We start from the raw sequence: 57523 nt of genomic DNA, 5'->3' as shown, positions 1-57523 counted from the left end.
CATCACGCTGATACTCAGCATCGCGCCGGAGAACCGGCTGCGCGGCATGCTCTTCTGGCTCACCGGCGACCTCAACGGCGCAGCGACCCCGTGGCCCGCGATGATCGCGCTGGGCGTGGCGCTTGCCGTGATTGCGCCCGTCGCGCCGCAACTGAACGTGCTCTTGCGTGGCGATGCCGCCGCGCGGGCGCTCGGCGTGCCGGTCGAACGGTTGCGCCTGCGCGTGTATCTGGTGGCGTCGCTGGCGGCGGCGGCCGCGGTGACGACGGCGGGGACCATCGGCTTCGTCGGGCTGGTCGTGCCGCATCTGCTGCGGCTCGCCTTCGGCAACGATCAGCGCATGCTCGTGCCGGCCGCGCCGCTCGCGGGCGGGCTCGCCGTGATGAGCGCCGATCTTGCCGCGCGCACGGTCATCGCGCCGGGGCAGTTGCCGGTCGGCGTCGTGACGGCGCTCGTCGGCGTGCCGATGTTCCTGTGGATGCTGTTGCGCCGACCGCGATGAACACACTTCATATCGACACGCTCACGCTGCGCGCCGGCGACCGCATCCTGGTCGACGGCCTGAGCGCGACCATCGCGGCGGGCGAAGTGTGGTGCATCGCCGGGCCGAACGGCGCGGGCAAGACGACGCTCATCGGCGTCCTCGCGGGCCTCGCAAAACCGGCGGCGGGCGTCGTATCGCTGGATGGCCGCGCGCTCGCGCAATGGCGCGCGGCGGATCTCGCCCGCCGGCGCGCGCTGATGCCGCAGAGCACGCACGACGCGTTCAGCGCGACCGTGCTCGACACCGTGCTGCTCAACCGCTTTCCTTATCTGACCGGCTGGGGCTGGGAAAGCGACGACGACCGTGCCGCCGCGCACGCCGCGCTCGATGCACTGGGCCTTGCCGCGTTCGCAACCCGCGACGTGCTGACGCTCTCAGGCGGCGAACGGCAACGCGTTGCGCTGGCCGCCGTGCTGTGCCAGAACGCGCCGCTGCTGTTGCTCGACGAACCGCTCGCGCATCTGGACCTGCATCATCAGATCGACTGCCTGAATGCGCTCGTGAAAGCCGCACGCGATGAACGCCGCGCGGTCGTGCTCTCGTGTCACGATCTGAACCTCGCCCGCCGCTTCGCCACGCATGCTTTATTGCTCGACGGCCAGGGCGGCGCGCAGGGCGGCCGCGTCGCCGATGTGCTCACGGCCGAGCGTGCGAGCGCCGCGTTCGGTTATCCGCTGGCGCTCATCCGCGATGGCGGGCATGAAGCGCTCGTGCCTCGCTTCCCCTCATGACCAAGGAATCGCCCATGTCCATTCCGATGCCTCGCGCGCTCGATCGCGCCATCGAACCCGAACTGCGCCGCATCATCGACATGAAGACGAAGCCGCCCGGCAGCCTCGGGCGGCTCGAATCGCTCGCGCTGCAGATCGGCGTGATACAGCGCACGACGAAGCCGCGCATCGAACGTCCCGCGATGATCGTGTTCGCGGGCGATCACGGCATCGCCGCCGAAGGCGTGAGTCCGTATCCGCAGGAAGTGACGGCGCAGATGGTCGCGAATTTTTTGAGCGGAGGCGCGGCGATCAATGCGTTGTCGCGTTCCGTCGGCATGACGCTCGAAATCGTCGATGCGGGCGTCGCGACGCCGATACCGATCGACCACAGTTACGAGCGTTTGTCGCTCGGCCTCGGCACGCGCAACTTCGCGCACGAAGCGGCGATGTCGCGCGACACGGCGCTCGAAGCCATCGCGCGGGGCGCGGCGCGCGTGCGGCATCATGCGTCGCTCGGCACGAACGTGATCGGCTTCGGCGAGATGGGGATCGCGAATACATCGGCGGCGGCGTGCCTGATGAGCCGCTTGTGCGCATTGCCGATCGACGAATGTGTCGGACGCGGCACCGGCCTCGACGATCGCGGGCTCGCGCACAAGCGCGACGTGCTGGCCCGCGCGCTCGCGACGCATGCGTCGGGCGGCGATGCGATCGATACGCTCGCCACGTTCGGCGGCTTCGAGATCGCGATGATGACGGGCGCGTACCTCGCCGCAGCCGAGGCGCGCATGACGGTGCTCGTCGATGGCTTCATCGCGAGTTCGGCGTTGCTCGTGGCATCGAAGATTGCGCCGGACGTGCTCGATTACTGCGTGTTCGCGCATGCGTCGAACGAGGCGGGGCATCGGCGCATGCTGGCGCACTTCGATGCCGCGCCGCTGCTGCAACTCGACTTGCGTCTTGGCGAAGGCACGGGCGCGGCGCTCGCGTTGCCGCTTTTGCGCGCGGCCGTCGCGTTCGTCGACGAGATGGCGAGCTTCGATTCGGCGGGCGTATCGAACAAGCAAGACGCGCAGCCATGAGCCGTCCGCTTGACGAGCTGCGTTACTTCTTCACCGCGCTCGGCTACTTCACGCGCGTGCCGGTGCCGCGCTGGGTCGGCTTCGAGCGCGAGTATCTGAACGCGGCGGCGCGCTACTTTCCGCTGGTCGGCGCGATGGTCGGCGGCGTCGCGGCGCTCGTCTATCTCGCGGCGCTGCGCGTGTTTCCGGCAGGCGTGGCCGTCTTGCTGTCGATGACCGCGACGCTCGTGCTGACCGGCGCGTTCCACGAAGACGGTCTCGCCGATTGCGCCGATGCCTTCGGCGGCGGCTATACGCGCGACGACGTGCTGCGCATCATGCACGATTCGCGCATCGGCGCATTTGGGGCGATTGCGCTCGTAATCGCGCTGGCGCTCAAGTGGCAGACGCTGGCCGCGTTGCCGCCGATGCGCGCCGCGATGCTGATGATCGCCGCGCATGCCGCGAGCCGCGCGTTCGCGATCAGCTATCTCGTCACGCTCGATTACGTGCGTGCCGAAGGCAAGGCGAAGCCGGTCGCGCAGCGCATGAGCGCGATGTCGCTCGCGCTTGCACTGGCGTTCGGCTTGCCGTGGCTTCTGTGGATGGGCTGGCGCTTCGCCTGCGTGACGCTTGTCCTGCTTGCGTCGCTGCGTTTCATCGCGGGGCGCTACTTCGTGCGGCGCATCGGCGGTTATAGCGGCGATTGCCTCGGCTGCGCGCAGCAGGTGTTCGAGCTTGCGATCTATCTCATCGGGCTTGCATGGATCTCGTACTGATACGTCATCCCGCTGTCGCGATCGATGCAGGCGTGTGCTACGGCCAGACCGATGCGCCGCTTGTTCGCGATGCGCGCGAATCGGCGCGTGACGCGCTCGCGCGGATGCGTGCGCTGAACGTTCCCGCTTGCGTCGACGGATGGCATTCGAGTCCGTTGCGCCGCTGTGCATCGCTTGCGGATGCGCTCGGGCCGTCTCGAGTCGATGCGCGGCTCTCCGAGATGCACTTCGGCGCGTGGGAAGGCTGCGCGTGGGATGACATCGATCGCGCGCTGATCGATGCGTGGGCCGCCGATATCGAGCATGCGCGTCCGCATGGCGGCGAAAGTCTCGCTCAGTTCAGCGCCCGCGTGTTCGACTGGTTCGACGAGGCATCCGCCGATGCTTCATCCGCGATGCATGTCGTCGCGCACGCCGGCGTGATGCGGGTGCTGGCGGCGCGTCTGCTGCGGCTCGACTATGAGGGCGTGTTGCAGTGGGCGCTCGATTTCGAAGGGATCGTGTGGCTTCGTCGGGCGGGTGCAGGCTGGATTGTCGTGCGGTGGAACGCGTAAGTCGCGCGCTTACCGCTTCGCCCGCGCCATATCCAGATCGCGACACAACTCTGCCGCGCCGATTGCGATGCGCGGCGTCGGCCGGTTGATGACATCGCCATCGATGCCGAACAGATTGCCGCGCGCCACGGCGGTCATGGACGTCCATCGCTTCCATCGGTCGAGCGCCGGCAGCGCGCGATCCGGCTTGGTCGCGCCTGGCGTCGCGGTCACGATCGCTTCGGGATTGGCCGCGAGCACGGCTTCCGTCGATATCGTCGGCACGCGCGGCGCTTCGGCTGCGAACACGTTCACGCCGCCGCACACGCCGATGACTTCGCTGAACACGTTGTCGCCATTGAGCGTCATCAGCGGATCGTCCCAGACCTGATAGAACACGCGCACCGGCGGCAACGCGGCGTACTTGCCGCGCAGTTGCGCGATATCGCGCGTGAATGCCGTCGATGCCGCGCGCGCACGCTCCTGCGTACCGAGCAACGCGCCCAATTTGTCGATGCTCGCGGCGATATCGTCGAGACGCTTCGGCTCGCTGTAATAGAGCGGAATGCCGAGCGCCTTCAGGCGATCCATCTGACGCGCGGCATTGCCGTGCCGCCATACGACGATCAGGTCCGGATGCAGCGCGACGATGCGTTCGAGATCGAGCGCCTTGTTGTCGCCGACACGCGGTATCGCTTGCGCTTCGTTCGGATAATCGCTGTAACTCACCGTGCCGACGATGCGCCCGCCGCCGCCCGCCGCGAACAGCAACTCGGTGACGTGCGGCGCGAGGCTCACGACCCGCGTCGCCGGAGCGGGCAGGGTGAGGGGCGCGCCGGTGTCGTCGGTGACGGTGATCGCGGCGCGGGCGTGCATCGCGATCAACAGGGCGACGAGCGCGAGCAACCTCATGCGCCGATCTCCGCGAGTGCGCGTTCGAGCCGCGCCCAGTCGCCTTCACTTCCCGGCAAGCCGATGCGCAGGCTCGTCGTCATGCCCGGCCGATCGAAGAGGCGCGTCCAGATACCGCGCGTCGCCAGTTCATGTTGCAGGGAAGGCGCACGCGGCGTCGGCGTCCACGTGAAGAGCGGCGTGGCGCGCACGTCGAAGCCATGACGTGCGATGAGCTCGGCAAGGCGCGCACCATCGCGCCGCAGCCGCTCGCGCGTGTCCTGCTGCCACGCTCGGTCGGCGAACGCGGCCATCGTCGCGTGCCGCGCGGGGCCGCCGACCGTCCACGCACCGAGCGCATCGCGCAATGCATCGGTGACGGCGGGCGCGGCGAGCACGAAGCCCGCGCGTATGCCCGCCAGCCCGAAGAACTTCCCGACCGAGCGCAGCACGACGAGCCCGCCGCGCGCCGTCTCGGCGACAAGCGATGCATCCGGGTCCGCGTCGGCGAACGCTTCATCTACGATCAGCATGCCGCCACGCGAGGCGAGTTGCGCGTGCCAGCGCATCAGCGTCTCGCGCGAGAGGCGGTCGGCAGTCGGATTGTTCGGATTCCCGATGATGACGTGATCGAGCGTGGCCGGCAATTCGCCGCTTGCCGTGTCGAGCGTTTCGATCGAATGGCCTGCACGCGCGAACGCCGGCGCATATTCGCCGTAAGCCAGCGGCGCGACGCCCGCGACGCCGCGCTTCAGCAGGAACGGCAACGCGCGAATCGCCGCCTGCGATCCGGCCACCGGCAGCGCGAGCGGTGCGCCGTAGTAGCGGGCGGCTGCGTCGGCGAGGCCGTCGTCGTCTTCGGGCAGGCGCCGCCAGGCGTCCGGCGGCACGGGCGGTACGGGATAACCGCGCGGATTGATGCCCGTCGACAGGTCGAGCCAGTCGTCGAGTGGAATCGCATAGCGATGCGCGGCTTCGCGCAGATTGCCGCCGTGGAGAATCGGATCAGCCATTCGTCGTCACACTGAAAACCGCAAGAATGAGCAGCACCGCGAGCCATAGCATCATCGAGCGATCGACGAGCCGCAGCGCCGCCACCACATCGCGCGGCGTGGCATCGTGGCCCGCGCCGAGCGTGGGCCGCGCTTCCAGCACGCCGTGATACACCGCCGCGCCGCCGATCAGCACGTTCAGACTGCCCGCGCCCGCGGCCATCACCGGGCCCGCGTTCGGGCTGTCCCACGAGCGCGCCTGCGTGCGCCAGCAATGCCACGCCATGCGCGTATCGCCGGTGAGCGCGTAGGTCGCCGCCGTGAGCCGCGCGGGAATGAAATTGAGCACGTCGTCGAAGCGCGCGGCCGCCCAGCCGAAGCGCAGGTAACGCGGCGTGCGATAGCCCCACATCGCATCGAGCGTGTTGGCGAGACGGAACGCGAGCGCGCCGGGACCGCCCGCCACCGCGAACCAGAAGAGCGCGCCGAAGATCGCATCGTTGCCGTTCTCCAATGCCGATTCGACAGCCGCACGCGACAGCGCGTTTTCATCGGCGTGCGACGTATCGCGCGAGACGATGCGCGATGTCAGCGCACGCGCGCCGTCGATATCGCCGAAACTCAGCGCACGGGCAATCGGCGCGACGTGCTCGCGCAAGCTCTTCGCGCCGAGCGCGAACCACAGCAGCAGCACGTGGACGAGGCAGGCGTACGCAAACGGCAGCACGCTCACCAGCATCCACGCGATGACAACCGGCGGCGCGACGGCGGCGATCCACGCGGCGATTCCCGCCGGCCGCGCGCGATGCCCGGTGTTCATGCGCGCTTCGAGCTTCGCCGCGAGCGTGCCGAAGCCGACGAGCGGATGACGCCTGCGCGGTTCGCCGAACACGCGATCGACGATCACGCCGAGCACCGCGAGCAGCGCCATCGCATAGACGGAGAGCAGCAGCATCGCGTCAGCCCTTGAGTGCGAGCGGCAGGCCCGCAACCATCAAGGTCGCGCGAGTGCTCGCGGCGGCGACGCGCTGATTCAGGCGGCCGAGTTCGTCGACATAGAGGCGCGTCACCGAACCGAGCGGCACGACGCCGAGGCCGATTTCGTTGCTGACGACGATGACCTTGCCGCGTACATCGGCCAATGCGCGGTCGAAGGCATCGAAGGCTTGCATGGCTTGATGGGACAGCGTGGCGGGCTCGTCGTGCATGGATTCGGGCGGGCACAGCAGATTGGCTAGCCAGAGCGTGAGGCAATCGATCAGCACGCACTGTCCCGCGCGATCCGCTTCACGCAGCGCGCCCGCGAGATCGAGCGGCGCTTCGACGAGCGTCCAGTGCGCGGGACGCCGCTCGCGATGATGCCGCACGCGTTCTGCGAATTCGTCGTCGCCGATGCGCGCGGTCGCGAGATAGGCGACGGGCAGGCCGCTTTCGGCGGCAAGGCGTTCGGCATGGGCGCTTTTGCCCGAGCGGGCGCCGCCGAGGATGAAGGTCAGATCGCGCGGCGTGGCGACAGGGACGTTGGAGGTCATCGCAATATTGTAGCGGCGGGATAAGATAGCGGGCTGCGCTTCCGAGGAACTTTCCGATGCCATTCACGCCACGCGGCACGCTGATGATTCAGGGCGCCACCTCCGATGCCGGCAAGAGCACGCTCGTCGCGGGCCTGTGCCGGCTGGCGCGGCGAAGCGGCGTCAAGGTCGCGCCGTTCAAGCCGCAGAACATGGCGCTCAACAGCGCGGTGACGGTCGATGGCGGCGAGATCGGCCGCGCGCAAGCCTTGCAGGCGATAGCCGCCGGCGTGCCGGCGCGCATCGACTTCAATCCGGTGCTGCTCAAGCCGACGAGCGATCGCGGCGCGCAGGTCATCATCCACGGCCACGCGCACGCCAATCTCGATGCACGCGCGTATCACGCGTACAAGCTCACCGCGTTCGATGCCGTGCTCGCGTCCTATGCGCGGCTGCGCTCGGAGTTCGAGGCGGTCATCGTCGAAGGCGCGGGCAGTCCCGCCGAAATCAACCTGCGCGATCGCGATATCGCCAACATGGGTTTCGCGGAACACGTCGATTGCCCGGTGGTGCTCGTCGCCGATATCGATCGCGGCGGCGTGTTCGCGCATCTCGTCGGCACGCTGGCGTGTCTGTCGGAGAGCGAGCGGGCGCGCGTGAAGGGCTTCGTGATCAACCGGTTTCGCGGCGATATCTCGTTGCTGAAGCCGGGGCTCGACTGGCTCGAAGCGCAGACCGGCAAGCCGGTGCTCGGCGTGCTGCCGTATCTGCACGGCCTGACACTCGACGCCGAGGACATGCTGCCGCGCGATGTTCACGCACGCGGCGAGCGGCCGGCGCTGAAGGTGATCGTGCCGGCGTTGCCGCGCATCAGCAATCACACGGACTTCGATGCACTGCGGGCGCATCCTCAGGTCGATTTCGAATATGTGCGCGGGGGCGTTGCGCCGCCGCCGGCGGATCTGATCGTGCTGCCGGGATCGAAGAACGTGCAGCGCGATCTTGCGTGGCTGCGCGAGCACGGCTGGGATCCTTCGATCGCGCGGCATCTGCGATACGGCGGGAAGGTGCTCGGCATATGCGGCGGCATGCAGATGCTGGGGCGCGAGATCGACGATCCGGATGGCGTCGAAGGTGCGGCCGGGTGTGTCGATGCGCTCGGTTTGCTCGACCTGCACACGGTGCTGACGCCGCACAAGCAACTGGAGAACGTGACGGGGCGGCTCGCGATCGGCGCGGCCGATGCGCCGGTGCGCGGCTATGAGATTCACATGGGGCGCACGAGCGGCGCGGCGCTGGCGAATCCCGCCGTGATGCTCGATGACGGGCGCGGCGACGGCGCGATTTCATCCGATGGACAAATTGCCGCGACGTATCTGCACGGCCTTTTCGATACGCCCGAAGCGTGCGCCGCGCTGCTCGCATGGGCGGGCGTCGAAGATGCCGCGCCGCTCGATTATCCGGCGCTGCGCGAGGCGTCGCTCGAGCGGCTGGCGGATGCGTTCGCGCAGGCGCTCGATCTCGATGCGGTGATGGGCGCGTTTGGCTGAGACGCGCGGGCGTCAATACAGAATCATCTGCGTACACCGAAACATTGCGATCAGCTTCCCGTCGCCGTTCGTCACCGTCGCATCCCAGACGTGCGTGCTGCGCCCGAGATGCACGGCGCTCGCCTTCGCGACGATCTTCCCTTCGCGCGCCGTCGACACATGATTGCTCTTGAGTTCGAGCGTCGTGAAGTTCTGCGCCTTCTCGGGAAGATGCGCGATGCACGCATATCCGCAGCACGTATCCGCGAGTCCGACGACCGTCGCCGCGTGCAGAAAGCCGTTCGGCGCGAGCAGTTCCGGCCGAATCACGAGCTCGCCGGTGAGCGCGCCTTCGTCGAGGGACAGAAGCTGCACGCCGAGCAGATCGGGCAGGCGGCCTTTCTGGCGGTTGCGCAGGAAATCGAGCGTGACATCGGGGCGAAGCGGCATGGGCGTAATCCGTCGAAGTGTGATGAAAAGCGCGTGCGACCCAGTTGGCCGTTCGGCCAGCGTGCCGCGCGCACCGCTTTTTGCCGATAATATCAACGGCTCGAATCATGCATCCGTTCTATAACGACGAAACGGCGCGCGCTCTCATGGAATGACGCGCGCCGCACAAACTCCGGGACATTTCATGACCGTGATCGTGGTGGCAAATCCAAAGGGCGGCGTCGGCAAGAGCACGCTCGCAACCAATCTCGCAGGGCACTTCGCGGCGAACGGCGAATGGGTCGCGCTCGCCGATCTCGACAAGCAGCGCTCCGCCCATGCGTGGCTGTCGCTGCGGGTCGATACGCTGCCGAAGATCGAAGAGTGGGGCGTCGATGTCGACGCGCCCGCGAAGCCGCCGAAAGGTCTGGAAAAAGCCGTCGTCGATACACCTGCCGGCGTGCATGGCAACCGGCTCGCGCTCGCGCTGCAACTGGCCGACAAGGTGATCGTGCCGCTACAGCCGTCGATGTTCGACATTCTCGCCACGCAGGACTTCCTGACGAAGCTGGCGAAGGAAAAGGCGGTGCGCAAGGGCGCGATTCAGATCGGGGTGGTCGGCATGCGCGTGGACGCGCGCACGCGATCGGCGGATCAATTGCATCGTTTCGTCGAAGGGCTCGATCTGCCGGTGCTGGGTTATCTGCGGGACACGCAGAACTATGTGCAACTCGCGGCGCACGGCCTGACGCTGTGGGACGTGGCGAAAAGCCGTGTCGAGAAAGATCTGGAGCAGTGGCAGCCGATCATCGACTGGGCGGGCAAGAAATAGCGGCAGGCGTTCTGCGCCTTTACGGCAGGAAAGGACGCCCGCGCCATAAAAAACCGGCGCTCCCCGAAGAGAAGCGCCGGCTTTCACTACACGTCAATCGAGAGAATCAGGTCCAGTTCTGCGTCGGCACATGATCCCGGCTGCCCTTGATCCGGTTCTCGCCATCCACGAACACGAGGTTCGGCTTCCAGCCCGCCTTGATCTCTTCCTCATCGACCGAAGCGAACGCCGCGATGATCACCAGATCGCCCAGTTGCGCGCGCCGCGCCGCCGATCCGTTCAGCGAGATCATGCCGCTGCCGCGCTCGCCCTTGATCGCGTACGTCGTGAGGCGCTCGCCGTTGTTCACGTTCCAGATGTCGATCTGCTCGTTCTCCAGAAGATTCGCCGCTTCGAGCAGATCCTCGTCGATGGCGCACGAGCCTTCGTAATGCAGCTCGCAGTGCGTGACCGTCGCGCGATGAATCTTCGATTTGAGCATGGTGCGTTGCATGTTGCAGACTTCCTTCAGATTTCCAGATTGTCGATGAGGCGCGTGGCGCCGAGCTTCGCCGCAGCCAGCACGACGAGCGGCGCGTTCGCATCCGCTTCGCCCGGCGCGAGCAGGTCGACGCGCTTGCGCACGCTGATGTAATCGGGCTTCCAGCCGCGTTCGGCGAGCGCGTTCATCGCGTCGCGCTCGAGTGCGGCGATATCGCGATTGCCCGACAGCACGCCCTCGCGCACGCGATTCAGTTGCAGCGCGAGTTGCGGCGCTTCCGCCCGCTCATCCGCCGACAAAAAGCGATTGCGCGACGACAGCGCGAGGCCGTCCTCGTCGCGCACGGTCTCGGCAGCGATGATTTCCGTCGGCAGCGCGAACTGGTGGCACATCTGCCGCACGATCATCAACTGCTGATAGTCCTTCTTGCCGAACACCGCGACACGCGGCTGCACGCACGACATCAGCTTCATCACGACCGTGCACACGCCCTGAAAGAAGCCGGGGCGGAACTCGCCTTCGAGAATGTCGCCGAGGTTATGCGGCGGATGCACGCGGTACTGCTGCGGCTCCGGGTACATGTCGGTTTCGGTCGGCGCGAAGAGTACGTACACGTTCTCGCTTTGCAGCTTCTCGATGTCGTCGAGAAGCGTGCGCGGGTACTTGTCGAAGTCTTCGTTCGGACCGAATTGCAGCCGGTTGACGAAGATGCTCGCGACGACCGGATCGCCGTGCTGGCGCGCGAGACGCATCAGCGAAAGATGGCCTTCGTGGAGATTGCCCATCGTCGGGACGAAGGCGGTGCGGTTCTGACCGCGCAACTGGTCGCGCAGTTCGTGAATGGAGCTGATGACTTTCATCGAGCGGGTGTCTCCTGGCGGGCGGCGGCGTATCGGCCGCTCCAAGGGAAAATAAGGAAAGGGCGGCTTCTAGGCGGGAGAGTACGCCAGTCTCACGTAGATCGGCGCATAAGGCTCGGCCTGCGTGATTTCGATCAGCGATTCGCGCGACAGCTCCAGCATGGCGATGAAGTTCACCACGACGACCGGCACGCCGCGAGCCGTATCGAACAGTTCGCTGAACTCCATGAAGCGCGCGTTCTGCAGGCGGCGCAGGATCACGCTCATGTGCTCGCGCACCGACAGTTCCTCGCGCGAAATCTTGTGATGCTGCACGAGCTTCGCGCGCTTGATGACATCGGCCCAGGCGGCGCGCAGATCGTTCATGTCGACGTCGGGGAAGCGCTGTTCCGTCGACTGTTCGATATACACGTCCGCCCGCAGGAAGTCGCGGCCCAGTTGCGGCAACTGGTCGATGCGCTGCGCCGCGAGTTTCATCTGCTCGTATTCGAGCAGACGCCGCACGAGTTCGGCGCGCGGGTCTTCGGCGTCCTCGCCGGTATCCGCTTTCTTGACCGGCAGCAGCATGCGCGACTTGATCTCGATCAGCATCGCCGCCATCAGCAGATATTCCGACGCGAGTTCGAGATTCGACTCGCGAATCTGGTCGACATAGCCGAGATATTGCGCGGTGACATCCGCCATCGGAATGTCGAGCACGTTGAAATTCTGCTTGCGGATCAGGTACAGCAAGAGGTCGAGCGGGCCTTCGAACGCTTCGAGAAAGACTTCGAGCGCATCGGGCGGAATGTACAGATCGGTCGGCAGCTTCCAGAGCGGCTCGCCGTAAAGATGCGCGAACGCGACGCCGTCGATCGTGTCGGGCGTCGAATCGGTCGCGGGGGCGGCGAGCGCCACGTCGCGGGACTTCCGGGCGTCGTCGCGCGGGTCGCCGCGCGAATCGGCCTGCGGCGGTTGCGGCTCGTGGCCGGCGCTCACGTTCAGAAGTTCTGGTAGTAGACGTAAGGCGTCTGTTTCACGCGCGAAGTCTGCTGGCGGTCGCGCTCGTCGAGGTCGATCGGCTGCTTGTCCCACAGGAGCGCGCGCCCGCGGCGCTGCTCTTCTTCGAGCGACGGCTTCTGCGTTTTCAACTGATTGATGAACTGGGTGATGTCCGACTGATACATGATCCGGCTTCCGTTGGTTCGATGCGGTTCATTGGATGGCGGCGCATTCGCCGTGCCATGGCGCCGTGCCTTGCCGCCGTGCATTCGGCGAGCCAGAGCGGGCAGGGCGGGCCGCAGGTTCGCCGCGATTTTACCGCAAGCATCGGCGGCGGCGCGCATATCGGAGGGCTCGCGGCCGCGCATTTCACGCATGCGCGTGCTAATCGGCGGGAACCGGGCCGCCGTCCGGGCCGTCCAACGGCGCACGGTTCGCGCGCCGTTGCCGCATTTTTACGTCGGCGGGGCGTGGCGGTGTGGTGAAATAGCGCTCGCGCGCCGTGCTGCGCCGATTTGCGCACGAGAACCGCATGGCGGACCCGCTTCGCCTTTCTATTTTGTTTTTCCGTTGCCGGAGGTCGCGTTTGGCGGGGCGTTCGTTTGATCTGGTGTGTGCGGTGCGCGGCGCGGCCGCGAAACTGCACGCGATGAAGCCGCTCGTGCACGCGATGAAGCCGCTCGCGCCGGCTGCCGGCCATCGCCCGACTGCGGCGCTGACGGTGCTGACGGCGCTTGTCTTGCTGGCGGTCGCCGCGCCCGCTTTCGCCAAGTACGACGTGGACATCGACGCGCCACGCAACGTCAAGAAGCTGCTGAAAGATCATCTCGATCTCGCGCGTTTCGCCAAACGCGACGATGTCAGCGACGACCAGTTCCAGTTCCTCGTCACGGCCACGCCGAAAGACGTGCGCGATCTCGTCGCGACCGAAGGCTACTTCACGCCCGTCGTCCGCACCGACGTCACCACGGCCGACGACAAGCGCTCGGTCAAGGTCAGCGTCGATCCGGGTCCGCGGACGAATGTCGCCTCCGTCGACCTCAAGTTCACCGGCGCTGTGACGACCGAAGACCGCAAGCAGGAAAACGCCGCGCGCTTCGCTTTTGCGATGAAAGAGGGCGATCCTTTCACGCAGGGCGCCTGGGACGACGCGAAGAACGCCGCGCTGAAGGCGCTGCAATCGCGCCGCTATCTGGGCGCGCGGATCGTCCGCTCGCAGGCGCGGATCAATCCGCGCACGCATATCGCCGATCTGTCCGTCACGTTCGACAGCGGCCCGACCTTCACCTTCGGCAAGCTCGATATCAGCGGGACCAAGCGCTATCCGCAGAAGATCATCGAGAACGTGAATCCGATCAACGAAGGCGACATCTACGACATCGCCCGCGTGAACGAACTGCAGCGGCAGGTGCAGAACACGCCGTATTACGCGAGCGTCGCGATCGACGCCGACAACGACGTCACAAAGCCGCTCGAAACGCCGCTGCACGTCAAGGTCAGCGAATATCCGTATCACAGCGTGCGCTACGGCGTCGGCTACGCGACGGACACCGGTTTCCACATCCAGGGCGCGTACAGCTACCTGAACACGTTCGGCGCGGCGTATCCGTTCACCATCGCGGGCCGGCTCGACCAGACTCAGCAGTACGGGCGCGTGCAACTAGCGATGCCGCCGGATTCGCGCGGCTGGATCAACGCGATCTTCGGCTCCTACACGATCACCGATGTCTCGGACACGAACATCTACAGCGCGCGCGTCGGCGTGCAGCGGTCGCGCTCGACGCAGAACATCGACACGACATACTCGCTCACGTTCTACGACGACCGCCTGACGCAGAACGAGCCGAATCCGTCGACGGCGCGCGCGCTCGTGCCCGCGTGGACGTGGGTGCGCCGCGACGTCGACGATCCGCTGTTTCCGCGCCGCGGCAACGTGGTGCGCGCGGAGGCCAGTTTCGCGGTGAAGGGGCTGTTGACCGATCAGACGTTCGCGCGCCTTTACACCAACATGCAGCAATACCTGCCGCTCGGCCGCAACGATCTTCTCGTGTTCCGCGCGGAGTTCGGCGGCGTGTTCACGACCGGGCCGTCGAGCGGCGTGCCGGCGTCGCTGCTGTTTCGCGCGGGCGGCGCGAACTCGGTGCGCGGCTACAGTTATCTGAGCATCGGCCATAACGTGTCGGGCTCGATCCTGCCGACGAAGTACATGGTGACCGGCAGCAGCGAGTATCAGCACTGGTTCACGCACGACTGGGGCGGCGCGGTGTTTTTCGACATCGGCACCGCGACCGATACCTGGGGCGAGCGCGTGTTCCAGCCGGGCGTGGGCGTCGGCGCGCGGTGGCGCAGCCCGGTCGGGCCGGTCAACGTGGACGTCGCGTATGGACTCAAGAACAAGAGCATCAAGCCGTATCTGACGCTCGGCATCGCTTTCTGAGCGATGCATCGACGATATTTTCAGCTAACGAAGGCATGACCGACTCAGGCAACCCGGCGAACGACAGCAACGACGCCACCCCCGGCGGCGAAGCGCCCCCGACGCCCCCGACGCCCCAAACGCCCGATACGCCGCAGCGCCCGCGCGGCAAGCGGCGCTTGCTGCGCTGGATCGGCGCGTTCGTGCTCGCCGTCGTGCTGATTGTCGTGCTCGCGCTCGGCGCGGTGCTGTTCGCGCTGACGACCGATCGCGGCACGCGCTACGCCTGGGACGCGGCGACCTCGCTGCTCGGCGGGCGGCTCACCGGCAAGCTCGACGGCGGCGCGATCGCGACCGGCCTGCAATTGCGCGACGTGCGCTGGAAGGACGGCAAGGGCACGGATATCGCCGTCGATAGCGTCTCCGGCCGCTGGGCGCTCACGCACGATCCGCTGCGCTTCACCATCGACTATCTGCACATCGGGACGATCGACGCGCGCATCGCGCCATCGAACGAGCCGAGCAAGAAGACCGAACTGCCGCGCGATCTGCGTCTGCCGATTCAGCTTGCCGTCCGCGATCTGAGCGTCGCGAAACTGCGACTGCATCAGGGCGCGACGACGACCGAATTCTCCGGCCTGCTCTTCAACGGACGCAGCGACGGCCAGCATCACGAGGCCGCCGTTCAGCGGCTCACGACGCCGTTCGGATCGGTGACGGCCGCGGCGAAACTCGACGGCGGCGCGCGTCCGTTCCCGCTCTCCGGCGACGCGACCTACGCCGGCAAGGTCAACGAGGAGGCGGTGCAGGTCGGCGCGCGGCTTTCGGGCTCGCTCGAAGACCTGATCGCGGACGTCGATGCCAGCGGCATGAAGCTCGCCGGCCAGGCGCACGTCGAAGCGACGCCGTTCGCCGACGTGCCGCTGAAGCGCGCTATCGTCACCGCCGACCACATCAACCCGCAGGCGTTCAGCGCGGGCGCGCCCGCCGCCGATCTCGCCGTGCGCGCCGAAGTGAAGCCGGTGGAAGGCGCGAAGACGTTCGCGGTGAGCGGACCGGTGTCGATCGTCAACGCGAAGCCGGGTTCCATCGACAAGAAGCTGTTGCCGCTCATCGACGCGCGCGCCAACGTGCGGCTCGACGCTTCGGCGCAAAGCATCGGCGATCTGAACGTGCGGCTGTTGAAGGACGCGGCCATCACGGGCGGCGGCGCCATTTCGGGCGGCCACGGACGATTCGATCTGAAAGTGGCGAAACTCGATCTCAACGCGATCGAACCGAGCGTGCGTCCGACCGACTTCGCGGGGCCGATCGGCGTCGTTCTCGCGGGCGACACGCAGGCCGTGACGGTCGACCTGAACGATCCGAAAGCGGCCATCCGCCCGCAGGCCAGGATCAAACTCGACGCGAAACAAACCACGCTCGACGACGTAAAGCTGACCGTCGGCAAGGGCCGCGTGGAGGCGAGCGGCGTGCTCAAGAAGGACGTCCATTCGAGCTACGACCTGAAGGCGAAGTTCGTCGACTTCAATCCGCTCTTGCTTCAGCAGCAGTTGATCGCGCAAAAACCCGCGCCGAAACCCGTTGCAAAGAAGACGGCGACGCCCCCGCGCGTGGTCGAGGCGCGCGTGAACGGGACACTCGCCGCATCGGGCGTGCTCGCGCCGACGCTGACGGCCAAGGCCACGTTCAAGCTCGACGACAGCATGTACGACAACCTGCCGCTCACCGGCGCGGGCACGGTGCAGATCGCCGGCACGCGCGTGCTGCCGAGCACGGCGAAGCTGTCGGTGGCCGGCAACGATGCCGAGCTGGACGGCAGTTTCGGTGCGCCGGGCGACCGTCTGCGGTTTCGCATCGACGCGCCGCAACTGGAGCGCCTCGGCTTCGGGATCGCGGGGACGGTGAAGGCGAACGGCGATTTGACCGGCTCGCTCGCGCATCCGAACATCGCGGCGAACTATCAGGCCGATGGCGTCGTGTTCGGCGCGAACCGCCTCGGTCACGCGGAAGGCCACGCCGACATCCGCGATGGCGCGAACGGCGCGCTTGTGTTCACGCTGAAGGCGCGCGATGCGAGCACCTCGGGCATCGAAGTCGCCACGCTCGATGCGAATCTGAACGGCACGCGCATGCAGCACACGCTCGGCGTCACCGCGACCGGCAAGGTGCAGGGCCAGCCGGTGAACCTCACGCTCGGCGCAAACGGCAAGTTCACCGACGCCGCCGATGGCCCGCACTGGGACGGCGCGATCACGAAGCTCACCAACAAGGGCACGCCGTCGGTGAATCTGGAGTCGCCGCTGTCGGTGAGTTACGGGCCGAAGCGCATCGTGCTCGGCGCGACGCGGCTCGTCGCGGAGGGCGCGGCGCTCAATCTCAAATCGTTCGCGGTGGAAGGCGGGCGCATTCAGTCGGCGGGCACGCTCACGAATCTTTCGGTGCCGCGCCTGCTCGAAGTCCGGCGGCAGATGACGGGCGAGGAATCGTCGATTCGAACCGACCTCATCTTCGACGGCAACTGGGACTTCTCGCTCGGCTCGACGGCCACCGGCTACGCGCAGATCAAGCGGCGCGGCGGCGACGTGACGATCGACGGCACACGCGGGGTCGCGGCGCTCGGCATTTCGGACATCGTCGCGCGCGCCGATTTCGCCAACGGCAACCGCCTCAACGCGACGCTGCATGCGCAGGCGAGCCGCATCGGCGTGATCGATGCCAACGTGCACACGACGCTCGTCCCGCGCGACGGCATGCTGACCGTGGCCGACGAAGCGCCGCTGTCCGGGGGCATCGACGCGAACGTGCCCGAACTGCGCACGACCGGCGGCCTGCTCGGCGCGAACTATCTGCTCGGCGGCAGACTCGCGATGAAGCTGACCATCGCCGGCATCGTCGCGAAACCGAGCCTGTCGGGCTCGCTGACCGGCGACGCTATTTCAGCAACGGTCGTCGATCAGGGCGTGCAGTTGAAGGACGGCATCATCCGCATTGCGCTGTCCGAGAATCTCGTCGATTTCCGGCAGGTCGAGTTCCACGGCGCGAGCGGCCTGCTCCGCGCGACGGGCAAGGTGCGGCTCGATCAGCAAGAGCCGGATCTGACGGCGAGCATCATCGCGGACAAGCTGGAGCTGTTCGCCTCGCCGGATCGCGAACTGATGCTGTCGGGCAGCGCGAGCATCGCGAATGCGGGATTGCAGGGCGGCATGGCGATCAACGGCAAGTTCAACGTCGATCACGCGCTCTTCGACTTGCCGGAAAGCTCTGCCCCCGCGCTCGGTGACGATGTCGTGATCGTGCGCCCCGACGGCACGGTGAAGGGCGAAAACGGCAAGCAGATCGTCGCGGCGACCGAGAAGCCGGTCGGGCCGTTCACGCCGCGCGCGAACATCGACATCAATCTCGGCCAGCGTTTCCGCTTCAAGGGAGCGGGCGCGGACCTGGGGCTCGCGGGCACCATCACCGCGACGAGCGCGCCGAACATGCCGCTGCGCGCGGTCGGCAACGTGCGCGTGACCCCCGGTTCGACCTACACGGCGTTCGGGCGCAAGCTCGGCATCGAGAACGGCTTCTTCACCTTCAACGGACCGGTGGCGAATCCGGGCATCAATATTCTGGCGATGCGGCGCAATCAGGAAATCGAGGCGGGCGTGCAGGTGACGGGCACGGTGCAGTCGCCGGTGGCGAAGCTGATCTCCGAGCCGAACGTGCCGGACAACGAAAAGCTCTCGTGGCTGCTGTTCGGCCACGGCACCGATCAGGGCAACAACGTCGGCCAACAAAGCGCGATGACGAGCGCGCTTGCGCTGCTCGGCAGTCGCGGCGGCGCGAAGATCGCGCAGACGGTGGGGCTGGATGAGTTCACGGTCGGATCGAGCGAAGTGGGGCTGACGGACCCGCAAGTGGTGCTGCTGTCGAAGGCGATCAACGAGCGTCTCGTGCTCGGTTACGAGCAGGGCTTGCAGTCGGCGCAGAACGCCGTCAAGGCCACGCTCGCGCTGTCGCGGTTCTGGTCCGCGACGGCCTACGGCGGCACATATCAGGGCGTCGACCTGTCGTACACGCGGCGCTTCAACTCGTGGGCGCGCCTGCTGTCGATGTCGACATCACCGGGGCCGGCGGTGCAGCCATCGGCGGCGTCCGGAGCGTCGGGCGTGTCGGCGCCGTTCGGGGCTTCGTCGGCGGTGGAGTCGGATTCGTCGGGGGACTGAAGGCGCGAGGCCAGCAATGAAAAAAGGGCACGCAGACTTCGCGTGCCCTTTTCTTTTTCAGCCGATGCGTCTTACTTCACGCGCATGCCCGGCTTGGCACCGCTGTGCGGCTCGAGGATGTACAGGCCCGGTTCGGCTTTCTCGTCGGCGGCGGAGGCCGCGAGCACCATGCCTTCCGACAGGCCGAACTTCATCTTGCGCGGCGCGAGATTGACGACCATCACCGTCAGCTTGCCGATCAGATCCTGCGGCTGATACGCCGACTTGATGCCCGAGAACACGTTGCGCGTCTTTTCCTCGCCGATGTCGAGCGTCAGTTGCAGCAGCTTGTCGGAACCTTCGACCGCCTTGCAATCGACGATCTTCGCGATGCGCAGATCGACCTTCGCAAAGTCGTCGATGGAAATGACGCCGGACTCGTCGCTCTTCGCTTCCGCCTTTGCGTCCTTCTTTGCAGCGGTCTTCGCCACGGCTGCCGGTGCGTCCGTCGCCGCTTGCAGCGATTCGCGATTCGCCGCCAGCAAAGCCTCGATCTGCTTGGGATCGACGCGCGTCGTCAGGTGCTTGTACGCGTTGACCGCGTTCGCCGACGACAGCGGCTTGTCCGCGTCCGCCCAGACGAGCGGCGCGATGCCGAGAAACGCCTCGACCGATTCGATCAGCTTCGGCAGCACCGGCTTCAGCGCGAGCGACAGCAGGCGGAACGCTTCGAGGCTCACGCTGCAGGTTTCGTGCAGCGCGACCGCGTTCGCCGGGTCCTTCGCCTGTTCCCACGGCTTGGCGGAATCGACGTAGTGGTTTACCGCGTCGGCGAGTTCCATCGTCGTGCGCAGCGCGCGGCCATATTCGCGCGATTCATAGAATCCGGCGATCTGCGGGATGGCGCTGCGCAGTTGCACGACCAGCGGATGCTGCATCGCGCTGTCCTGCACGCGGCCATCGAATCGCTTGATGAGGAAGCCCGCCGCGCGGCTCGCGATGTTCACGTACTTGCCGACGAGATCGCTGTTCACGCGCGCCTGGAAGTCCTCGAGGTTCAGGTCGATGTCTTCCATCGTGCTGTTCAGCTTCGCCGCGAAGTAATAGCGCAGCCACTCCGGGTCGAGCCCGGTGTCGATCACGCTTTGCGCGGTGATGAACGTGCCGCGCGACTTCGACATCTTCGCGCCGTCCACGGTCAGGAAGCCGTGCGCGAACACGTTGGTCGGCGTGCGATGGCCGGAAAACTGGAGCATCGCGGGCCAGAAGAGCGTGTGGAAATACAGGATGTCCTTGCCGATGAAGTGATACTGCTCGGCTGTCGAATCCGGCTTGACCCATGCATCGAAATCGACGCCGATGCGATCGGCCAGATTCTTGAAGCTCGCGTAATAGCCGACGGGGGCATCGACCCACACGTAGAAGTACTTGCCCGGTGCGCCGGGAATCTCGAAGCCGAAATACGGCGCGTCGCGCGAGATGTCCCAGTCGGCGAGTTTCGCATCGCCCTTGTCGCCGAGCCATTCGCGCATCTTGTTGGTCGCTTCCGGCTGCGCCAGACCGCCGACCCAGCCGCGCAGGAAATCTTCGCAGCGCGGGTCGGACAGGCGGAAGAAGTAATGCGTCGATGTCTTGCGGATGGGCGTCGCGCCCGAGACGACCGAGTACGGGTTGACCAGCTCGGTCGGTAGATAGGTCGAGCCGCAGACTTCGCAATTGTCGCCGTATTGGTCTTTCGCGCCGCACTTCGGGCACTCGCCCTTGATGAAGCGGTCCGGCAGGAACATTTCCTTGACCGGATCGTAGGCCTGCTCGATGTCGCGTGCGTCGATGAGGCCGGCTTCCTGAAGCGCGCCGTAGATCGAATTGCAGAGGACGCGGTTCTCCTCGGCATCGGTCGAATAGTAGTTGTCGAACGAAATGCCGAAGCTGTCGAAATCGCGCTTGTGTTCTTTCCAGACGCGCTCGATCAACGCTTTGGGCGTGATGCCTTCCTTTTCCGCGCGCAGCATGATCGGCGTGCCGTGGGTATCGTCTGCGCCGACGTAGTAGACCTCGTGGCCATGCATTCGCAGCGTCCGAACCCAGATATCCGTCTGAATGTACTCGACCATATGGCCGATATGAATCTGACCGTTCGCGTACGGCAGTGCGGACGTGACGAGGATCTGGCGGCGGCCGTTCGTGGCGGCGGACGCGGCGGCGGCAGTGGCGGAAATCGGTGCTGACATAGAGGCGCGGCCTGGAGGGAATTGCTTCGGATTGTGGAAAAAGCGGACTTTCGATTTTAGCAGGGCGGGGAAGGAAGGCAGGGGAGGGACTGCGGCGAGGCTTGCACGCAGGCTGAACGTGCATATGCCGCAGGTGGATCGGCTGCTAAATCCGCGGCATTCGTCGAAACTGGAGGCAATCGAGGCGGCGTTGCTGACGCTTGGCAAGCGGTTGAGCATCTCGGTCGCCTGACCCGGTGTCAAAACCGTCCGCACAAAAAAAACCGGGGTCCATTGGGGCCCCGGAGCAACAACGACAAGAGGAGAATGGCAGGCGATGGTCCAGCCATCCACCTACCGTAACAACAGACAAGCGCCGCGCCGGCAAGTTTCAAATTTTTTTCAGGCGCCTTCGACCCGATGACGCCTCAGCGCGCCCGCTCGTCTATTCTCCTGCAATATCAGTTACTTACTGCACTTGACCCGGCTGCGCGGTCGCGCGCAGGTAGATCTCCACGCGACGATTCTGCGCGCGGCCCGCTTCCGTCGAATTGTCGGCGATCGGCTGGTTCTGGCCCATGCCCTGCGCCGACAGACGCTGCGCCGGAACGCCGTGCGTCGAAATGTACGATGCCACGCTCTGCGCGCGGTTCTGCGACAGCGTCTGGTTGTAAGCCGCCGTGCCGGTGTTGTCCGTATGGCCGACGACGCTCGCAATCAGCTCAGGATGCTGCTGCAACGTTTGCGTGACCGAGTTCAGAACCGGATCGAACGACGGCTTGATCGCGTAGCTATTGGTATCGAACGAGATCGAGTTCGGGATGTTGACCTTGAGCGAGCCATCTTGCTGCTCGGTCACTTGCGTGCCGGTGCCCTTCGAATCGCCGGAAATCTTGTTGCGGATGGCCTGCCAGTTGTAGCCGGTGATGCCGCCAACCGCCGCACCCGTCGCCGCGCCGATCGCCGCGCCCTTGCCGCCGCCGAAAATCGCGCCGATGCCAGCGCCCGTGGCCGCGCCGACGCCCGTGCCGACGGCCGCATTGGTACCCTGCTGCGATGCGCAGCCGGCAACGAGTGCGCCGACGACGGCGAAAACGGACAGGCGGGTCAACAACTTCGTATTCATCTTGATCTCCTTTGATTCAAAAGCGGTTCGGCGACACGCGCCGACAATGCGAAAGGGTCTTCGGACGGGCTTTCGGACGAGCCTCTACAATAACGGGAATATTGAGAAACACGTCCGTGCGCCCGGTGCGATGCGTCCCCGGATAGCAACAGCAGCGGCATAGTGCAGCGCGGGACGACTCGCGCGCAACGGCGCTAACAATTACTTTCAATTTCCTCAGTTTGTTGCAACGCGACGGCCGATTTAGCAACAAGCGTTCCCTGGAGTTTCAATGAGCATTGACCGCGCGCGGATCGACACCGCACTCGCTACCCTGACCGATCCGAACACCAACCGCAAGTTCGTCGATACGAAGAGCATCCGCAACGTTTCCATCGAAGGCGGCAAGGTTGCGGTGAGCGTCGTGCTGGGTTATCCGGCGAAGACGCAGTTCGCTGCGATCGGCAGCCTCGTCGCCGATGCGCTGCGCCAGGTGCCCGGCGTGACCGACGTTTCCGTCGATGTCACCTCGCAAGTCGTCGCGCATGCGGCGCAGCGCGGCGTCAAGCTGTTGCCGAACGTCAAGAACATCATCGCGGTGGCGTCGGGCAAGGGCGGCGTCGGCAAGAGCACGACCGCGACGAATCTCGCGCTGGCGCTTGCACAGGAAGGCGCGTCGGTCGGCATGCTCGACGCGGACATCTACGGCCCTTCGCTGCCGATGATGCTTGGCATTTCCGGCCGCCCCGAATCGCCGGACAACCAGTCGATGAATCCGCTCACCGGCCACGGCATCCAGGCGAACTCGATCGGCTTTCTGATCGAGCAGGACAACCCGATGGTCTGGCGCGGCCCGATGGTCACGTCCGCGCTCGAACAACTGCTGCGCCAGACGAACTGGAAGGACCTCGATTACCTCGTCGTCGACATGCCGCCGGGAACGGGCGACATTCAGCTCACGCTGTCGCAGAAGGTGCCGGTGACGGGCGCGGTGATCGTCACGACGCCGCAGGACATCGCGCTGCTCGACGCGAAGAAGGGCCTCAAGATGTTCGAGAAGGTCGGCATTCCGATTCTCGGCATCGTCGAGAACATGAGCACGCATGTCTGCTCGAATTGCGGCCACGAAGAGCACATCTTCGGCGCGGGCGGCGGCGAGCGCATGGCGAAGGAATACGGCGTCGAGATTCTCGGGCAGTTGCCGCTCGATATTTCCATCCGCGAACGCACCGATGCGGGCCAGCCGACGGTCGTGTCGGAGCCGGAAAGCCGCATCGCCGAGACGTATCGCGCGATCGCCCGGCGCGTCGCGATTTCGATTGCCGAGCGCCAGCGCGACATGACGTCGAAGTTCCCGAGCATCGTCGTGCAGAACACCTGACGCCGGTCGTCTGGACGTGTCTTTCGCGAGCCTTGTGCGGTGCGGCTCGCGGTATCATGTCGCCTTCAAAGCGCGGCAACGTGGACGCACGGGGCGTCGGCGGGCCGCCAAGAGGATCGCATGAGAGACAGATTCGACGGGAGGGCGCTTGCCGCCTTGTTCGCCACGGCCGCATGCAGCGTTGCGCTGAGCGGTTGCGGCATCATCTTCCAGAATCACGAGAAAATCGCGGACGCCACGCTGAAGCCCACGCCCGGCAACACGGCGCGGGGCACCATCACGCTGATCGAGCGATCGGACGGCGTCCAGGTCACTTACAGCATCACCAACATGCCGCCTAACAGCGATCACGCGTTGCAGGTGCACGAACGCGGCGACTGCATCGCCGTGAACGGGGCCGACGCAAGCCCGGTCTTCGCGCTGCCGGGCGAACGGGCACGCGCGAGCGGGCGGCTCGAAGGCGAACTGGGCAACATTCACGCGGACGCCAACGGCACGGCAACGGGCTTCATCGTCGCGACGGACGTGTCGCTCGACGGCGTGCGCTCCGTTATCTCCCGCGCGATCATGCTGCATCGCGAAGCCACGGAGTCTTATACGATGAGCCCGCACAACGTAGGTCCGGCGCTTGCCTGCGGCGTGATCCGGCGCTGAGCGCGCCGGCCGAACAGCCGGCTTCGTGCCGCACTTCATTCGCGTAAAATACGCGCTTCGTTTTCATTCGTCTCTCGTCTGGCCCGGCCGGGTCATGCGCCGTTTCACCGAAGGCCTGCGGTCGGATCGCGCGATCGCAAGCTGCAACGCTGGGTAGCGTTCCTATGAGCATCAAGTCCGACAAGTGGATTCGGCGCATGGCCGAAGAGCACAAGATGATCGAGCCGTTCGTGCGCGATCAGGTGCGCGTGGCCGAGGACGGCCGCAAGATCGTGAGCTACGGAACGTCGAGCTACGGCTACGACATCCGCGTGGCCGACGAATTCAAGATCTTCACGAACATCAACTCCACCATCGTCGATCCCAAAGCGTTCGACGAGAAATCGTTCGTGGATTTCAAGGGCGACGTCTGCATCATTCCGCCGAATTCGTTCGCGCTCGCACGCACCGTCGAATATTTCCGAATTCCGCGCTCGTGCCTGACCGTGTGCCTCGGCAAGTCGACTTACGCGCGTTGCGGAATCATCGTGAACGTGACGCCGTTCGAGCCGGAATGGGAAGGCTACGTCACGCTCGAATTCTCGAATACGACACCTTTGCCTGCGAAGATTTACGCGAACGAGGGCGTAGCCCAGGTTCTGTTCTTCGAAAGCGACGAGATTTGCGAGACGTCCTATGCGGATCGCGGGGGCAAGTACCAGGGGCAGCACGGCGTGACGCTGCCGAAGACCTGAGCCTCGCATCGTCAGACACGCGCACGCAGTTGAAAGACCGCTGATCCGATGCTCGGGCAGCGGTCGTTCCATTTGGAGATTCGCCTCATGAAGTTCCGCTTTCCCGTCGTCATCATCGACGAAGACTTTCGCTCCGAGAACATTTCGGGTTCCGGCATTCGCGCGCTGGCCGAGGCGATCGAGCGCGAAGGCGCCGAAGTGCTCGGCCTGACGAGCTACGGCGATCTCGCCGCATTTGCGCAGCAATCAAGCCGCGCGTCCTGCTTCATCCTTTCGATCGATGACGACGAGCTGCTGCCTTACGCCGACAACGTCGTCGTCGAAGGCGATACGCCCGAGCTGGCCTCGGCGATCGTCGCACTGCGCGCGTTCATCGACGCCGTGCGCCGCCGCAACGCCGACATTCCCATTTTCCTGTACGGCGAAACGCGCACGTCGCGGCATCTGCCGAACGACATCCTGCGCGAACTGCACGGCTTCATCCACATGTTCGAGGACACGCCGGAGTTCGTGGCGCGTCACGTCATCCGCGAGGCGAAGGTGTATCTCGATTCGCTCGCGCCGCCGTTCTTCAAGGAACTGGTGCAGTACGCGGAAGAGGGTTCGTACTCGTGGCACTGTCCGGGGCACTCGGGCGGCGTCGCGTTCCTGAAGAATCCGCTCGGGCAGATGTTCCATCAGTTCTTCGGCGAGAACATGCTGCGCGCGGACGTGTGCAACGCGGTCGAGGAACTCGGCCAGTTGCTCGATCACACCGGGCCGGTTGCGGCGTCCGAGCGCAACGCGGCGCGCATCTTCAGCGCGGATCACCTGTTCTTCGTGACGAACGGCACGTCGACGTCGAACAAGATCGTGTGGCACGCGACGGTCGCACCGGGCGATATCGTCGTCGTGGACCGCAACTGCCACAAGTCGATCCTGCACGCGATCACGATGACGGGCGCGATCCCCGTGTTCCTCACGCCGACGCGCAATCACTTCGGCATCATCGGTCCGATTTCGCGCAACGAGTTCAAGCCCGAGGTCATTCGCAAGAAGATCGAAGAGAATCCGTTCGCCCGCGAAGTGCTGGCGAAGAATCCGAAGGTGAAGCCGCGCATCCTGACCATCACGCAGAGCACGTATGACGGCGTGATCTACAACGTCGAGATGATCAAGGACCTGCTCGGCGACATGCTCGACACGCTGCATTTCGACGAAGCGTGGCTGCCGCACGCGGAGTTCCATTCGTTCTATCAGGACATGCACGCGATCGGCGCGGGCCGGCCGCGCACCGGCGCGCTGGTGTTCGCGACGCATTCCACGCACAAGCTGCTCGCCGGCATTTCGCAGGCGTCGCAGATTCTCGTGCAGGACAGCGAGAACAGCACGTTCGACCGTCATCGCTTCAACGAGGCGTATCTGATGCACACGTCGACGTCGCCGCAATACGCGATCATCGCGTCGTGCGATGTCGCCGCCGCGATGATGGAAGCGCCTGGCGGCCCGGCGCTCGTGGAGGAATCGATTGCGGAGGCGCTCGATTTCCGCCGCGCGATGCGCAAGGTCGACGCCGAATACGGCGACGACTGGTTCTTCAAGGTCTGGGGCCCGGACGCGCTGGCCGAGGAAGGCATCGGCGATCGCGAGGACTGGATGCTGAAGCCGAACGACCGCTGGCACGGCTTCGGCCCGCTCGCGGAAGGCTTCAACATGCTCGACCCGATCAAGGCGACGATCATCACGCCGGGGCTCGATGTCGACGGCGAGTTCGGCGACACCGGCATTCCGGCCGGCATCGTGACGCGCTACCTGGCGGAGCACGGCATCATCGTGGAGAAGACGGGGCTTTATTCGTTCTTCATCATGTTCACGATCGGCATCACGAAGGGCCGCTGGAACTCGATGGTCACCGAGCTTCAGCAGTTCAAGGACGACTACGACAACAATCAGCCGCTGTGGCGCGTGCTGCCGGAATTCGTCGCGCAGCATCCGTCATATGAGCGCATCGGCTTGCGCGATCTGTGCCAGCAGATTCACAGCGTGTATCGCGCGAACGACATCGCGCGTCTGACGACCGAGATGTATCTGTCGAGCATGGAGCCGGCGATGAAGCCGTCGGAAGCGTACGCGAAGCTCGTGCACCGCGAGATCGACCGCGTGCCGATCGACGAACTCGAAGGCCGCGTGACGAGCATTTTGCTCACGCCGTATCCGCCGGGCATTCCGCTTCTGATTCCGGGCGAGCGCTTCAATCGCACGATCGTCGATTACCTGCGTTTCGCGCGTGAGTTCAATGAGCGCTTCCCGGGCTTCCATACGGATATCCACGGGCTCGTCGGCGAGATGATCAACGGGCGCATCGAGTATTTCGTCGATTGCGTGCGTGATTGACGCCTTCGCTCTCCATGCTGCAAATGAAAACGGCCCGCGAGGGCCGTTTTTTTATCGCTGAAGGGCTGCGATGCGTCAGATCAGGCCTTCGGCCTTCATTGCCGCTTGAACCGCAGCGCGTGCGCCCACGCGCGACTGATAGGCGACCAGCGCCGGCCACTTGTTCAGGTCGAGATCGATGTGCGGCGCCCAGCTAAGCACGGTGAAGAGATACGCATCGGCGATGCCGAATTCACTGCCGAGCAGGAACTGCTTGTCGTCGATGTGCTTCGCGACGTAAGCCAGACGGCGCTCGAGATTGGCCATCGCTGCCGCTTTCCAGTCGCTCGACGCGGCCGGATTGAAGAACGGCGAGAAGTTCTTGTGCAGTTCGGTGCCGATGAACGTGAGCCATCCTTGCAGGCGATAGCGCGCCATGGCGTCGGCGAGCGGCGCCAGATGCTTCGCGGGCACCTGATCGGCGATGTACTGCATGATCGCCGGGCCTTCGGTCAGCAATTCGCCGTTATCGAGTTGCAGCGCGGGCACGTAGCCTTTTGCGTTGATCGCCGTGAAATCCGCGCCGCTTGCGGTCAGCTTCGTTTTGAGATCGACTGCTTCGATCTCGTACGGCAGACCGGACTCTTCAAGAACAATGTGCGATGCAAGCGAACATGCGCCGGCTTTGTAAAACAGTTTCATTCGAATCTCCAAGTGAATCGCGGAGCATTATGAACGATTCGAATTGGAGCGGGCAGTGACGGGTGAGGAATGGTTCATGTTGTCGGGCGAAATGATGGATCGTTGGAAGCGGTAATGAATCGGATAAATCGTGTATGACTTCGTAAGGCTAACGACTACGCTGGCGAATCAAACACTGATAAGAAAGGTCAACAATGAGCGCGAGGCCACCATTCGCGAGCGCATGGCTCGCTTTCCTTGACGTGCGCGTGAGCGTGGCGGAAGTGGGGAAGCTAATCGGCGGCCGGGTGAACGACAATGTCAAAGCTGGCATTTTCCAGAACGCCTGCCCGATCAGAATGAGCTATGTATTGAACCGCACTGGTTTCCGTGTCAGGAAGGACGCTGCCTACGCATCCGTGTCGGGCGCCGACGGTGCACAGTATCTGTTTCGAGTGAACGACATGATGGCTTATCTCGAACGTCAGTTCGGCAAGCCGGAGAAAACGGTCAAGTCCCCCAAGGAGGACGATTTCCGCGGCGAGAAGGGCATTCTCGTTGTTCGAGGACACGGCTGGGACAACGCGCAAGGGCACGTCACCTTGTGGGACGGCAATGCGTGCTCGGATTCATGCCATCTGCTTCACAACCCCGACAACGGCACGTTTATTCCCGAAACAGCATCGCTATGGAAGTTGCACTGATGCGCACATTTGTCGCAGGCGTCGCGCTCTTCGTACTAAGTCAAGCCGTCGCGGCAGCGCACTCTGCATCGATGGTAGAACAACAGGCGCTTTTGAAGCGATGGGCATTGAGCCGATGCCTCGGGAAGGTCTACGCTGACGCGGCAGTGAAGCGGGACGCCGAGGCCACGGCCAGCATCTATCTCGAAGCCGGCATTGTTCCGGCGGATGCGTACAGCGCAGTCGATCAGTTGGCGACCGACTACGCGAACAGGCATTACACCGGCTCGATCGACTCGTCTTTCGGAACGAAGAAGTGCATCGACTTGTTCGACGGCAAGCCGCTCGACGCCCTCACCAAACGCCTCGTCAACCCGCCTCGCCTCCGCCGCTAATCAACGATGAACATCCGCGACGGCTCCCGCGCGGCGGGCGGCGCGGAGGCAAAACCCGGGTCGGCCGCCATATCGTGCAGCGCGGCTTCGAGCGTCGCGCATATCGCGCTCAGCGCGAGATCGTTCTCCTCGAGCCCGAACGGGTCCTCGATCTGCGCGGCGATCGCTTCCAGCGCCATGAACGCGTACGCCACCAGCAGCGCGAAGAGCGGCGTCAGCACGCCCGTGCCATCGACGAGGCCGAACGGCAGCAGAAAGCAGAACACGTAGATCGTGCGATGGATCATCACCGAGTACGAAAACGGCAGCGGCGTCGATGCAAGCCGCTCGCATCCGCCGACGACCACCGACAGCGCATTCAGGTTGTGGTCCATCGCGAGCACTGCGTAGCCGTCGAGCGACGCATCGCGCTTGCGCTCCGCGATCCACTCGCCGAGCCACAGCAGGATCGTCGCGGGCTTGTATTGCGCGGCGTCCACCCGCGCGAGCAGTTCGGGCGGCAGGCGCGGCGCGAGATCGGCGGACGCATCGGTGCCGCGCAACTGGTGCCGCAGCGCATGCGCGAAGCCGCCGATCGCGGCGAGAAAGCGCCGTGTCGCTTCCGTATCGCGCGGATGCTGCAACGCCAGCGCCTGCCGCGCGAGCGAACGCGCCGTAATCAGCAGCGATCCCCATAGCTTGCGGCCTTCCCACCAGCGGTCATAGCTCGCGCTGTTGCGAAAGCCGAGAAACACCGCGAGCGCGATCCCGACGAGCGCGAACGGCGGCGTGCCGAGCCCGATCGGGTAGTGGCGCATGTGGTCGTGCATGAAGATCGCCGCGACCGACAGCGCGAAGATCAGCCCCAGGCGCGGCAGCAATTGCGGCAGCACGGAGCCGCGCCAGACGAACAGCATGCGGAACCAGTGCAGCTTGGGGCGAATGATCATGATGGAGCGCCAGGGACGATCACGCGATTATCCCGAAATGCCGGCGATCGCGTGGCGACAAAAAAGGCCGTCGAATCCGACGGCCCTTCATGCAATGCGTGCGAAGCAAGCGCGCGTTCAGAGCGCCGCCCGCGCAGCCTTCGCCGCCGCGCGCACCTGGTCCGGTGCGGTCCCGCCCGGATGATTGCGGCTCGCGACCGAGCCTTCGAGCGTCAGATAGCTGAACACGTCTTCGCCGATCAGATGCGCGACGTTCGGCAACTCGATGCGCATCGCGTCGAGCGACAGGTCCGCGAGATCGCAGCCGCGATCGTCACAGATGCGCACCGCGTGCGCGACGGCTTCGTGCGCGTCGCGGAAGGGCAGGCCGCGCTTCACGAGATAGTCCGCGAGATCGGTGGCCGTCGAGAAGCCTTGCAGCGCCGCAGCGCGCATCGCTTGCGGCTTGACCGTGATGCCCGCCGCCATCTCCGAGAAGATGCGCAGCGTATCGGCGACGGTATCGACCGTATCGAAGAGCGGTTCCTTGTCTTCCTGATTGTCCTTGTTGTACGCGAGCGGCTGGCCCTTCATCAGCGTCAGCAGCGCCATCAGGTGCCCGTTCACGCGACCCGTCTTTCCGCGTGCCAGTTCGGGCACATCGGGATTCTTCTTCTGCGGCATGATCGACGAGCCGGTGCAGAAGCGATCCGCCAGATCGATGAAGCCGACGCGCGGGCTCATCCACAGCACCAGTTCTTCCGAGAAGCGCGACACGTGCGTCATCACGAGCGCGGCCGCCGCCGTGAATTCGATTGCGAAGTCGCGGTCGGACACGGCGTCCAGCGAATTGGCGCAAATGCCGTCGAAGCCGAGCGACGCCGCTACCGCTTTACGGTCGATCGGATAACTCGTCCCCGCGAGCGCCGCCGCGCCGAGCGGCAGGCGATTCACGCGCTTGCGGCAATCGCGCATGCGTTCAGCATCGCGGGCGAACATCTCGACGTAGGCGAGCAGGTGATGCCCGAACGTCACCGGCTGCGCGACCTGCAAATGCGTGAAGCCGGGCATGATCGTGTCGGCATGCTTCTCGGCCATGTCGATGAGCGCGCCGCGCAGGTCCGTCAGCAGGCCGCCGATGCGGTCGATCTCGCCGCGCAGCCACAGGCGGATGTCGGTCGCAACCTGATCGTTGCGAGAGCGGCCGGTGTGCAGGCGCTTGCCGGCATCGCCAATCAACGCCGTCAGACGCGCCTCGATGTTCAGGTGCACGTCTTCCAGGTCCAGCTTCCACTCGAACTCGCCGCGCTCGATTTCGCCCTGGATCTGCGCCATGCCGCGCTCGATGGCCGCGAGGTCATCGGCGCTGATGATCTTCTGCGCGGCGAGCATGGATGCGTGCGCGAGCGAGCCTTGAATGTCGACGAGCGCAAGCCGCTTGTCGAAAAACACCGACGACGTATAGCGCTTGACGAGCTCCGACATCGGCTCGGAGAAGCGAGCCGACCAGGCTTCGCCTTTTTTGTGGAGTTGGGACGTCATGGTGATGTTGTCAGCGGTTGGAGCGGCTTTGCGTCAAGCCGGAAGACGAAGATTTTAACATTCGGGACTATTCCGACCCGACCAGAATCACCAGCTTCAGATCCTCGCGATGCGCGGGCTTGAACGTGATCTGATTGAAAACGATGCGCCCGCGCACCGGATGCTGAAACGCGCGCTCGCCGCCTTCGCGCTCGAAGACGTCCTGCGAGGCCCAGTAGCGCGCGAAGGCATCGCTGGCGGCTGTCAGCGAATCGATCAGCGCGCGCGTGGGCGGGTCGTTCAGGTGACGGATGGAATCGGCGCGAAATTCGGCGGCGAGCCGTCGCGCGCGCGTTTCCCAATCGACGATCAATTCCCGCGCGGCCATCGACGTGAACGTGTACGCCAGCAGATTGCGGTCGTGCTCGCCGTCGAGCCAGCCGACGAACAGCTCGGCGGCGGGCGCGTTCCAGCGCAGCGCATTCCACTGGCGGTCGAGCACGTAGGCGGGCGCGCCGATCAGCCCGACCGTCTGCAGCAGCGCGGCCGGCACGTCCTGCGCGGCGGGATCGGGCTCGGCGGGATCGCGCTGGGCGGCGAGCTCGAACAGGTAAGCCCGCTCCGCCCGCGACAGTTGCAGCGCGACCGCGATGCGCGCGAGCGCATCGGCGGAAGCGGACACCGGGCGGCCCTGCTCGATCCACGTGTACCACGTCGGGCTCACGCCGCACAGCTGCGCGACTTCCTCGCGCCGCAACCCGGGCGTGCGGCGGCGCGGGCCCGGCGGCAAACCGACGGCGAGCGGCGACAGGCGTTCGCGATGCGTGCGGATGAAATCGCCGAGTGCGCGGGCAGGCGTCTCGGGCATCGGCTCGGAAGAGTTTTTCTCAGCGTTCATTCAGACTTCGACAGGTGGTTCCGATACCAGAATATCTAGTCAACTTGTACTGGTACCAGGCGGGCTCTATTGTAGCGGCAGGCACTTCAGCCGACGACAAAACGGAGCCCACGATGAAACACCACGAACAGGTCGCCGACGCCTTTGGCTCGACCGCCGCCGCGTATCTCACGAGCCAGGTTCACGCGACCGGCGCGGACTTGCAGAATCTCGCCGCGACCTTCGCGGCTACGTGCGGCAACGCGACGGTGCTCGACATGGGCTGCGGCGCGGGCCACGCGAGCTTCGCGATCGCCCCGCATGTGCGGGAAGTGGTGGCGTACGACATCGCGCCGCAGATGCTCGCCACGGTCGATGCCGCCGCGAAGGAACGCGGCCTCGCGACGATCCGCACGCAGCAGGGCGCCGCCGAGACGCTGCCGTTCGACGATGCATCGTTCAACTGGGCCGTGAGCCGCATGAGCGCGCATCACTGGCGCGACGTGCCGCGCGCGCTCCGGGAAGCGCATCGCGTGCTGAAGCCGGGCGGGCGGCTGAAGTTCATCGATATTGCGGGCATCGACGATCCGCTTTACGACACGCATATCCAGGCGATCGAATTGCTGCGCGACGCGTCGCACATTCGCGACTATCGCGCGGACGAGTGGATCGCGATGCTCGACGCAGCCGGCTTCGACGCGCAGGTGACCGAGCGCTGGCGCATTCCGCTGGAATTCGAAGCGTGGGTAGCGCGGATGCGCACGCCGCCGGAGCGCGTGACCGCGATCCGCTCGATGTGGACGAGCGCGCCCGACGAAGTGCGCCAGTACTTCAGCGTGCAGGACGACTGCTCGTTCGAACTGGACGCGTTGATGATCGAGGCGACGCGCCGCAACTGACGCGTTCGCCCCGGCGGGATCGTCAGCCGGTATTGCGCAAGCCTGCCGCGATCCCGTTGATCGTCAAATGAATGCCGCGCCGCAGCCGCACGTTCTGGTCTCCCGAGCGATGACGCTTGAGCAGTTCCACTTGCAGGTGATTCAGCGGATCGAGATACGGGAAGCGGTTCTTGATCGATCGCGCGAGCAGCGGGTTGTCGGCAAGCCGCTCGCTCTTGCCGGTGATTTCGCCGAGCACGCGGCACGTGCGCTCGTGTTCGGCGACGATCCGCTCGAACACGAGCTTGCGCAGCTTCTTGTCGCTGACGAGCTGCGCATAGCGCGAGGCCACCGCGAGATCGGTTTTCGCGAGCACCATGTCCATGTTCGACAGCAGGTTCTGGAAGAACGGCCACGTCTTGTGCATCTTGCGCAGCGTGGCAAGGCGCTTCGTGCGGTCGGCATCGGATGCGGCCTGATCCAGATAGGCCGTGACCGCGCTGCCGAAGCCGTACCAGCCCGTCAGCAGCAAGCGGCACTGTCCCCATGAGAAGCCCCACGGAATCGCGCGCAAATCCTCGATCTTGCGATGCTTCGGGTCCTGCAGCTTGCGCGACGCCGGCCGGCTGCCGATGTTCAGCTCCGCGATCTCCGCAATCGGCGTCGACGAGAAGAAGTAATCGGTGAAGCCGGGCGTCTCGTAGACGAGCGCGCGATACGCGGACATCGCCGCATCGGACAGCGTCTGCATCGTCGCTTCGAACTTCGGCAAATCGGCAGGCGCGTTTTCGTGCGGCAGGAGCGTGGCTTCGAGCGTCGCGGCGACGACCGTTTCCAAATTGCGCCGCCCGATTTCCGGATTGCCGAACTTGCTCGCGATGACTTCGCCTTGCTCGGTCAGGCGAATCTGGCCGTCGACGGTGCCGGGCGGCTGCGACAGGATCGCCTGATAGGTCGGGCCGCCGCCGCGTCCGACGGTGCCGCCACGCCCGTGGAACAGCCTGAGCGTCGTGCGCCGCTGCTTGAACAACGCGACGAGCGCCAGTTCCGCGCGATACAGCTCCCAGTTCGACGTGAGAAAGCCGCCGTCCTTGTTGCTGTCCGAATAACCCAGCATGACTTCCTGCTCGCCGCCCTGATTCTCGATGAGCGCATCGACGCCCGGCAGCGAGAAGAGATCGCCCATGATGACGGGCGCATTGCGCAAGTCCGCGATCGTCTCGAAGAGCGGAATTACCATGAGGCCATCGCGCGCGGGATCGTCGTCGCTGCCGAGACAGCCTTGCAGGACGCCGGTTTCCTTCTGCAGCAGCATCACTTCCAGCAGGTCGCTGACGGTTTCCGTGTGGGAAATGATGTAGTTGCGCACGGCGCGCGTGCCGAATTTCTCGCGGGTCACGCGCGCCGCTTCGAGCACGCCGAGTTCGCTCGTCGCGAGATCGGAATAGCGCGCATAGGGCAGACGCAGCGGACGCGGCTGCGCCAGTTCCTTCAACAGCACGCGGCGCTTGTCTTCCTCCGAAAGCGCCGCGTAGTCCTGCTCGACGCCGCCGCGCGACAGCAACTCCGCGACGACGGCTTCGTGGATGTCCGAACTCTGCCGCAGATCGATGCTCGCGAGATGGAAACCGAACACTTCCGATGCTCGCGCGAGCGGCGACAAGCGCAGCGACGACAGGGACGCGCCGTGATGCTCCGCGAGCGAATCGATCAGCACGTGCAGATCGCGCGTGAACTCGGCGGCGTCGGCGTAGGGCGTCGCACGGATCGGCGTCGCGCCGCGTCCTGCGCTGCGCACGGACACCGCGCCCTCGCCGAGCCGCACGCGCGCGCTCGCGGCGAGCCGCGTGTAGATGCCGATCAGCGCCCGGCGGTACGGCTCGTCCGTGCGATGCGGCGAGCGGTCCGGCGACGCATCGGCGAGTGCCTGCAGCGCCGCGCTCGATCCGGACAGCAGCTCCGACACCGACAACTCCGCGCCCAGCTTGTGCACTTCTTCGAGATAGTGTTCGAAGATGACGGTCGCCTGCCGGGTGATCGCGTTTTCGAGCGTCTCGGCGGTGACGTTCGGATTGCCGTCGCGGTCGCCGCCGATCCAGCTTCCCATCTGGAAGAACGGCGGCAGGCGCGCGGGCAGGCCGTGCTCGGCGAGCGCGGCTTCGATATCGGCGTAAAGCGCGGGAATTTCCTGCAGAAAGGTCGCGCGATAGTAGGACAGCGCGTTTTCGATCTCGTCGGCAACGGTCAGCCGCGCGTCGCGCAGCATGCGCGTCTGCCACAGCGACGTCACGCGCGCGCGCAGCACCGCTTCGTTCCGCGCACGTTCGCGGGCGGTCAGTTCCTGATCGCGCTCGGCGAGCAGCCGGGCGATGTCGTGCTGCGCATCCAGAATGCTCTTGCGCTGCACTTCGGTCGGATGCGCGGTGAGGACGGGGACGATTAGCGCGTCGTCGAAGAACTTCTGCAGCAGCTTGCGCGTCGCGCTGACGTTCTTCTGCTCGCGCATCCGCTCGATGGCATAGGCGATTGCGCCGGGCCGCGGCGCGGTGCCCGCGAGCGCGTGAATGCGCCGGCGGCGGTTGTGATGCCGGTCTTCCGCGATATTCGCCAGATGCGAGAAATAACTGAACGCGCGCACGACGCTCACCGTCTGCTCCGGCGACAGCGCGCGCAGGCGTTTTTCCAGCGCCTGCGACGCATCGACATCGTCTTCGCGGCGGAATTTCACGGCGGTCTGACGGATGGTTTCGACCATGTCGAACACGGCGTCGCCTTCCTGCTCGCGCAACACTTCACCGAGCAGCCGGCCGAGAAAGCGGATGTCCTCGAAGAGCGGGCGGTCCTTGTCGTCGCGGGCGCGGTTCGTGGGCTTCGCGCGTTCGGCGGACGTTTCGTCGATGACGGGGTCGGCCTTCGGCTTCTTGCGCGGCGTCACGGGGTCGGATTTCTTCGATGGCTTTGCCTCAAACGCGAGCGGCGCGTCAGAGGATGAGTCAGGCAATGCGCCGTTGCTGCTGGCCGGGCGGGCCGATGCGGAAGACGTCACGTTGGATTCCTCTTTGATGCAAGCCAGAGAACATCGGCAGACGCGGCGGCCGGGGCCGGGGCCGGCGTCCTGGGCGTGTCATGCGGATCAGCAAAAGCGGACGTGCTCGAAGCGCGGTGTGGCGGCGCACGTGTCTCCCCGTGCCGCGGCCACGCACGGCGCCGACCTCGCAGGCGCTCGGAAAGGCGCACCAGACAAGGCTCCGGCGTGCCGCCCGCGCCAAATGGACCCTGGCGTGCGTGCTACCATTATTCGTTATTTCATCCCGTCATTCGATCGAGCATCAATGAATTCCGAGACGCATTCAACGACACCGCCCGCCACGCTCATCATCGCGTCGAGGGAAAGCCGGCTCGCCATGTGGCAGGCCGAGCACGTGCGGTGTGCGCTGCACAAATTATATCCATCTTGCGACGTCAAAATTCTCGGAATGACGACGCGCGGCGATCAGATTCTGGATCGCACGCTGTCCAAAGTCGGCGGCAAGGGACTCTTCGTGAAGGAACTCGAAGCGGCGCTCGCCGAAGGGCGCGCCGATCTGGCCGTGCATTCGCTGAAGGACGTGCCGATGCGATTGCCCGACGGCTTCACGCTCGGCGCGATTCTCGAACGCGAAGACCCGCGCGATGCCTTCGTGTCGCCGCATTACGCTTCGCTGGCGGAATTGCCAGCGGGCAGCGTCGTCGGCACGTCGAGCCTGCGCCGCGAAGCGATGATCCGCGCGCGCTTCCCGCATCTCGAAGTACGGCCGTTGCGCGGCAATCTGGACACGCGCCTCGGCAAGCTGGATCGCGGCGACTATGCCGCCATCATTCTCGCGGCGGCGGGACTCAAGCGGCTCGGCATGGAAGGGCGCATCCGCGCGTTGCTCGATGCATCGGAGAGTCTGCCGGCTGCCGGTCAGGGCGCGCTCGGCATCGAGATTCGCGCGGACCGCCCCGATCTCGCCGCGTGGCTCCAGCCGCTGCACGATGAAGCGACCGCGCTCGCCGTCGAAGCGGAACGCGCGGTGTCGCGGGCGCTCGGCGGAAGCTGCGAAGTGCCGCTCGCCGCGTACGCGCATTGGCGCGACGACGCGCTCTATCTGCGCGGCGCGGTATCGCTGCCCGATGGCAAGCGCGTGCTGCGCGCGGAAGAGCACGTGCGCGCGCCCGATCTCGCGGGTGCGCTCGCGCTCGGCCAGCGCGTGTCGGCGGACCTGGAGGCGCAAGGCGCGATGGACATCGTCAACGCGCTCTCGACGATGAGCCGCGCCGACGCGCCCAACGCGGCCCCGGCGCAGAACGACCGAGTGCCGCCGTCGGCGGCGGACCCGTCCTGATGGCGAGCCAGCGCCGCGCCACCGTCGTCATCACGCGGCCGGCCGGGCAGTCGTCGGGGCTCATCGAGCGGCTTCATCGCGCGCAGTTCGATGCGTTCGAATTTCCGCTGATCGACATTGCCCCCGTCGCCGACGATGCCCCGCTGCGCGCCGCCCTCGACGAACTCTACGGCCCCGAGCGTTACGCGCTCGTCGTGTTCGTTTCCCCGAACGCCATCGATCACGCGTTCGGCCGTCTCTTCGCGCCGTGGCCGGCGGACGTGCCGGTGGCGGTAGTCGGGCCGGGCAGCGTCGCGGCGCTCGCGCGGCAAGGCGTGAGCGCGCCGGGGCATGGCGTGATCAGTCCATCGGCGGAGCATGCCGATCCGCGTTTCGATTCCGAGGCGCTCTACGCGGCCATCGAAGCGCACTTCGGCGCGAACGGGCTCGAAGGCAAGCGCGTGCTGATCGTGCGCGGCGACGGCGGGCGCGAGTGGCTGGCCGACCGCCTCGCGGAAGCGGGCGCGCGCGTCGAGAAAGCGGCGGCGTACCGGCGTCTGTTGCCGGAGCCGTCGATGCAGAAGTGGGAGCGCATCCACACGCTGCTCGCCGGCGAACCGCACGCGTGGCTGCTGACCAGCTCGGAAGGCGTGCGCAATCTCGACGAACTCGCACGCGAGCATCTCACCGCCGACGAAATCGCCCGGCTGAAGCGTGCGCCGGTGCTCTGCCCGCATCCGCGCATCGCCGAAGCCGCGCGCCAGACGGGTTTTGATAGGATTACGGTGTCCGGCGCGGGCGATGAGCGCATCGTGGAGACGCTGGAAACCCTGTTTCCGCAGGATGCCGCCGCGCAGCCGCGTAGCGCCGGAGCATCGACATCGTCATCGGCGGCTGTATCGACGGACAACGCACCGGCCTATTCGCCGGACAACTCACCGGCCCATCAACCGGCTCAATCACGCATGACTGATTCGAACGATTCCAAGAAAGCTTCACCTCAGCCGAACGTGACACCGCCGCTGCCTCCCAACACGCCGTTCACGCCCTACGAGCAGCAGAAGCGGCGGGGCAACGCGGGCACCGTATTGTTGTGGTTCGTCGTCGCCATCGTGGCGATTGCCGCGGCCGCGGGCGGTTACGCGCTGAACCGCAAGGTCGACCGCAAGGAACAACAACTGACGCAGCGCGTCGCACAGGCCGATGCGCAAAACGCCGATTTGCGCGCGAAGGCCGAACAGGCCGCGAACGCAACCGGCGCGCTCAACACGCAGATCATCCAGTTGCAAGGCAAGCTCAGCGATGCCGAAGCGCACAGCCAGGCGTTGCAGCAGCAGTATCAGGACCTCGCGAGCAATCGCGACGACTGGACGCTGGCCGAAGTCGAGCAGATTCTGTCGAGCGCGAGCCAGCAGTTACAACTGACCGGCAACGTGCAGCTCGCGCTGTTCGCGCTCGAGAGCGCCGACACGCGCCTCGCCGCGACGACCGGCCCGCAAGTGGTGTCCATCCGCAAGGCCATCGCGCAGGACATGGACAAGCTGAAAGCCGCGCCGACCACCGATCTCACCGGCCTCGCCATCAAGCTCGATACCGCCATCGAACAGATCGACGGTTTGCCGCTCGCCGGAGAAGCGCCGATCGAGCGTGCGCGCGCACAGGCCGCGACGCCCGCCGATAGCGCGTCGATCGCGGCGGCCACCGGCGAGCCGCGCTGGAAGGTGCTGTGGCGGCAGATCACGACCGGCATCGGGCAGCAGCTGGCGAGTCTCGTGTCGGTGCGGCGCATCGACAACGCCGACGCCATGCTCACGTCGCCCGATCAGGGCTACTTCGTGCGCGAGAACGTGAAGCTGCGGCTGTTGTCCGCGCGTCTGTCCTTGCTGTCGCGCAGCGAACCGACGCTCAAGTCCGATCTCCAGGCCGCCGACGCGTCGCTGGCCCGCTACTTCGATCCGTCGTCGAAGAAAGTGCAGGCTGTGCGCGAGCTCGTGAAGCAGGTCGAACAGGCGTCGCTCGCGGTCGCCGTGCCGAACCTGAACGCAAGCCTCGCCGCCGTGCACCAGTTCAAGCGAGGCGGATGATGACGATTCGTGGACTCATCTGGCTCGCGCTGCTGTTCGCGGTCGCGGTGATCGTCGCGACGGTCGGCGGTTTCAACGGCGGACAGGTTCTGTTCGTGGTACCGCCGTATCGCGTGGACCTGTCGCTGAACCTGTTCGCGGTGGCGCTCGTCGTGCTGTTCATCGTGCTGTATGCGCTGATTCGCGCGGCGCGCGGCGTGTGGAAGATGCCGGAGCGCGTCGCCGCGTACCGGGCGCGCAGCCGTCTTGCAAAGGCGAATGCGTCCTTGCGCGACGCCATCGGCCATTTGTACGCGGGGCGCTTCTCGAAGGCGGAGAAAGCTGCCCGCGATGCGCTTTCCGTCGATGCCAACAAGGGCGCGGCGGGTCTCGTCGGGGCGCACGCGGCGCATCGGCTGCATGAATACGCGCGCCGCGACGAATGGCTCACGCACGTCACCGGCGCAGACTGGCAGGATGCCCGCCTCATGGCCACCGCCGACATGCGCGCCGATGGCCGCGACGCGGATGGCGCGCTCGTCGCGTTGACGGAAATGCAGGCGCAGGGCGGCCGGCGCATCCACGCGCAGCAGATCGCGTTGCGCGCCCAGCAGCAGTTGAAGAACTGGGGCGAAGTGCTCAAGCTCGTGCGGATGCTGGAGAAGCGCGAGGCGCTGCATCCGGCGGTCGCGGTGCGGCTGCGTCAGGTTGCGGCGGAGAATCTGTTGCGCGATCGCCGGCACAATCCCGACGCCCTGCTCGAATTCTGGCAGTCGCTGTCGGTGACGGAGCGCCAGTCGCCGCGTCTCGCTGATCTTGCCGCCGAACTGCTGATCGCGCTGGATCGCCGTGCCGAAGCGAAAAAGATCGTCGAAGACGCGCTCGCGCATAACTGGGACGCGCGCCTGCTGCGGCGTTATCCGGATTGCATCGTCGGCGGCGACGCGGTCCCGCTGATCCAGCGCGCTGAAGCGTGGCAGAAGGAACGCACCGAGGACGCGGATCTGCTCTTCACGCTCGGCAGGCTCTGCTTGCATCAGCAGTTGTGGGGCAAGGCGCAGGCGTTCCTCGAATCGGCGCTGAAGCTGGCCGATAACGAACCGCTGAAGATTCGTACGCATCGCGCGCTGGCTCGTCTGCACGAGCAACTCGGCGATGCCGACAAGGCCGCCGAGCACTATCGCGCGAGCGCACTGGCGATGAACGTCGTGTAAGACGAATTCCGAGCCGAAGTCCTTGAAAGCCGCAGGCGCGGGAAACGCCTGCGGCTTTTTCATTTCTCCGCGTCTGTCCGTTCGTTGCCGCACGGCCCGCGACCGCCGTAGCGTGATCTATTCTCATTCAGCCGCCGGGACAGTCGGCTTAAGGAGAGGAAGTGAACAGACCGAACAGGCTTCGAACCGTCGCCGCGCGGGCGCTCGGTGTCTTGCTGTCGTGCGCCGTATCGTCGCCCGCTTTTGCGCAGACAAGCGCGCCGCAATGGACAGGCACATGGTCCGCCGCGCCCGCCGTGACCAGCGATCCCGGCTTCGACAATCAGACGATTCGCCAGATCGTGCACACGAGCATCGGCGGAACGGCGGCGCGTTTGCGGTTCTCCAATCTCTTCGGTACGCAGCCGGTGACCATCGGCAATGTGCATCTCGCGCAGCGGGCGAGCGGCGCGCAGACCGTCGCCGCGACCGATCGCGTCGCGACGTTCAACGGCCAGTCCTACGTGACGATTCCGGCGGGCAGCTCCGTGTCCAGCGATACGATCGCCTTCCCGGTGCCGACGCTCGGCGACATCGCCGTGAGCGTTCACGTGCCGTCGAAGACGCCGCCGAATTCAACGGGACACGTCGCCGGATTGCAGGATGTCTATATCGCGCCCGGCGACGCAAGCGGCGATGCATCGTTCGCCGGCGGCGTCGCGAATGCGGCGGGCGAACGATCGTATTACTTTCTGACCAATGTCGATGTGGTCAACGCGGGCGCGACGGGCGCGGTCGTCACGTTCGGCGCATCGATCACGGACGGTCTCTCGTCGGCGCCGAACACGAACGGGCGCTGGCCGAATCGATTGGCCGGGCGGCTCATCGGCGCGGGCATGAACGTGGGCGTGCTGAATCAGGGCATCAGCGGCAACAACTTCTTCTCGGACGGCGCTGCATCGGGCCAGGCGGGCCTCACGCGCTTCGGCCGCGACGTGCTGCAACAGGCCAACGTGAAGTGGGTCATCGTGTCCGACGATGCGGTGAACAACCTGATCGGAGGCGATCCGCCGACCGCCCAGCGGCTCGTCGACGCATTCCGCGAACTGATCGCGCAAGCGCACGCTGCGAACGTGAAGATCATCTGCTCGACGCTCACGCCGTTCCAGGGCGTTTCGCGATGGACGCCCGGCATCGAAAACACGCGGCAAGCGGTGAACGCCTTCCTGCGCGACAAATCCAGCGGATGCGATGGCCTGCTCGATCAGGCACTCGCACTCGGCGGCGCGGGCATCGGCGCGAGCGCCTTCGCGGCAGCGTTCAATAGCGGCGACAATCTGCATCCGAACGATGCGGGCATGCAAGCCATCGCCGATGCGGCGAATCTCGGCTGGTTCGCCGCCTTGCCCGCCGTGCGTGCGCCGTCGGGCTGCGGGCGGCTCGCGCCGGGCGAAGGGCTATTGGTCGGGCAGACGCTCGCTTCGTGCGACGGACGATTCTCGCTGACGCTAGGGCGCGACGGTTATCTCGCCATCGTGGTCAACGGCGCGGCGATCTGGTCGTCGAGTGCGGCGGGAGCGCCGGGCGTCGCGATGCGCTTCGCTGAAGACGGCGCGCTGTCGCTCTACAACGCCGGCGGCGCACGCGTGTGGCAGAGCACGAAAACGGATGCAGCCGGCTACGCCTACATGCAGCGCGACGGCAACCTCGTCGTCTATTCGACGGCCGGCAAGCCCGTGTGGGCGACCGGCACGGCGACCGGAGCGGCTCAGTAGGTGGGAACGGACGGATCGACCTGACGCGACCACGCGTCGATGCCGCCGTACAGATTGAAGATGTTCGTGAAGCCGCGCGATTCGAGGAACATGCCGACCTGGGCGCTGCGCGCGCCGTGATGGCAGATGCAGACGATCTGCGCGTCGTCGTCGAGTTCTTCGCTGCGCGCGGGAATGTCGCGCATCGGAATGGACACGATGTTGTCCATCTTCGCCGTCTGAAGCTCCCACGGTTCGCGCACGTCGAGCAGCACGGGAGCGGGGCGGGACGCATCGGCAAGCCACGCGGCGAGTTCGGAAGCGGAGAGATTCTGCATGGGAACGTGAGCGGACGATGATGATCCGCAGCGGCGGTGTCCCCGCGCCGCGGACCGGTTGACGTTCAGAACCTGAACGGCGAAGGATGCACCGCGTTCTTCAACGGCGCGACGAGCGTTTCGAACACATCGGACACGCGGAACTGCTTTTCGTCGACACGCGTGATGATTTGCGCCTTCATGACCGGCGCCGTGCCGACGAACGCCGCAATGCGCCCGCCGATGCTCAGCTGCTCGAGAAATTCCTGCGGCATGATCGGCAGACCGCCCGACACGCAGATGACGTCGTACGGCGCGCCTTCGTTCCAGCCGCGCGCGCCGTCGCCTTCGACGACCTGCGCATTCGTCACGCCATTCGCGGCGAGGTTCTGCTTCGCGAATTCAGCCAGTTCCGGCGAGATTTCGACCGTCGTCACGCTGCGGCCGCGATGCGCGAGCAGCGACGCCATGTAGCCCGAGCCCGCGCCGATTTCGAGGACCGTTTCGGTCTTCTTCACCGCCAGTTCCTGCAGGATGCGCGCTTCGATCTTCGGCGCGAGCATGCGTTCGCCGCCCGGCAGCGGAATTTCGAGGTCCGCGAAAGCGATGTTGCGATAGGCGGCGGGAACGAAGTTCTCGCGCTTGACGATCGACAGCAGGTTCAATACGTCCTGGTCCAGCACATCCCACGGACGAATCTGTTGCTCGATCATGTTGAAACGCGCTTGCTCGATGTTCATTTTCTGTGTGCGTGTTGACGACCGGGAACTTACGCCCCGATGCGCGGCGGGAAGCGGCGGAGCGGGGCGGATTGACTTCGCGATTGTAGCAAATCGATGCCTTTCGCCGCCCGCGCCGCGCGGGTCTAATGCGGCAGCCGGATATCGAACTTGAACGTGATGAGCCGCGCGACGAGGATGAACGCCGTCGACATCAGCACGTTATAGATCGGTTCGACGGCGAACTGCTCCAGCCCGATGTAGATCCAGCAGCCCGCGAACGCGCACACCGCGTAGGGGCGGGAATCGCGCAGGATCAGCGGGATTTCATTGCACAGCACGTCGCGCATGATGCCGCCGAACACGCCGGTCGTGACGCCCATCATCGTCGCGGTGAAGACGGGCATCTGCCCATCAAGGGCGATGGAAGTGCCCGACACGCTGAAGAGGCCGAGCCCGATCGCGTCGGTGACCAGAAGCGCGCGCTGGTCGAATAGACGCGTCGTGACGCGCAGGAAGTATGGTGCAAAGATCGCCATCGCGAAGATCGCGACCACGTATTCCTGATGCTCGACCCAGTAGAAGGGGCGGCGGGACAGCAGCACGTCGCGCACGGTGCCGCCGCCGAACGCGGTGGCGAGCGCGACGAGAAAGGCGCCGACCGCGTCGAGCCGGCGCTTCCTCGCTTCGATGAGGCCCGAGAGCGCATACGCGAAAATCGCGAACGCCTCCATGATGGAAATGGCGAGGGTGAGCCTGGGATGCACGTGCGTTCCGTTCAGCGGGTCTTGTCTTGTGGATGGTTGTGATGCCGCGGCGTGCCGCCCGGTTGCAGCAGCACGAGCACGGCCCCCGCGCCGCCGTCGTGCGGACGCGCCTGACAGAAGGCAATCACTTCGGCCTTCTGCACGAGCCACGCGCGCACCTTGCCCTTCAGCACGGGATGCTTGCCGATCGAGCCGAGCCCCTTGCCGTGAATCACGCGCAGGCAGCGCAGCCCGCGTTTCACCGATTCGCGGATGAACTCCGCAAGCGCCTCGCGGGCTTCTTCTCGCCGCATGCCGTGCAGATCGAGTTGCGCCTGCACGATCCACGCGCCGCGCCGCAGTTTCTTCACGACTTCCTGACTGACGCCCGGCCGGTGATACGAGAGCGTTTCGTCGATGTCGAGCAGACTTTCGGGATCGTATTCGTCGGAGAGCGCTTCCTGCAGCACCGCTTCTTCGTCGCGCAGGCTTTGCAGCGGCAGCGGCGAGGGCGGCACGCGCGGCACGGTCGTGCGCGGCGGCGTCTTCAGCGGCTCGACCTCACCGATCGCGCGGCGAAAATCGTCGGCGTCGGCGACCGCCTCGCGCTCGGCCCGCGCTGCCGCGATGCGTTGCGCCTGGCGCTGGTCCGCGTCGGCTTTGAGCGCGGTCTTCAGCGACGCGAGACCGGCAAGCCCTTCGCGCTTCACCGCCGCCGACACCTCGCGCGGATCGGCCGGCTTCTGCGCGGGCGCGACGGGGCGCGGCGCTTCCCGGCGGCGGGCTTTCGGTTCGTTCGGGTGCGGATGATTTTTGGGCATCGTTCGGCCAGGAGAGTCGGCTGCGGGTCAAAAGCAAGCGGCTGAGGACGGCATCGACGCGGCGCGCCGATTGTGCCACGGGCGCGGCCGCCGTCCATGCGCGAAGCCGAAACGCGCGCAGCCGTGCCGGGAAACAAAAAACGGGCCGTGGCCCGTTTTGTCGTCGAAACGCCGGCGTGGTCGGCGTCGCGAAGCGTCGAATGCAGCGCGCCGAATCCCATTTTAGCGGCCCGGCGCGCCGTATCGCTTGCCGTTCAACGATCCTTTTCGTGGCTCATCGAGTGCGGCGTGGGCGTTTCGTCGATGGCTTCGAGGTAACGCTGCGCATCGAGCGCGGCCATACAGCCGGTGCCGGCGCTCGTGATCGCCTGACGGTAGATGTGATCCTGCACGTCGCCCGCCGCGAACACGCCTGGGATGCTCGTCGCGGTCGCGTTGCCCGAGGTGCCGCCCTTCGTGATGATGTAGCCGTTCTTCATCTCGACCTGGCCGGTGAAGAGGTCGGTGTTCGGCTTGTGGCCGATCGCCACGAACACGCCTTGCAGCGCGATGTCGGTGGTTTCGCCGGTGCCCGTGTGCTTCACGCGCAGGCCGGTGACGCCGGATTCATCGCCCAGCACTTCGTCGAGCACGTGATTCCACTTGATGTTGACCACGCCCTCCTGTTCCTTGGCGAGCAGGCGGTCGATGAGAATCGGCTCGGCGCGGAACTTGTCGCGGCGGTGGATCACCGTCACCTTCTTCGCGATGCCCGACAGATACAGCGCTTCTTCGACCGCCGTATTGCCGCCGCCGATCACCGCGACTTCGCCGTTGCGATAGAAGAAGCCGTCGCACGTGGCGCACGCGGACACGCCCTTGCCCATGAACGCCTGTTCCGACGCCTCACCGAGATATTGTGCCGATGCGCCCGTCGAGATAATCAGCGAATCGCACGTGTACTCGCCCGAATCGCCGATCAGACGGAACGGCCGCTCGTTGAGCTTCGCGGTATGGATGTGGTCGAACACGATCTCGGTATTAAAGCGGCGCGCGTGTTCCTCCATGCGCTGCATGAGTTCCGGACCCTGTACGCCCGAGGGATCGCCCGGCCAGTTTTCGACGTCGGTCGTGGTCATCAGCTGGCCGCCTTGCGCGAGGCCGGTGACGAGCAGCGGCGACAGGTTCGCGCGCGCCGCATAGACGGCGGCGGAGTAGCCGGCGGGGCCGGAACCGAGAATCAGCACTTTGGCGTGCTTGGGCGCGCTTTGGGATGAAGACATGGCGATGGTCCGTTATTGATGGTCTGCCGGAAGCCGAGGGGATGACGCCAGCGCAGCAAGTTCGACTTCCCGCGCGCGTCGCTTTCCGATGACCCGTAGTTGGATGCAAGTCCCCGATTATAAAGGTCCGTGCGAAAGCGTTCCGAGTGAACCTTTCAATCGCATTGATAGGCTCGAGTCGCAGATTCGACGCAGAAACCCCACGCAAGCGGCATGTGAGGAGTGTTACAGGATGCAAGAACGCGGCCGTTTTTGCGCCTTTCCCCGCAATGCAGCGTTTACAATAGGCCACCGTTCGTAGGGCCCCATGCGCCATCGGCGCTCATCCACCCAGGGCCGCAAAAAGCGACACCGAATCAATGGCAAAAGCATCCTATTCCGCGAGCCCGCAGGCGTTGCCGCACCGCATGTCGCGGCTCTTCACCGAGATTCGCTGGATTCTCCAGGTCGCACTCGGGCTGTTTCTCGTAATGGCGCTGATTTCCTACAGCCGCAAGGACCCGAGCTGGACCCACGCGGTGAGCGTCGATCGCATCTCGAACTGGGCCGGCCGCGTCGGCGCATACACGTCGGATATTCTGCTCCTTGTGTTCGGGCTGTCGTCGTACTGGCTCGTCGTGCTGCTCGGGCGGCGCATCATCGCGAATTACCGGCGCATCAGCGAGCCGGCGGCGCAGTCATCGAAGAACGATGAAGACGCGCCGCGCGACCGCACCTGGCTTGCCGAAGCATTCGCGTTCGTGCTCGTGCTGCTCGCCAGCGACGGCATCGAGGCGCTGCGCATGTGGTCGCTCAAGGTGCCGCTGCCGCGCGCGCCGGGCGGCGTGGTCGGCGACCTGATCGCGCGTCATGTGTCGCATGCGCTCGGCTTCACCGGCGCCACGCTCTTTCTGCTGATCGCGCTCGCGATCGGGCTGTCGCTCTATTTCCGCTTTTCGTGGCTTTCCGTGTGCGAGAAGGTGGGCGAGGGCATTCTGAACGCGATCACCGGCGCGCAACTGCGGCGCGAAGCCGGCCGCGACCGCAAGCTCGGCGAGGAAGCCGCGTCGAAGCGCGAGGGCAAGGTGGTGCGTTCGCGCGTCAAGCAGGAGGACCACGAGCCGGTCGTGATCGTGCCGCCGGTCGCGACGCCCGCGCGCTCCGAGCGCGTCGAGAAGGAAAAGCAGGTTCCGCTGTTCGCCAACCTGCCGGGCGACTCCACGTTGCCGGCCATTTCGCTGCTCGATCCGCCGCCGAAGGTGCAGGAAACCATCGCCGCGGATACGCTCGAATACACGTCGCGCCTGATCGAAAAGAAGCTGAAGGACTTCGGCGTCGAGGTGAGCGTGGTCGCGGCGTATCCGGGGCCGGTCGTCACGCGCTATGAGATCGAGCCGGCGACGGGCGTGAAGGGCAGCCAGATCGTCGGTCTGGCGAAGGATCTGGCGCGGTCGCTGTCGCTCGTGTCGATTCGCGTCGTCGAGACGATTCCGGGCAAGAACTTCATGGCGCTCGAATTGCCGAACCAGCGCCGGCAGACCGTCAAGCTCTCCGAGATTCTCGGCTCCGAGGTGTACGCGAACGGCGCTTCGCCGCTCACGATGGGTCTCGGCAAGGACATCGGCGGCAATCCGGTCTGCGCCGACCTCGCGAAGATGCCGCACCTGCTGGTCGCGGGCACGACGGGGTCGGGCAAGTCGGTCGGCATCAACGCAATGATCCTCTCGCTGCTCTACAAGGCGAGCGCGGATCAGGTGCGGCTCATCCTGATCGATCCGAAGATGCTCGAAATGAGCGTCTACGAAGGCATCCCGCATCTCCTGTGTCCGGTCGTCACCGACATGCGGCAGGCGGGTCACGCGCTCAACTGGGCCGTCGCCGAGATGGAGCGCCGCTACAAGCTGATGAGCAAGATGGGCGTGCGCAATCTCGCGAGCTTCAATACGAAGATCGACGAAGCGAAGAAACGCGACGAGAAGATTCCGAACCCGTTCAGCCTGACGCCCGACGCCCCGGAGCCGCTGACGCGCCTGCCGCACATCGTCGTAGTCATCGACGAGCTCGCCGATCTGATGATGGTCGTCGGCAAGAAGGTCGAAGAGCTGATCGCGCGGATTGCGCAGAAGGCGCGGGCCGCGGGCATCCATCTGATTCTGGCGACGCAGCGGCCATCGGTCGATGTCATCACGGGCCTCATCAAGGCGAACGTGCCGACGCGCATGGCGTTCCAGGTGTCGTCGAAGATCGATTCACGCACGATTCTCGATCAGCAGGGCGCGGAGTCGCTGCTCGGCATGGGCGACATGCTCTATCTGCCGCCGGGCTCGGGGCTGCCGGTGCGCGTGCACGGCGCGTTCGTATCGGACGAGGAAGTGCATCGCGTCGTCGACAAGCTCAAGGAACAGGGCGAGCCGAACTACATCGAAGGCATTCTGGAAGGCGGGCTCGCGGGCGATGGCGACGAAGGCGCGGCCGGCGCGGGCGCGGGCTCGGCCGACGGCGAGGCCGATCCGCTGTATGACCAGGCCGTCGAAGTCGTCATCAAGAACAAGCGCGCTTCCATTTCGCTGGTGCAGCGGCATTTGCGCATCGGCTATAACCGGGCGGCGCGGCTTCTGGAACAGATGGAAAACTCGGGTCTCGTTTCGGCGATGTCGTCGAACGGCAACCGGGAGATTCTTACGCCGGCGCGCGAAGCGGAATGAGCGTCGCGCACGGCGGGCAACATTTGGAGAACGACACTATGAAACAGCGAACGGGGAAGATGTTTGGCGCGATGCTGTTGTCGGCGTCGATGCTTTTCGCAACGCAGGCATTCGCGAGCGGCACGGAGCAGTTGAAGCAGTTCGTGTCGCAGGTTCACGCGGCGCGCGGTGAATTCACCCAGCAGGAGGTGAGGGCGCCTGGCCGAGCGAACAACGGCGCGTCGGCCACGCCCACGGCATCGAAAGGTGCGAACTCCAGCGGCACGTTCATGTTTGCGCGTCCGGGCAAGTTCATCTGGTCGTATGAGAAGCCGTATTCGCAAGTCCTGCAGGCGGACGGCGACAAGCTCTACGTCTACGACAAGGACCTGAATCAGGTGACCGTGCGCAGCCTGGGCGGCGCGCTCGGCGCAAGCCCCGCCGCGATCCTCTTCGGCAGCAACGATCTCGACAAGAACTTCACGCTGCGCGATGCCGGCGTGAAGGGCGGCATCGACTGGCTGGAACTGACGCCCAAGGCGAAGGACACGCAGTTCGAGACGGTCGGCATCGGCTTCAAGGACGGCAATCTGCAAGCGATGGAACTGCACGACGTATTCGGCAACGTCACGCTGCTGACGTTCCTGAACATCCAGAAGAACCCGCCGATCAAGGGCGATACCTTCAAGTTCAACGTGCCGAAGGGCGCGGATGTGATCAACGGGTGATGAGACGCGAGACGCCGGGCGTCGTGACTTCCCGTTGACTCGATCTGACGCCGCGTCCGCCTGATCTCGCTACCGGCATTCTTCGTCGTTAGCCGAACGCATCCGGCTAGCGACGATGCTTTGTCCATCTTGATGGCCCGCCGCCGCACAAGCTCGATGCACCTACCCCGCGCGGCGCCTGAAAGCCGCGCGTCGCTCGCGGCGGCGATGCTCAGTGATAGTTCGTGACGAGCGTCACGGCCCTCGTGGACAACTGCTTTTCCTGCATCGACAGCACGCCGCCCGACGGCCTCACGTGAAATGCGCCTGCGCCGTCTGCCTTTATCGGATGTCCGCTGCCGTCCGTGAAGGTCGCGCCTAGCGCATTCGGCGCGGCCCGGTGGTTGTCGATAGCCAGCGAAACATTGGCGCTGGGCGAGCTGTTCGGCGCGGGCGTGAATATCACCGAGGCCGTCGCTCCGCTTGCGCTTCGCCGCGTGGAGAATCCGTTGTCCTCCGCCGATGCCGTGCGCATCGAAAGTCCGAACGGCGAGGACACCAGCGCGCCTCTGAAGGTAATGGTCCCTCCCTGTATGGTCACTGCGCTCGCGGAAATGGCGAAGCAGGCTGCCGCCCCCGCGATTGCCAAACGTCCAGCCTTGCTTGCATGCAGCGTCGATCTGCCCATCGTGTTCCCCCGGTTCGTTGTCTTGGTCGCCCGGTTCGCGAGATGCTTCTTATCTCGCGAACCGGCGCGTCAGACAATAATAAGAACAGTCCGAACAAGATGCCAAGGACATTCGTGCGCGCATCTCACAATAGACAGGATTCCTGTCTAAGTGGCAGCGGTACACTGATTCTGGTTGGCTATAGGCTGCAATAAACGTTTCACCTACGATGCGATGCGCTCATATCGTCGATGAACGCGTCGAGAATCTCGCGTCGTTCCCCGCGATCCCTGCGTGCGCGCGTGACCATCTGAAACGCGACGCGATAGCGCATCGTCTCTTCGTTCAGCGGGGCGAGCAGGCCGTCCTCCACATACGAGGCGGCGAAATGCTCCGGCAGATAACCGAGATGCCGCCCGGACAGTACGAGCATCGCGACCGATTCCATGTTGTCCGCGACGGCGCTGATCGAGCGGGGCATCAGCGCGCCCGCTTCGGGCAACGGATAGCTGCGCCACGCCCAGTCATGCTCGGCGGCTTCATCTAACGTCACGCGGCCCGCCCGCGCGAACAGCGGATGCAACCGCGCGCAATACGCAAGCTGGTCCTCCGCGGAAATCTCCGTGTACTCGAGCGACGGCACGCGATGCCAGAAATACCCGATCGCCATCTGAATGCGGCCGGCGAGCAGCATTTCCTCCAGCTCGTTCGGCGACCGGACGAGCACGGAAAAGCGCACCGATTCGTCGCGCTCGCGAAAGCGCGCGATGGCCTCGCTGATGCGCGCGTTCGCGCTGACCGGCGTCGTGCCGATCATGCCGAGCGTGAGCGTGCCGACGAGCGTCCTGCCGACGTTGCGCGCGGTCGAATCGAACGTATCGACGGCGACGAGCAGCGTGCGGCAGGCATCGACGAACTGCTCGCCGCGCGACGTCAACGCGAAACCGCCGCGTCCGCGCTCACAAAGCCGGTAGCCGAGCCGCGTTTCGAGCGTGGCGAGCTGGGTGCTGATGGTGGACTGCCCGACGTTCAGCGTCGCCTGCGCGGACGAAACGCCGCCTGCATCGACGATGGCGAGAAAGACGCGGATGAGCCGCAAATCCAGATCGGAAAGGTGAGTGAACATGCGGGCCGCCGATAGATCGATACTTATCGATGTGAAGTGGATGACAGTTGCATTTTAGCTTGGCGGGAAAGACGGTACTAATGAGGTTTGTCAACCTTTTAACTGACATTTACTGCCATGAATACATCTTCGCTCTTTGCTCCCGCCGAACACTTCGATTCGCATTTTCAGGATCATCGCGCCGAGCGGCCGCAGCCGCTGTCGGGCAACCAGATGCCGCGCTGCGGCGGGATCACGACGATGATGCGCTTGCCCCACGTGCCATCCGCCGCCGGACTCGACGCGTGTTTCGTCGGCGTGCCGTTCGATCTCGGCACGTCGAACCGCACCGGCGCGCGCTTCGGGCCGCGTCAGGTGCGCAGCGAATCGGTGTTGCTGCGCCCCTACAACATGGCGACGCGCGCCGCGCCGTTCGATTCGCTGCGTGTCGCGGACATCGGCGACGTGGCGATCAATCCGTACAACCTGCTCGATTCCATCGACCGGATCGAGCGGGCGTATCGCGAGATTCTCGAACACGATTGCAAGCCGATCACGCTCGGCGGCGATCACACCATCGCGTTGCCGATCCTGCGCGCGATTCACGCGAAGCACGGCAAGGTCGGCCTGATTCACGTCGACGCCCACGCGGACGTCAACGACACGATGTTCGGCGAGAAGATCGCGCACGGCACGCCGTTTCGCCGCGCGGTGGAAGAGGGCCTGCTCGATTGCGAGCGGGTCGTGCAGATCGGACTGCGCGGAACCGGTTACGAAGCGGGCGACTTCGACTGGTGCCGCGAGCAGGGTTTTCGCGTCGTGCAGACGGAGGAATGCTGGAACAAGTCGCTCGCGCCGCTGATGGAGGAAGTGCGCGCGCAGATGGGCGACGGGCCGGTGTACATCACGTTCGATATCGACGGCATCGATCCAGCCTTCGCGCCCGGAACCGGCACGCCGGAAATCGCCGGGCTGACGGTGCCGCAGGCTTTGGAGATCGTGCGCGGCGCGTGGGGGCTGAACATCGTCAGCGCGGACCTGGTGGAGGTCGCGCCGCCGTACGATCCGTTCGGCACGACCGCGCTGCTCGGTGCGAATCTCGCCTTCGAGTTGTTGTGCGTGCTGCCAGGTGTGCAAAGGCGCGTTTGACGATACCGCTTGCGCAGCGCTACCGATGCATCAGGCGCCAAAGCGGGCGCGCTCGTTCTCGCGCGCACGCCCGCCGCGTCGTTTGCCCGAAGCGCCCGCGCGGCGCGGCGCTCACGAAGCCAATGCCGCCCGCCGCGTCGAAACCAGCAGCAGATAGCACGCAGCGCCCAGCGCGAGCGCCGGCAGCGTCGCGCCGAGATTCGGCAGCCATTGATTGATCGCGTGATACGCGGCAATGCCGATCGCCCACGCGACGAACGCGCTCACGTGCCAGCCGCCGGAGTAGCCATAACGCCCGTCGAGCCGGCCGAGCGCGGCCGCATCCACCCGGCGCTTTCTCACCACGAAGTGATCCGCCAGCACCACCCCGAACAGCGGCGCGAACACCGAGCCGATCAGCAGCAGGAAGTTCTGATACTTGCCCATCGCGACGAAGAGCGCGACCAGCGTGCACAACGCGCCGTAGCCAGCCGACAGCATCGGCACGCTCGCGCGCACCCAGAACGTGCCCGTCGACACGGCGGCCGAGTGAATGTCGGCGAAGGCGTTGTCGATTTCATCGATCAGGATCAGCAGCAGCGCGATGCCGCCGCCCGCCTGCGCCAGCGCGACGGTCAGGAGCGCATCGCCGCCGCCCGCCGCGAGGCCATAGACCGCGCCGAGCGCATAGAACCACAGGTTCGCGATGCCATAGCCGAGCAGCGTGCCGCGAAACGTGCCGCGTGCGCTGCGCCCGAAGCGCGTGTAATCCGCAATGAGCGGCAGCCACGAAAGCGGCATCGCGACGACCAGATCGATGCCCGCGCCGAACGCCATCTCGCCGGTCCCGGGACGCGCCATCAGCGAGGCGAGATCATGCTTCGAAAGCAGGTTCCAGGTCAGCCAGCCCGCGCCGCCGAGCAGCAGCCAGATGCCCCACGTCCGCAGAAAGCGCCGCACGAAAGAGAGCGGGCCGCTTATCGCGAGCAGCGTCGCAAGCGCGCCGAACACGAGCGTCCAGACGAGCGGCATCGAGAGATGGAAGGATTGCCGGGCGAGCGCGTCGGCGGAATCGCGCATCACGATGATTTCGAACGAGCCCCAGCCGACCAGTTGCACCGCGTTCAGCACGGCGGGCGCCGACGCGCCGCGCACGCCGAGCGTCGGGCGCAGCGACGACATCGCCGCGAGCCCCGTGTCGGTGCCGATGACGCCGGCGAGCGCCAGCAGCACGACGCCGATCACCGTGCCGATGACGATCGCAACCAGCGCGTGCGGCAGCGACAAGCCCGGCACGAGCAGCGCGCCCGCCTGTGCGACCAAGAGACCGATGCCGAGCGAGAACCAGAGCGCGAAGGCGTCGCTCGTGCCGAAAGCGCGCCGCTCGGCGGGCACCGGCGTGAGCGGCGCGTAGGTGGACGTGTTGTCTTGCTGCATCGGATTGGATCCCCACATAGTGTCGGTTCGGAGTGACGGCCGCCGCGTTCTCGACCGGCGCGATCATGAGCAGCGTCCGGCTGTCATAATTCCCGGAATCGTTGCCCATTTTGCGCCACGGCTGGCCGCGCGGAAACCTGGCCGAATGGCTAATGCCCCGCGCTCCGTGAAAAGCGCAAGATTATCGCCGCGTTTTTGCTGCGTGCGATCAGCGCACCAACCTGCATCCACTGCGTCCACCGCCCATGTTCGAAGAAAACCGTGGCAACGTTCCGCTCGCGGAGCGCCTGCGTCCCCGCACCATCGACGATGTGATCGGCCAGAAGCATCTGCTCGGGCCAAACAAGCCGCTGCGCGTCGCGTTCGAATCGGGCGAGGCGCATTCGATGATCCTCTGGGGCCCGCCCGGCGTCGGCAAGACGACGCTTGCGCGCCTCATGGCCGCTGCGTTCAACGCCGAGTTCATCTCGCTTTCGGCGGTGCTGTCGGGCGTGAAGGATATCCGCGAGGCCGTCGAGACCGCGCAGATTCATCGCGCGAACGGGCGGCAGACGCTCGTTTTCGTCGACGAAGTGCATCGCTTCAACAAGAGCCAGCAGGATGCGTTCTTGCCGCATGTCGAATCGGGCCTGTTCGTGTTCGTCGGCGCGACGACCGAGAATCCTTCGTTCGAAGTGAACAGTGCGTTGTTGTCGCGTGCGGCCGTGTACGTGCTCAAAAGCCTCGACGCCGACGAGCTGAAGCAACTGCTCGAACGTGCGACCGCCGAACTCGGCGGCTTGACCTTCACGGACGAGGCGCGCGACGCGCTCATCGGCTCGGCGGACGGCGACGGGCGCAAGCTGCTCAACAACCTCGAGATCGTCGCGCGGGCGGCGGCGCAGCAAAAGACGACGGACGTGGACGGCGCCTTGCTCGGCAGCGCCCTCGCGGAAAATCTGCGTCGTTTCGACAAGGGCGGCGACGCGTTCTACGACCAGATCAGCGCGCTGCATAAGTCGGTGCGCGGCAGCAATCCGGATGCGGCGCTGTACTGGTTCTGCCGCATGCTCGACGGCGGCGCGGACGCGCGATATCTGGCGCGGCGCATCGTGCGCATGGCGTGGGAGGACATCGGGCTTGCCGATCCGCGCGGCGCGCGCATCGCGCTCGATGCCGCCGAAACCTACGAGCGCCTCGGCACGCCCGAGGGCGAACTGGCGCTCGCGCAGGCGCTCATCTATCTCGCGGTCGCGCCGAAATCGAATGCCGGCTACAACGCCTATAACGAGGCGCGGCGGTTCGTCGGCAAGGACCAGTCGCGCGGCGTGCCCGTGCATCTGCGCAACGCGCCGACGAAGCTGATGAAAGAGCTCGGCTACGGCCACGAGTACCGCTACGCCCACGACGAGCCCGACGCCTACGCAGCCGGCGAGACTTATCTCCCGGACGGCATGCGCGAGCCGCACTGGTATCAGCCGACGCCGCGCGGACTGGAGGGCAAGATCGGCGAAAAACTTTCACGCCTCGCCGATCTCGACGATGCATGGCGGCGCGAGCATCGGGAAGAAAAGAAGCGATGATGCGCCGGGTGTTTCGCTCCGGGGCGCCGCGTTTTTCACCAAGCGAGCGCGGCGCGCCCGGTGACTCGCGCGGACGGTGGACTAGACTTCAGCAGTGATTTCATCAAGCGGCGCTGACTGCGCATAGGCGGTTCGCGCACAGGCCCGACGCTGTTTCCGCGCGAACGTGCGTCAGTCAGTCCTCGCCTGTCCGTACGCTAGAATCGGCGTTTCCGAATACTTAACAAAAGCAGCCCGTCATGCTCGACATTCAACTCCTCCGCAAAGACCTGGACGGCGTCGCGAAGCGCCTCGCCGATCGGGGTTACACACTCGACGTCGCCGCCTTCGCCGCGCTCGAAGCCGAGCGCCGCGAGATTCAGACTCGCACCGAAGAACTTCAGGCGCGCCGCAACAGCCTGTCGAAGCAGATCGGAGCGATGAAAGGCCGCGGCGAGGACACGTCCGCCGTCATGGCGGAAGTAAGCGGCATCGGCGACACGATGAAGGCATCGGCGGCGCAACTGGATGACGTGCAGAAGCGTCTGTCGGATCTGATGCTGACGGTGCCGAATCTGCCGCACGAAAGCGTGCCGGTCGGCAACGACGAGACGCAGAACGTCGAAGTGCGGCGCTGGGGCGCACCGCGCGCATTCGATTTCGAAGTAAAGGATCACGTCGATGTCGGCGCGCCGCTCGGCCTCGATTTCGAAACGGGCGCGAAGCTCTCGGGCGCGCGCTTCACGCTGCTGCGCGGGCCGATTGCGCGGCTGCATCGCGCGCTCGCGCAGTTCATGATCGACACGCATACCGAGCAGCACGGTTATACGGAGGCTTATACGCCGTACATCGTCAATCCGGAGATTCTGTACGGCACCGGCCAGTTGCCGAAGTTCGCCGACGACATGTTCCGCGTGGAAAAGGGTGGCGACGAGAACACGGTCACGCAGTATCTGATTTCGACGTCGGAGATTTCGCTGACGAATACCGTGCGCGACAGCATCCTCGAAGCGAGCGCGCTGCCTGTGAAGCTGACCGCGCACTCGCCGTGCTTCCGTTCGGAGGCCGGCTCGTATGGACGCGACACGCGCGGACTGATCCGCCAGCATCAGTTCGACAAGGTCGAGATGGTGCAGGTCGTCGCGCCCGAACATTCGTACGCGGCGCTCGACGAGATGGTCGGCCAGGCGGAAGCCATCCTGCAAAAGCTCGAACTGCCTTACCGCGTCATCACGCTGTGTACGGGCGACATGGGCTTCTCGGCGGCCAAGACCTTCGATCTGGAGGTCTGGCTGCCGGCGCAAAACACCTATCGCGAGATTTCGAGCTGTTCGAACACCGAGGCGTTTCAGGCGCGCCGCATGCAGGCGCGCTTTCGCAACGCGCAGGGCAAGCCGGAGTTCGTGCACACGCTCAACGGCTCGGGACTGGCGGTCGGGCGCACGCTCGTCGCGGTGCTGGAAAACTTCCAGAACGCGGACGGATCGGTGACGATTCCGGCGGCGCTGCGTCCGTATATGCGCGGTGCGGAACGGATCGAAGCCGGTGCATCGGCGTGATGTTTATTTGCAAAAAGGTGCTTGAAAACTTCAGCGGCTTCGATATACTTTCATTCTTCGTTGAGCAGCGACCCGTTTAGCGAAGGCCGGCAGCAGTAAGCTGGTAGACGGAAAGGTGGCAGAGTGGTCGAATGTACCTGACTCGAAATCAGGCGTACGGTTTTCCCGTACCGTGGGTTCGAATCCCACCCTTTCCGCCAAAATTCTTGAACCCCGCAAGTCGATAAGACTTGCGGGGTTTTTCATTTCCGGCGCTGATTCAGAGAACTCGCGGACCGTATGGCCCGCGCCCCGGCAAGCAGACTCAGACCACGCAACGCGCCACATCGAAGCGCATCTGCGGCTCCGGCACGCCGCCATCATCGCTCGCCGA

General features: G+C 65.4%; 50 protein-coding genes and 1 tRNA gene (2 of these 51 only partly in view). 26 read left to right on the top strand and 25 right to left on the bottom strand.

Annotated elements, in window-relative coordinates; all coding sequences use genetic code 11:
- The 5 genes in view from LDZ21_RS10595 to cobC are tightly spaced (each overlapping or abutting the next) and all read left to right on the top strand, a layout consistent with a single transcriptional unit that may run on beyond the window.
- Positions 1–502, top strand: the 3' portion of a protein-coding gene (locus LDZ21_RS10595; RefSeq protein ID WP_244793284.1) for a FecCD family ABC transporter permease. Its footprint begins 497 nt before the window's first position; only the last 502 of its 999 coding nucleotides appear in the window; its start codon lies beyond the left edge, outside the window; it ends in the stop codon at positions 500–502.
- Entirely contained in the window at positions 499–1275 is a 777-nt protein-coding gene (locus LDZ21_RS10590; RefSeq protein WP_244793282.1) for an ABC transporter ATP-binding protein, read from the top strand. Before LDZ21_RS10595 ends, LDZ21_RS10590 begins: the two co-directional genes overlap by 4 nt.
- Entirely contained in the window at positions 1272–2339 is a 1068-nt protein-coding gene (gene cobT / locus LDZ21_RS10585) for a nicotinate-nucleotide--dimethylbenzimidazole phosphoribosyltransferase (protein WP_404980501.1), read from the top strand. Before LDZ21_RS10590 ends, cobT begins: the two co-directional genes overlap by 4 nt.
- A complete protein-coding gene (locus tag LDZ21_RS10580) occupies positions 2336–3097 on the top strand; it encodes an adenosylcobinamide-GDP ribazoletransferase (protein WP_244793278.1) in 762 nt (253 codons plus the stop codon). The genes cobT and LDZ21_RS10580 overlap by 4 nt, the downstream gene beginning before the upstream one ends.
- On the top strand, positions 3082–3651 hold the full coding sequence (cobC, locus tag LDZ21_RS10575) for an alpha-ribazole phosphatase family protein (RefSeq protein ID WP_244793276.1): 570 nt from the start codon (positions 3082–3084) through the stop codon (positions 3649–3651). The genes LDZ21_RS10580 and cobC overlap by 16 nt, the downstream gene beginning before the upstream one ends.
- A gap of 9 nt (positions 3652–3660) precedes the next feature.
- On the opposite strand, the gene LDZ21_RS10570 is transcribed toward cobC, so the two are convergent.
- Genes LDZ21_RS10570 through cobU form a run of 4 tightly spaced genes read right to left on the bottom strand, consistent with a single transcriptional unit; the run spans position 3661 to position 7045 of the window.
- Positions 3661–4542, bottom strand: a complete 882-nt coding sequence (locus LDZ21_RS10570) for a cobalamin-binding protein (RefSeq protein ID WP_244793274.1) — start codon at positions 4540–4542, stop codon at positions 3661–3663.
- On the bottom strand, positions 4539–5534 hold the full coding sequence (gene cobD / locus LDZ21_RS10565) for a threonine-phosphate decarboxylase CobD (protein WP_244793272.1): 996 nt from the start codon (positions 5532–5534) through the stop codon (positions 4539–4541). Before cobD ends, LDZ21_RS10570 begins: the two co-directional genes overlap by 4 nt.
- Positions 5527–6468, bottom strand: a complete 942-nt coding sequence (gene cbiB, locus LDZ21_RS10560; RefSeq protein WP_244793270.1) for an adenosylcobinamide-phosphate synthase CbiB — start codon at positions 6466–6468, stop codon at positions 5527–5529. Before cbiB ends, cobD begins: the two co-directional genes overlap by 8 nt.
- A gap of 4 nt (positions 6469–6472) precedes the next feature.
- Positions 6473–7045, bottom strand: coding sequence for a bifunctional adenosylcobinamide kinase/adenosylcobinamide-phosphate guanylyltransferase (gene cobU, locus LDZ21_RS10555; RefSeq protein ID WP_035961059.1), 573 nt, complete (start codon positions 7043–7045; stop codon positions 6473–6475).
- Between the two features lie 56 nt (positions 7046–7101).
- Between cobU and LDZ21_RS10550 the strand changes: the two genes are divergently transcribed.
- The gene (locus LDZ21_RS10550) at positions 7102–8574 is read left to right on the top strand and encodes a cobyric acid synthase (protein ID WP_244793268.1); all 1473 of its coding nucleotides are present in this window, start codon (positions 7102–7104) and stop codon (positions 8572–8574) included.
- A 12-nt stretch (positions 8575–8586) separates the two neighbouring features.
- Here the strand turns inward: LDZ21_RS10550 and LDZ21_RS10545 are convergent, their stop codons facing one another.
- The gene (locus tag LDZ21_RS10545; RefSeq protein WP_244793266.1) at positions 8587–9003 is read right to left on the bottom strand and encodes a PaaI family thioesterase; all 417 of its coding nucleotides are present in this window, start codon (positions 9001–9003) and stop codon (positions 8587–8589) included.
- Positions 9004–9187: 184 nt separating this feature from the next.
- Between LDZ21_RS10545 and LDZ21_RS10540 the strand changes: the two genes are divergently transcribed.
- Positions 9188–9814: a nucleotide-binding protein gene (locus LDZ21_RS10540; RefSeq protein ID WP_035961063.1), complete on the top strand. Its 627-nt coding sequence runs from the start codon at positions 9188–9190 to the stop codon at positions 9812–9814.
- A gap of 106 nt (positions 9815–9920) precedes the next feature.
- On the opposite strand, the gene panD is transcribed toward LDZ21_RS10540, so the two are convergent.
- The 4 genes from panD to LDZ21_RS10520 form a co-directional block, all read right to left on the bottom strand.
- A complete protein-coding gene (gene panD / locus LDZ21_RS10535) occupies positions 9921–10307 on the bottom strand; it encodes an aspartate 1-decarboxylase (protein ID WP_035960543.1) in 387 nt (128 codons plus the stop codon).
- 14 nt (positions 10308–10321) lie between these two features.
- A complete protein-coding gene (gene panC, locus LDZ21_RS10530) occupies positions 10322–11155 on the bottom strand; it encodes a pantoate--beta-alanine ligase (RefSeq protein ID WP_035960544.1) in 834 nt (277 codons plus the stop codon).
- A 69-nt stretch (positions 11156–11224) separates the two neighbouring features.
- The gene (locus tag LDZ21_RS10525) at positions 11225–12052 is read right to left on the bottom strand and encodes a segregation and condensation protein A (RefSeq protein WP_035961065.1); all 828 of its coding nucleotides are present in this window, start codon (positions 12050–12052) and stop codon (positions 11225–11227) included.
- An 83-nt stretch (positions 12053–12135) separates the two neighbouring features.
- Positions 12136–12324, bottom strand: a complete 189-nt coding sequence (locus LDZ21_RS10520) for a DUF3460 family protein (protein WP_174447191.1) — start codon at positions 12322–12324, stop codon at positions 12136–12138.
- Positions 12325–12722: 398 nt separating this feature from the next.
- On the opposite strand from LDZ21_RS10520, the gene LDZ21_RS10515 reads away from it, so the two are divergent.
- Together LDZ21_RS10515 and LDZ21_RS10510 are read left to right on the top strand one after the other, a co-directional pair.
- Positions 12723–14573, top strand: a complete 1851-nt coding sequence (locus LDZ21_RS10515) for an autotransporter assembly complex protein TamA (RefSeq protein WP_404980502.1) — start codon at positions 12723–12725, stop codon at positions 14571–14573.
- Between the two features lie 35 nt (positions 14574–14608).
- Positions 14609–18763 (top strand): translocation/assembly module TamB domain-containing protein, encoded by a 4155-nt coding sequence (locus LDZ21_RS10510; RefSeq protein ID WP_244793264.1) that lies wholly within the window; start codon positions 14609–14611, stop codon positions 18761–18763.
- 71 nt (positions 18764–18834) lie between these two features.
- On the opposite strand, the gene metG is transcribed toward LDZ21_RS10510, so the two are convergent.
- Positions 18835–20973: a methionine--tRNA ligase gene (gene metG / locus LDZ21_RS10505; RefSeq protein WP_244793262.1), complete on the bottom strand. Its 2139-nt coding sequence runs from the start codon at positions 20971–20973 to the stop codon at positions 18835–18837.
- A gap of 448 nt (positions 20974–21421) precedes the next feature.
- Positions 21422–22078: a YiaD family glycine zipper/OmpA-like lipoprotein gene (locus LDZ21_RS10495; protein ID WP_035961071.1), complete on the bottom strand. Its 657-nt coding sequence runs from the start codon at positions 22076–22078 to the stop codon at positions 21422–21424.
- Positions 22079–22349: 271 nt separating this feature from the next.
- On the opposite strand from LDZ21_RS10495, the gene apbC reads away from it, so the two are divergent.
- The 4 genes from apbC to LDZ21_RS10475 all read left to right on the top strand — a co-directional run bounded on the left by apbC (position 22350) and on the right by LDZ21_RS10475 (position 27199).
- The gene (gene apbC / locus LDZ21_RS10490) at positions 22350–23438 is read left to right on the top strand and encodes an iron-sulfur cluster carrier protein ApbC (protein WP_244793260.1); all 1089 of its coding nucleotides are present in this window, start codon (positions 22350–22352) and stop codon (positions 23436–23438) included.
- A gap of 120 nt (positions 23439–23558) precedes the next feature.
- Positions 23559–24092, top strand: coding sequence for a superoxide dismutase family protein (locus tag LDZ21_RS10485; RefSeq protein WP_035960553.1), 534 nt, complete (start codon positions 23559–23561; stop codon positions 24090–24092).
- A 164-nt stretch (positions 24093–24256) separates the two neighbouring features.
- On the top strand, positions 24257–24826 hold the full coding sequence (gene dcd, locus LDZ21_RS10480) for a dCTP deaminase (RefSeq protein ID WP_014190693.1): 570 nt from the start codon (positions 24257–24259) through the stop codon (positions 24824–24826).
- Positions 24827–24913: 87 nt separating this feature from the next.
- Entirely contained in the window at positions 24914–27199 is a 2286-nt protein-coding gene (locus tag LDZ21_RS10475; protein WP_035960554.1) for an arginine/lysine/ornithine decarboxylase, read from the top strand.
- Positions 27200–27274: 75 nt separating this feature from the next.
- On the opposite strand, the gene gstA is transcribed toward LDZ21_RS10475, so the two are convergent.
- A complete protein-coding gene (gene gstA / locus LDZ21_RS10470; RefSeq protein WP_244793258.1) occupies positions 27275–27880 on the bottom strand; it encodes a glutathione transferase GstA in 606 nt (201 codons plus the stop codon).
- Positions 27881–28128: 248 nt separating this feature from the next.
- Between gstA and LDZ21_RS10465 the strand changes: the two genes are divergently transcribed.
- Complete coding sequence (locus LDZ21_RS10465) at positions 28129–28563, top strand: type VI secretion system amidase effector protein Tae4 (protein ID WP_244793257.1); 435 nt, start codon at positions 28129–28131, stop codon at positions 28561–28563.
- Positions 28563–28937 (top strand): T6SS amidase immunity protein Tai4 family protein, encoded by a 375-nt coding sequence (locus LDZ21_RS10460; RefSeq protein ID WP_244793255.1) that lies wholly within the window; start codon positions 28563–28565, stop codon positions 28935–28937. Before LDZ21_RS10465 ends, LDZ21_RS10460 begins: the two co-directional genes overlap by 1 nt.
- On the opposite strand, the gene LDZ21_RS10455 is transcribed toward LDZ21_RS10460, so the two are convergent.
- The 3 genes from LDZ21_RS10455 to LDZ21_RS10445 all read right to left on the bottom strand — a co-directional run bounded on the left by LDZ21_RS10455 (position 28934) and on the right by LDZ21_RS10445 (position 32264).
- A complete protein-coding gene (locus tag LDZ21_RS10455) occupies positions 28934–29866 on the bottom strand; it encodes a bestrophin family protein (protein WP_244793253.1) in 933 nt (310 codons plus the stop codon). The genes LDZ21_RS10460 and LDZ21_RS10455 overlap by 4 nt on opposite strands.
- Before the next feature lie 117 nt (positions 29867–29983).
- Complete coding sequence (gene argH / locus LDZ21_RS10450) at positions 29984–31387, bottom strand: argininosuccinate lyase (protein WP_244793251.1); 1404 nt, start codon at positions 31385–31387, stop codon at positions 29984–29986.
- Positions 31388–31454: 67 nt separating this feature from the next.
- The gene (locus LDZ21_RS10445) at positions 31455–32264 is read right to left on the bottom strand and encodes a helix-turn-helix transcriptional regulator (protein WP_244793249.1); all 810 of its coding nucleotides are present in this window, start codon (positions 32262–32264) and stop codon (positions 31455–31457) included.
- A gap of 113 nt (positions 32265–32377) precedes the next feature.
- Between LDZ21_RS10445 and LDZ21_RS10440 the strand changes: the two genes are divergently transcribed.
- On the top strand, positions 32378–33142 hold the full coding sequence (locus LDZ21_RS10440; RefSeq protein WP_244793247.1) for a class I SAM-dependent methyltransferase: 765 nt from the start codon (positions 32378–32380) through the stop codon (positions 33140–33142).
- A gap of 22 nt (positions 33143–33164) precedes the next feature.
- On the opposite strand, the gene ppc is transcribed toward LDZ21_RS10440, so the two are convergent.
- On the bottom strand, positions 33165–36167 hold the full coding sequence (ppc, locus tag LDZ21_RS10435; RefSeq protein WP_244793245.1) for a phosphoenolpyruvate carboxylase: 3003 nt from the start codon (positions 36165–36167) through the stop codon (positions 33165–33167).
- A 286-nt stretch (positions 36168–36453) separates the two neighbouring features.
- On the opposite strand from ppc, the gene hemC reads away from it, so the two are divergent.
- From hemC to LDZ21_RS10415, 4 genes are all read left to right on the top strand, one after another.
- On the top strand, positions 36454–37488 hold the full coding sequence (gene hemC / locus LDZ21_RS10430; RefSeq protein ID WP_244793243.1) for a hydroxymethylbilane synthase: 1035 nt from the start codon (positions 36454–36456) through the stop codon (positions 37486–37488).
- On the top strand, positions 37488–39551 hold the full coding sequence (hemDX, locus tag LDZ21_RS10425; RefSeq protein WP_244793241.1) for a fused uroporphyrinogen-III synthase HemD/membrane protein HemX: 2064 nt from the start codon (positions 37488–37490) through the stop codon (positions 39549–39551). Before hemC ends, hemDX begins: the two co-directional genes overlap by 1 nt.
- Positions 39551–40744 carry a heme biosynthesis protein HemY gene (locus LDZ21_RS10420; protein ID WP_244794816.1) on the top strand — a complete coding sequence of 398 codons (1194 nt, stop codon included), beginning with the start codon at positions 39551–39553 and terminating at the stop codon, positions 40742–40744. The genes hemDX and LDZ21_RS10420 overlap by 1 nt, the downstream gene beginning before the upstream one ends.
- A gap of 161 nt (positions 40745–40905) precedes the next feature.
- Entirely contained in the window at positions 40906–42498 is a 1593-nt protein-coding gene (locus LDZ21_RS10415; protein ID WP_244793239.1) for a GDSL-type esterase/lipase family protein, read from the top strand.
- Here LDZ21_RS10415 and LDZ21_RS10410 read toward each other — a convergent pair.
- The 5 genes from LDZ21_RS10410 to trxB all read right to left on the bottom strand — a co-directional run bounded on the left by LDZ21_RS10410 (position 42492) and on the right by trxB (position 46342).
- A complete protein-coding gene (locus LDZ21_RS10410; protein ID WP_244793237.1) occupies positions 42492–42815 on the bottom strand; it encodes a rhodanese-like domain-containing protein in 324 nt (107 codons plus the stop codon). The genes LDZ21_RS10415 and LDZ21_RS10410 overlap by 7 nt on opposite strands.
- 65 nt (positions 42816–42880) lie before the next feature.
- Positions 42881–43534, bottom strand: coding sequence for a protein-L-isoaspartate O-methyltransferase family protein (locus LDZ21_RS10405; RefSeq protein ID WP_035960571.1), 654 nt, complete (start codon positions 43532–43534; stop codon positions 42881–42883).
- A 125-nt stretch (positions 43535–43659) separates the two neighbouring features.
- Entirely contained in the window at positions 43660–44280 is a 621-nt protein-coding gene (locus tag LDZ21_RS10400; protein ID WP_244793235.1) for a trimeric intracellular cation channel family protein, read from the bottom strand.
- A gap of 11 nt (positions 44281–44291) precedes the next feature.
- Complete coding sequence (locus LDZ21_RS10395) at positions 44292–45080, bottom strand: Smr/MutS family protein (RefSeq protein ID WP_244793233.1); 789 nt, start codon at positions 45078–45080, stop codon at positions 44292–44294.
- A gap of 254 nt (positions 45081–45334) precedes the next feature.
- The gene (gene trxB / locus LDZ21_RS10390) at positions 45335–46342 is read right to left on the bottom strand and encodes a thioredoxin-disulfide reductase (protein WP_244793231.1); all 1008 of its coding nucleotides are present in this window, start codon (positions 46340–46342) and stop codon (positions 45335–45337) included.
- A gap of 359 nt (positions 46343–46701) precedes the next feature.
- On the opposite strand from trxB, the gene LDZ21_RS10385 reads away from it, so the two are divergent.
- Together LDZ21_RS10385 and lolA are read left to right on the top strand one after the other, a co-directional pair.
- Positions 46702–49026, top strand: coding sequence for a DNA translocase FtsK (locus LDZ21_RS10385; RefSeq protein ID WP_035960577.1), 2325 nt, complete (start codon positions 46702–46704; stop codon positions 49024–49026).
- Between the two features lie 38 nt (positions 49027–49064).
- Positions 49065–49733 (top strand): outer membrane lipoprotein chaperone LolA, encoded by a 669-nt coding sequence (lolA, locus tag LDZ21_RS10380; protein ID WP_244793229.1) that lies wholly within the window; start codon positions 49065–49067, stop codon positions 49731–49733.
- A gap of 211 nt (positions 49734–49944) precedes the next feature.
- Here the strand turns inward: lolA and LDZ21_RS10375 are convergent, their stop codons facing one another.
- Together LDZ21_RS10375 and LDZ21_RS10370 are read right to left on the bottom strand one after the other, a co-directional pair.
- Entirely contained in the window at positions 49945–50271 is a 327-nt protein-coding gene (locus tag LDZ21_RS10375) for a hypothetical protein (protein ID WP_244793227.1), read from the bottom strand.
- A gap of 329 nt (positions 50272–50600) precedes the next feature.
- Entirely contained in the window at positions 50601–51506 is a 906-nt protein-coding gene (locus LDZ21_RS10370) for a LysR family transcriptional regulator (RefSeq protein WP_244793225.1), read from the bottom strand.
- A 117-nt stretch (positions 51507–51623) separates the two neighbouring features.
- Here LDZ21_RS10370 and speB point away from each other — a divergent pair, with 117 nt between their 5' ends.
- A complete protein-coding gene (speB, locus tag LDZ21_RS10365) occupies positions 51624–52634 on the top strand; it encodes an agmatinase (protein ID WP_244793223.1) in 1011 nt (336 codons plus the stop codon).
- 111 nt (positions 52635–52745) lie between these two features.
- Here the strand turns inward: speB and cytX are convergent, their stop codons facing one another.
- The gene (gene cytX, locus LDZ21_RS10360) at positions 52746–54050 is read right to left on the bottom strand and encodes a putative hydroxymethylpyrimidine transporter CytX (protein WP_244793221.1); all 1305 of its coding nucleotides are present in this window, start codon (positions 54048–54050) and stop codon (positions 52746–52748) included.
- Positions 54051–54295: 245 nt separating this feature from the next.
- Here cytX and LDZ21_RS10355 point away from each other — a divergent pair, with 245 nt between their 5' ends.
- The 3 genes from LDZ21_RS10355 to LDZ21_RS10345 all read left to right on the top strand — a co-directional run bounded on the left by LDZ21_RS10355 (position 54296) and on the right by LDZ21_RS10345 (position 57350).
- Positions 54296–55612, top strand: coding sequence for a replication-associated recombination protein A (locus LDZ21_RS10355; RefSeq protein WP_244793219.1), 1317 nt, complete (start codon positions 54296–54298; stop codon positions 55610–55612).
- 239 nt (positions 55613–55851) lie between these two features.
- Complete coding sequence (serS, locus tag LDZ21_RS10350; protein ID WP_244793217.1) at positions 55852–57150, top strand: serine--tRNA ligase; 1299 nt, start codon at positions 55852–55854, stop codon at positions 57148–57150.
- Between the two features lie 109 nt (positions 57151–57259).
- A tRNA-Ser gene (locus LDZ21_RS10345) sits at positions 57260–57350 on the top strand.
- 104 nt (positions 57351–57454) lie between these two features.
- Here LDZ21_RS10345 and LDZ21_RS10340 read toward each other — a convergent pair.
- Positions 57455–57523, bottom strand: partial view of a hypothetical protein gene (locus LDZ21_RS10340; protein WP_244793215.1) — the end only. 282 nt of this gene lie beyond the right edge of the window; the window shows 69 of its 351 coding nt (coding positions 283–351); the start codon falls outside the window, past its right edge; the stop codon is at positions 57455–57457.

The organism is Caballeronia grimmiae, from assembly GCF_022879615.1.
GTDB lineage: Bacteria > Pseudomonadota > Gammaproteobacteria > Burkholderiales > Burkholderiaceae > Caballeronia > Caballeronia grimmiae.
This window is presented reverse-complemented; position numbering and strand designations above follow the sequence as displayed.

What these genes read in the sequence shown, in the direction of transcription:
- LDZ21_RS10590 (WP_244793282.1), top strand. Translation starts at nt 499, where the DNA reads ATGAACACACTTCATATCGACACGCTCACGCTGCGCGCCGGCGACCGC.
- cobT (WP_404980501.1), top strand. Translation starts at nt 1,272, where the DNA reads ATGACCAAGGAATCGCCCATGTCCATTCCGATGCCTCGCGCGCTCGAT.
- LDZ21_RS10580 (WP_244793278.1), top strand. Translation starts at nt 2,336, where the DNA reads ATGAGCCGTCCGCTTGACGAGCTGCGTTACTTCTTCACCGCGCTCGGC.
- cobC (WP_244793276.1), top strand. Translation starts at nt 3,082, where the DNA reads ATGGATCTCGTACTGATACGTCATCCCGCTGTCGCGATCGATGCAGGC.
- LDZ21_RS10570 (WP_244793274.1), bottom strand. Translation starts at nt 4,542, where the DNA reads ATGAGGTTGCTCGCGCTCGTCGCCCTGTTGATCGCGATGCACGCCCGC.
- cobD (WP_244793272.1), bottom strand. Translation starts at nt 5,534, where the DNA reads ATGGCTGATCCGATTCTCCACGGCGGCAATCTGCGCGAAGCCGCGCAT.
- cbiB (WP_244793270.1), bottom strand. Translation starts at nt 6,468, where the DNA reads ATGCTGCTGCTCTCCGTCTATGCGATGGCGCTGCTCGCGGTGCTCGGC.
- cobU (WP_035961059.1), bottom strand. Translation starts at nt 7,045, where the DNA reads ATGACCTCCAACGTCCCTGTCGCCACGCCGCGCGATCTGACCTTCATC.
- LDZ21_RS10550 (WP_244793268.1), top strand. Translation starts at nt 7,102, where the DNA reads ATGCCATTCACGCCACGCGGCACGCTGATGATTCAGGGCGCCACCTCC.
- LDZ21_RS10545 (WP_244793266.1), bottom strand. Translation starts at nt 9,003, where the DNA reads ATGCCGCTTCGCCCCGATGTCACGCTCGATTTCCTGCGCAACCGCCAG.
- LDZ21_RS10540 (WP_035961063.1), top strand. Translation starts at nt 9,188, where the DNA reads ATGACCGTGATCGTGGTGGCAAATCCAAAGGGCGGCGTCGGCAAGAGC.
- panD (WP_035960543.1), bottom strand. Translation starts at nt 10,307, where the DNA reads ATGCAACGCACCATGCTCAAATCGAAGATTCATCGCGCGACGGTCACG.
- panC (WP_035960544.1), bottom strand. Translation starts at nt 11,155, where the DNA reads ATGAAAGTCATCAGCTCCATTCACGAACTGCGCGACCAGTTGCGCGGT.
- LDZ21_RS10510 (WP_244793264.1), top strand. Translation starts at nt 14,609, where the DNA reads ATGACCGACTCAGGCAACCCGGCGAACGACAGCAACGACGCCACCCCC.
- metG (WP_244793262.1), bottom strand. Translation starts at nt 20,973, where the DNA reads ATGTCAGCACCGATTTCCGCCACTGCCGCCGCCGCGTCCGCCGCCACG.
- LDZ21_RS10495 (WP_035961071.1), bottom strand. Translation starts at nt 22,078, where the DNA reads ATGAATACGAAGTTGTTGACCCGCCTGTCCGTTTTCGCCGTCGTCGGC.
- apbC (WP_244793260.1), top strand. Translation starts at nt 22,350, where the DNA reads ATGAGCATTGACCGCGCGCGGATCGACACCGCACTCGCTACCCTGACC.
- LDZ21_RS10485 (WP_035960553.1), top strand. Translation starts at nt 23,559, where the DNA reads ATGAGAGACAGATTCGACGGGAGGGCGCTTGCCGCCTTGTTCGCCACG.
- dcd (WP_014190693.1), top strand. Translation starts at nt 24,257, where the DNA reads ATGAGCATCAAGTCCGACAAGTGGATTCGGCGCATGGCCGAAGAGCAC.
- LDZ21_RS10475 (WP_035960554.1), top strand. Translation starts at nt 24,914, where the DNA reads ATGAAGTTCCGCTTTCCCGTCGTCATCATCGACGAAGACTTTCGCTCC.
- gstA (WP_244793258.1), bottom strand. Translation starts at nt 27,880, where the DNA reads ATGAAACTGTTTTACAAAGCCGGCGCATGTTCGCTTGCATCGCACATT.
- LDZ21_RS10460 (WP_244793255.1), top strand. Translation starts at nt 28,563, where the DNA reads ATGCGCACATTTGTCGCAGGCGTCGCGCTCTTCGTACTAAGTCAAGCC.
- LDZ21_RS10455 (WP_244793253.1), bottom strand. Translation starts at nt 29,866, where the DNA reads ATGATCATTCGCCCCAAGCTGCACTGGTTCCGCATGCTGTTCGTCTGG.
- argH (WP_244793251.1), bottom strand. Translation starts at nt 31,387, where the DNA reads ATGACGTCCCAACTCCACAAAAAAGGCGAAGCCTGGTCGGCTCGCTTC.
- LDZ21_RS10445 (WP_244793249.1), bottom strand. Translation starts at nt 32,264, where the DNA reads ATGAACGCTGAGAAAAACTCTTCCGAGCCGATGCCCGAGACGCCTGCC.
- LDZ21_RS10440 (WP_244793247.1), top strand. Translation starts at nt 32,378, where the DNA reads ATGAAACACCACGAACAGGTCGCCGACGCCTTTGGCTCGACCGCCGCC.
- hemC (WP_244793243.1), top strand. Translation starts at nt 36,454, where the DNA reads ATGAATTCCGAGACGCATTCAACGACACCGCCCGCCACGCTCATCATC.
- hemDX (WP_244793241.1), top strand. Translation starts at nt 37,488, where the DNA reads ATGGCGAGCCAGCGCCGCGCCACCGTCGTCATCACGCGGCCGGCCGGG.
- LDZ21_RS10420 (WP_244794816.1), top strand. Translation starts at nt 39,551, where the DNA reads ATGACGATTCGTGGACTCATCTGGCTCGCGCTGCTGTTCGCGGTCGCG.
- LDZ21_RS10410 (WP_244793237.1), bottom strand. Translation starts at nt 42,815, where the DNA reads ATGCAGAATCTCTCCGCTTCCGAACTCGCCGCGTGGCTTGCCGATGCG.
- LDZ21_RS10405 (WP_035960571.1), bottom strand. Translation starts at nt 43,534, where the DNA reads ATGAACATCGAGCAAGCGCGTTTCAACATGATCGAGCAACAGATTCGT.
- LDZ21_RS10395 (WP_244793233.1), bottom strand. Translation starts at nt 45,080, where the DNA reads ATGCCCAAAAATCATCCGCACCCGAACGAACCGAAAGCCCGCCGCCGG.
- trxB (WP_244793231.1), bottom strand. Translation starts at nt 46,342, where the DNA reads ATGTCTTCATCCCAAAGCGCGCCCAAGCACGCCAAAGTGCTGATTCTC.
- LDZ21_RS10385 (WP_035960577.1), top strand. Translation starts at nt 46,702, where the DNA reads ATGGCAAAAGCATCCTATTCCGCGAGCCCGCAGGCGTTGCCGCACCGC.
- lolA (WP_244793229.1), top strand. Translation starts at nt 49,065, where the DNA reads ATGAAACAGCGAACGGGGAAGATGTTTGGCGCGATGCTGTTGTCGGCG.
- LDZ21_RS10370 (WP_244793225.1), bottom strand. Translation starts at nt 51,506, where the DNA reads ATGTTCACTCACCTTTCCGATCTGGATTTGCGGCTCATCCGCGTCTTT.
- speB (WP_244793223.1), top strand. Translation starts at nt 51,624, where the DNA reads ATGAATACATCTTCGCTCTTTGCTCCCGCCGAACACTTCGATTCGCAT.
- cytX (WP_244793221.1), bottom strand. Translation starts at nt 54,050, where the DNA reads ATGCAGCAAGACAACACGTCCACCTACGCGCCGCTCACGCCGGTGCCC.
- LDZ21_RS10355 (WP_244793219.1), top strand. Translation starts at nt 54,296, where the DNA reads ATGTTCGAAGAAAACCGTGGCAACGTTCCGCTCGCGGAGCGCCTGCGT.
- serS (WP_244793217.1), top strand. Translation starts at nt 55,852, where the DNA reads ATGCTCGACATTCAACTCCTCCGCAAAGACCTGGACGGCGTCGCGAAG.